This is a genomic window from Thiohalocapsa halophila (assembly GCF_016583825.1).
In the GTDB taxonomy this organism is placed as follows: Bacteria; Pseudomonadota; Gammaproteobacteria; order Chromatiales; family Chromatiaceae; genus Thiohalocapsa; species Thiohalocapsa halophila.
The window spans coordinates 1-57671 of the sequence record NZ_NRRV01000021.1 but is presented as its reverse complement, the minus strand read 5'-3'; the positions used below and the strand labels follow the sequence as shown (position 1 = coordinate 57671).

47 protein-coding genes (1 of these 47 running past the window's edge) are annotated in these 57671 nt (G+C 66.8%); 35 read left to right on the top strand and 12 right to left on the bottom strand.

The features are described 5' to 3' along the window. Positions 1-379: the 5' end (the start) of a PstS family phosphate ABC transporter substrate-binding protein gene (locus tag CKO31_RS10430; protein ID WP_200236781.1), read on the bottom strand. The gene continues 701 nt to the left of window position 1, outside the view; 379 of the gene's 1080 nt are visible here — the first part of the coding sequence; its start codon is at positions 377-379; its stop codon lies off the left edge, out of view. Positions 380-777: 398 nt separating this feature from the next. On the opposite strand from CKO31_RS10430, the gene pstS reads away from it, so the two are divergent. The 5 genes from pstS (at position 778) to CKO31_RS10405 (ending at position 8229) form a co-directional block, all read left to right on the top strand. After that, a complete protein-coding gene (pstS, locus tag CKO31_RS10425) occupies positions 778-1911 on the top strand; it encodes a phosphate ABC transporter substrate-binding protein PstS (RefSeq protein ID WP_242475285.1) in 1134 nt (377 codons plus the stop codon). Between the two features lie 234 nt (positions 1912-2145). Then, positions 2146-3552: a bifunctional enoyl-CoA hydratase/phosphate acetyltransferase gene (locus CKO31_RS10420; protein WP_200236779.1), complete on the top strand. Its 1407-nt coding sequence runs from the start codon at positions 2146-2148 to the stop codon at positions 3550-3552. An 11-nt stretch (positions 3553-3563) separates the two neighbouring features. Continuing rightward, a complete protein-coding gene (locus CKO31_RS10415) occupies positions 3564-4811 on the top strand; it encodes an acetate/propionate family kinase (RefSeq protein WP_200236777.1) in 1248 nt (415 codons plus the stop codon). Positions 4812-4883: 72 nt separating this feature from the next. After that, positions 4884-7268 (top strand): DUF3141 domain-containing protein, encoded by a 2385-nt coding sequence (locus CKO31_RS10410; RefSeq protein ID WP_200236776.1) that lies wholly within the window; start codon positions 4884-4886, stop codon positions 7266-7268. 4 nt (positions 7269-7272) lie between these two features. Then, on the top strand, positions 7273-8229 hold the full coding sequence (locus CKO31_RS10405) for an alpha/beta hydrolase (RefSeq protein WP_200236775.1): 957 nt from the start codon (positions 7273-7275) through the stop codon (positions 8227-8229). Between the two features lie 97 nt (positions 8230-8326). Here the strand turns inward: CKO31_RS10405 and CKO31_RS10400 are convergent, their stop codons facing one another. The 7 genes from CKO31_RS10400 to dksA form a co-directional block, all read right to left on the bottom strand. Then, positions 8327-8581, bottom strand: coding sequence for a hypothetical protein (locus CKO31_RS10400; RefSeq protein WP_200236773.1), 255 nt, complete (start codon positions 8579-8581; stop codon positions 8327-8329). A gap of 59 nt (positions 8582-8640) precedes the next feature. Then, complete coding sequence (locus CKO31_RS10395; protein ID WP_200236771.1) at positions 8641-8841, bottom strand: hypothetical protein; 201 nt, start codon at positions 8839-8841, stop codon at positions 8641-8643. A 130-nt stretch (positions 8842-8971) separates the two neighbouring features. Continuing rightward, positions 8972-9310 carry a hypothetical protein gene (locus CKO31_RS10390; RefSeq protein ID WP_242475284.1) on the bottom strand — a complete coding sequence of 113 codons (339 nt, stop codon included), beginning with the start codon at positions 9308-9310 and terminating at the stop codon, positions 8972-8974. Between the two features lie 429 nt (positions 9311-9739). After that, on the bottom strand, positions 9740-12226 hold the full coding sequence (locus CKO31_RS10385; protein ID WP_200236768.1) for a glycogen/starch/alpha-glucan phosphorylase: 2487 nt from the start codon (positions 12224-12226) through the stop codon (positions 9740-9742). Between the two features lie 133 nt (positions 12227-12359). Next, positions 12360-14735, bottom strand: coding sequence for a phosphoketolase family protein (locus CKO31_RS10380; protein ID WP_200236766.1), 2376 nt, complete (start codon positions 14733-14735; stop codon positions 12360-12362). 105 nt (positions 14736-14840) lie between these two features. Continuing rightward, positions 14841-15764, bottom strand: a complete 924-nt coding sequence (gene gluQRS / locus CKO31_RS10375; RefSeq protein ID WP_200236764.1) for a tRNA glutamyl-Q(34) synthetase GluQRS — start codon at positions 15762-15764, stop codon at positions 14841-14843. Between the two features lie 57 nt (positions 15765-15821). Continuing rightward, complete coding sequence (gene dksA, locus CKO31_RS10370) at positions 15822-16256, bottom strand: RNA polymerase-binding protein DksA (RefSeq protein WP_200236761.1); 435 nt, start codon at positions 16254-16256, stop codon at positions 15822-15824. A 245-nt stretch (positions 16257-16501) separates the two neighbouring features. On the opposite strand from dksA, the gene CKO31_RS10365 reads away from it, so the two are divergent. The 18 genes from CKO31_RS10365 (at position 16502) to CKO31_RS10280 (ending at position 41783) form a co-directional block, all read left to right on the top strand. Further along, complete coding sequence (locus CKO31_RS10365; RefSeq protein ID WP_200236758.1) at positions 16502-17326, top strand: HAD-IA family hydrolase; 825 nt, start codon at positions 16502-16504, stop codon at positions 17324-17326. Between the two features lie 7 nt (positions 17327-17333). Next, on the top strand, positions 17334-18566 hold the full coding sequence (locus tag CKO31_RS10360) for an aminotransferase class I/II-fold pyridoxal phosphate-dependent enzyme (RefSeq protein WP_200236755.1): 1233 nt from the start codon (positions 17334-17336) through the stop codon (positions 18564-18566). A gap of 214 nt (positions 18567-18780) precedes the next feature. Then, entirely contained in the window at positions 18781-19395 is a 615-nt protein-coding gene (locus CKO31_RS10355; RefSeq protein ID WP_200236753.1) for an XrtA/PEP-CTERM system exopolysaccharide export protein, read from the top strand. Between the two features lie 60 nt (positions 19396-19455). Then, the gene (locus CKO31_RS10350) at positions 19456-21045 is read left to right on the top strand and encodes an XrtA system polysaccharide chain length determinant (protein WP_200236750.1); all 1590 of its coding nucleotides are present in this window, start codon (positions 19456-19458) and stop codon (positions 21043-21045) included. A gap of 222 nt (positions 21046-21267) precedes the next feature. Continuing rightward, positions 21268-22122 carry an XrtA-associated tyrosine autokinase gene (locus CKO31_RS10345; RefSeq protein ID WP_242475283.1) on the top strand — a complete coding sequence of 285 codons (855 nt, stop codon included), beginning with the start codon at positions 21268-21270 and terminating at the stop codon, positions 22120-22122. A gap of 23 nt (positions 22123-22145) precedes the next feature. Next, entirely contained in the window at positions 22146-23600 is a 1455-nt protein-coding gene (locus tag CKO31_RS10340; protein WP_200236745.1) for a TIGR03016 family PEP-CTERM system-associated outer membrane protein, read from the top strand. Positions 23601-23795: 195 nt separating this feature from the next. Continuing rightward, positions 23796-24926: a non-hydrolyzing UDP-N-acetylglucosamine 2-epimerase gene (gene wecB, locus CKO31_RS10335; RefSeq protein WP_200236743.1), complete on the top strand. Its 1131-nt coding sequence runs from the start codon at positions 23796-23798 to the stop codon at positions 24924-24926. A 142-nt stretch (positions 24927-25068) separates the two neighbouring features. After that, positions 25069-25914, top strand: coding sequence for an XrtA system polysaccharide deacetylase (locus tag CKO31_RS10330; protein WP_200236841.1), 846 nt, complete (start codon positions 25069-25071; stop codon positions 25912-25914). Continuing rightward, positions 25898-26941: a FemAB family XrtA/PEP-CTERM system-associated protein gene (locus CKO31_RS10325; protein ID WP_200236740.1), complete on the top strand. Its 1044-nt coding sequence runs from the start codon at positions 25898-25900 to the stop codon at positions 26939-26941. Before CKO31_RS10330 ends, CKO31_RS10325 begins: the two co-directional genes overlap by 17 nt. 10 nt (positions 26942-26951) lie before the next feature. Continuing rightward, entirely contained in the window at positions 26952-28226 is a 1275-nt protein-coding gene (locus tag CKO31_RS10320; protein ID WP_200236737.1) for a TIGR03087 family PEP-CTERM/XrtA system glycosyltransferase, read from the top strand. Continuing rightward, entirely contained in the window at positions 28223-29806 is a 1584-nt protein-coding gene (gene xrtA, locus CKO31_RS10315) for an exosortase A (protein ID WP_200236735.1), read from the top strand. The genes CKO31_RS10320 and xrtA overlap by 4 nt, the downstream gene beginning before the upstream one ends. A gap of 50 nt (positions 29807-29856) precedes the next feature. Next, entirely contained in the window at positions 29857-31788 is a 1932-nt protein-coding gene (locus CKO31_RS10310; RefSeq protein ID WP_200236732.1) for an XrtA/PEP-CTERM system amidotransferase, read from the top strand. Position 31789: 1 nt separating this feature from the next. Beyond that, a complete protein-coding gene (locus CKO31_RS10305) occupies positions 31790-33049 on the top strand; it encodes a TIGR04063 family PEP-CTERM/XrtA system glycosyltransferase (RefSeq protein ID WP_200236729.1) in 1260 nt (419 codons plus the stop codon). Next, positions 33049-34440: a phenylacetate--CoA ligase family protein gene (locus CKO31_RS10300; protein ID WP_200236726.1), complete on the top strand. Its 1392-nt coding sequence runs from the start codon at positions 33049-33051 to the stop codon at positions 34438-34440. Before CKO31_RS10305 ends, CKO31_RS10300 begins: the two co-directional genes overlap by 1 nt. 5 nt (positions 34441-34445) lie before the next feature. Continuing rightward, positions 34446-35903 (top strand): putative O-glycosylation ligase, exosortase A system-associated, encoded by a 1458-nt coding sequence (locus CKO31_RS10295; protein WP_200236723.1) that lies wholly within the window; start codon positions 34446-34448, stop codon positions 35901-35903. Positions 35904-36121: 218 nt separating this feature from the next. Further along, positions 36122-37951: an ArnT family glycosyltransferase gene (locus CKO31_RS10290; protein ID WP_200236721.1), complete on the top strand. Its 1830-nt coding sequence runs from the start codon at positions 36122-36124 to the stop codon at positions 37949-37951. Between the two features lie 146 nt (positions 37952-38097). Beyond that, on the top strand, positions 38098-40662 hold the full coding sequence (locus CKO31_RS10285) for a hypothetical protein (RefSeq protein WP_200236719.1): 2565 nt from the start codon (positions 38098-38100) through the stop codon (positions 40660-40662). Then, positions 40659-41783 carry a glycosyltransferase gene (locus tag CKO31_RS10280; protein ID WP_200236716.1) on the top strand — a complete coding sequence of 375 codons (1125 nt, stop codon included), beginning with the start codon at positions 40659-40661 and terminating at the stop codon, positions 41781-41783. The genes CKO31_RS10285 and CKO31_RS10280 overlap by 4 nt, the downstream gene beginning before the upstream one ends. Before the next feature lie 2 nt (positions 41784-41785). On the opposite strand, the gene CKO31_RS10275 is transcribed toward CKO31_RS10280, so the two are convergent. Beyond that, positions 41786-42688: an HAD family hydrolase gene (locus CKO31_RS10275; RefSeq protein WP_200236713.1), complete on the bottom strand. Its 903-nt coding sequence runs from the start codon at positions 42686-42688 to the stop codon at positions 41786-41788. A gap of 26 nt (positions 42689-42714) precedes the next feature. After that, complete coding sequence (locus tag CKO31_RS10270; protein ID WP_200236710.1) at positions 42715-44190, bottom strand: glycosyltransferase; 1476 nt, start codon at positions 44188-44190, stop codon at positions 42715-42717. Positions 44191-44550: 360 nt separating this feature from the next. Here CKO31_RS10270 and CKO31_RS10265 point away from each other — a divergent pair, with 360 nt between their 5' ends. The 11 genes from CKO31_RS10265 to CKO31_RS10215 all read left to right on the top strand — a co-directional run bounded on the left by CKO31_RS10265 (position 44551) and on the right by CKO31_RS10215 (position 54306). After that, complete coding sequence (locus CKO31_RS10265; RefSeq protein ID WP_200236707.1) at positions 44551-45819, top strand: glycosyltransferase family 4 protein; 1269 nt, start codon at positions 44551-44553, stop codon at positions 45817-45819. Positions 45820-45823: 4 nt separating this feature from the next. Next, entirely contained in the window at positions 45824-47584 is a 1761-nt protein-coding gene (locus CKO31_RS10260) for a sugar phosphorylase (RefSeq protein ID WP_200236704.1), read from the top strand. Positions 47585-47663: 79 nt separating this feature from the next. Continuing rightward, positions 47664-48236, top strand: coding sequence for a hypothetical protein (locus tag CKO31_RS10255; protein ID WP_200236703.1), 573 nt, complete (start codon positions 47664-47666; stop codon positions 48234-48236). 9 nt (positions 48237-48245) lie between these two features. Continuing rightward, entirely contained in the window at positions 48246-48545 is a 300-nt protein-coding gene (locus tag CKO31_RS10250) for a BPTI/Kunitz domain-containing protein (protein WP_242475282.1), read from the top strand. 191 nt (positions 48546-48736) lie between these two features. Further along, entirely contained in the window at positions 48737-49426 is a 690-nt protein-coding gene (locus CKO31_RS10245; protein WP_200236701.1) for a hypothetical protein, read from the top strand. Positions 49427-49483: 57 nt separating this feature from the next. Then, a complete protein-coding gene (locus CKO31_RS10240) occupies positions 49484-50968 on the top strand; it encodes a Ycf46 family AAA ATPase (RefSeq protein WP_200236699.1) in 1485 nt (494 codons plus the stop codon). A gap of 139 nt (positions 50969-51107) precedes the next feature. After that, complete coding sequence (locus tag CKO31_RS10235; RefSeq protein WP_200236697.1) at positions 51108-52076, top strand: right-handed parallel beta-helix repeat-containing protein; 969 nt, start codon at positions 51108-51110, stop codon at positions 52074-52076. A 167-nt stretch (positions 52077-52243) separates the two neighbouring features. Next, on the top strand, positions 52244-53227 hold the full coding sequence (locus tag CKO31_RS10230) for a DnaJ C-terminal domain-containing protein (RefSeq protein WP_200236695.1): 984 nt from the start codon (positions 52244-52246) through the stop codon (positions 53225-53227). 3 nt (positions 53228-53230) lie between these two features. Beyond that, a complete protein-coding gene (locus tag CKO31_RS10225; protein ID WP_200236682.1) occupies positions 53231-53572 on the top strand; it encodes a chaperone modulator CbpM in 342 nt (113 codons plus the stop codon). Between the two features lie 199 nt (positions 53573-53771). Next, positions 53772-54035, top strand: coding sequence for a type II toxin-antitoxin system RelB/DinJ family antitoxin (locus CKO31_RS10220; RefSeq protein ID WP_200236679.1), 264 nt, complete (start codon positions 53772-53774; stop codon positions 54033-54035). Beyond that, positions 54022-54306 (top strand): type II toxin-antitoxin system YafQ family toxin, encoded by a 285-nt coding sequence (locus tag CKO31_RS10215; RefSeq protein WP_200236678.1) that lies wholly within the window; start codon positions 54022-54024, stop codon positions 54304-54306. The genes CKO31_RS10220 and CKO31_RS10215 overlap by 14 nt, the downstream gene beginning before the upstream one ends. A 116-nt stretch (positions 54307-54422) precedes the next feature. Here CKO31_RS10215 and gatA read toward each other — a convergent pair whose 3' ends face one another. Both gatA and gatC read right to left on the bottom strand, forming a co-directional pair. Next, the gene (gene gatA, locus CKO31_RS10210) at positions 54423-55877 is read right to left on the bottom strand and encodes an Asp-tRNA(Asn)/Glu-tRNA(Gln) amidotransferase subunit GatA (protein ID WP_200236675.1); all 1455 of its coding nucleotides are present in this window, start codon (positions 55875-55877) and stop codon (positions 54423-54425) included. Between the two features lie 84 nt (positions 55878-55961). Continuing rightward, on the bottom strand, positions 55962-56249 hold the full coding sequence (gatC, locus tag CKO31_RS10205) for an Asp-tRNA(Asn)/Glu-tRNA(Gln) amidotransferase subunit GatC (protein WP_200236835.1): 288 nt from the start codon (positions 56247-56249) through the stop codon (positions 55962-55964). Between the two features lie 319 nt (positions 56250-56568). Here gatC and mltB point away from each other — a divergent pair, with 319 nt between their 5' ends. Continuing rightward, on the top strand, positions 56569-57576 hold the full coding sequence (gene mltB, locus CKO31_RS10200) for a lytic murein transglycosylase B (RefSeq protein ID WP_242475281.1): 1008 nt from the start codon (positions 56569-56571) through the stop codon (positions 57574-57576). Positions 57577-57671 lie beyond the last annotated feature (95 nt).

Genomic DNA, 57671 nt, shown 5'->3' with positions numbered 1-57671 from the left:
ACAGGTCCACCGGCTCGTTATCGACATTCTGTGCGAGCGCAATGCCGTCGTAACCGATCACCGCCTCGGTGATCTTCTCTACGCCGTTCTCCTGGGCGCGCTTGAGCTCGCTCACCTTCATCTTGCGTGAGGAGTTGGTCAGGTCCGGCGTATCCGGGCCGACGCCGGCGCCGAAGAGTTTGTGCCCACCACCGGAGCCGGTGGACTCCACCACCGGCGTCTGGAAGCGGGTAGTCTCCCCGAACTCCTCGGCCACATAGCTGGAGAAGGGGTAGACGGTGCTCGAGCCGACGATGCGGATCTGGTCCGCCGCGATGGCCGGACCACTGGCGACGACGGCCGCCAGCATGGCGAACAGCAGGGGGTTGAAGCGGGACATGGACTGCTCCTGCGGAGATGGGTTGAAAGGCAACCCCCGTCCAGCAACGACGAGGCCAATCCCGACGGGCAGTCCTGGCTGCCGCCTTGCGCACAAATGGCCTGAGTGCGCTCCGTGCGGTATCCCCCAAGGTCTGCTGCTTTGGGGAAAATCCACCGACGCTGGGTCAAATGCCCAACCACCCCCGAAGATGAATACCGAAGCGACTGAATGCGGGAACCAAAGCTGGCAACGGCAAGCTGATCCGTTGCACGCAGACATCTGTCGAGGTTGTAACGCATTACGGGCTTCGAGCAAGGCGCGGGCACCGATCCACAAATGGCGCAGCGGTGTGAATGGGGCCCTTTCGGCTGAGGGCGGCCGGCGCCTAAGCAAACGGACCGAGAACGGCCCTTGGGATGTCGGTCTCCAGTAGTCATTCGGTCGTCATGCAGCGCTGCTACGCTGCGGATGCTCGCCGCACCCAGGATTCCTTCGTCTCACCGGAGTTCACCGTCATGCGTCCTTTACTCAGTTCGGCCGTTGTCTGCGCCCTTGCCCTTGCGCTCGCGCAAAGCATGCCCCTTCACGCCCGGGATCTGCGCATCACCGGTGCCGGTGCCAGCTTTCCGTTCCCCGTGTACTCCGCCTGGTTCCGTCACTACAATCGCGAAACGCCGGGCGTGCGTATCGACTACCAGTCCGTGGGTAGTGGTGCCGGCGTACGCAATCTGATCAACCGCACCGTGGACTTCGCGGCCAGCGATGCGGCGATGACCGATGAGGAGATCGATCAGGTCGACGGCGGCGTGGTTATTCTGCCGATGACGGCCGGGGAGATCGTCCTTGCCTACAACCTCCGCGGCGTCGATGAACTGCGACTGCCGCGAGCCGTCTACCCGCTGATCTTCGCCGGCGAGATCACGCGCTGGAACGACCCGAAGATCCTCGAGGCGAATCCGGACATCGATCTCCCCAATCGGCAGATCACGGTTGTACGCCGTTCCGACAGCTCGGGGACCACCTTTGTGTTCACCCAGCATCTGTCCGCGATCAACGAGCGCTTTCGGGAGGAGATCGGTACGGGCACCAGCGTGGCGTGGCCAGGCAAGTCGAACTTTGTCGGGGCGCCCCGCAACGATGGTGTCGCGGCACTGGTCAGCAACACTCCCGGTGCCATCGGCTATATGGAGTACTTCTTCGCCAGCCGGAGCAATACACCGGTCGCGATGTTGGAGAACGCCGCCGGCAACTTCGTCGTGCCGGATGAAGAGTCCGGACAGGCTGCCTTGGCGAGCGCGGATTTTTCCACCGATGACCTGCGAATTTGGGTGACGGACCCGTCCGATCCTGGCGCGTATCCGATCACCACGCTCACCTGGATGCTCTTCTACCGCGAGCACGGCAACGATGCCATCGCTGAGGCCCTGCGCGACTTCGTTACCTGGGCAGTCGGCGAGGAGGGACAAGCCATGGCCGCGGACCTGAGCTTCGTGCCGCTGCCTGAGGTCCTTGTGGAGCGTGTGCTGGCGCAGGTGCCGGATATTCAATGACCCAGGGCAGGATACGCGGCACCGACCGTTCCGGGTAAGTGTATCCGGGTTGCCGCGTGAAGTGCCTGGTCATCCACAATGCCCAGACGCTACGGCAATTGGCTAGGTATGCGGCCGTCACAAAACGGTCAGCAATGATTCACGCACCCGCAACGCCGGTGACCTAGCCTGTTGTGCAATGCAACAAGTGCCGTGACCGCGAGGCGGTGACGGTGCACGCTGAGACCGAGTGCCATGGGCGATATCCTCGAGAACCGCACGTACGACGAGATCCAGCCCGGCCAGAGCGCCGAGCTGCAGCGTACCCTGACCCGCGACGACCTGGCGCTCTTCAGCAAGGTCTCGGGTGACTTGAATCCCATTCACATGGACGCGGCCTATGCCCGCGCCCAGGGGGCCAAGGGCGTCGTTGGCCACAGCCTTTGGGCGACGGGGCTGATCTCCAGCCTGCTGGCGAATGTCCTGCCGGGTCCGGGCACCGTCTACCGCAACCAAGACGCGGAGTTCCATCGCCAGGTACAGCTCGGCGACACGCTCACCGCCAAGGTGAAGGTGGTGGAGAAGCGCCCGGACAGCCTGGTGGAGCTGTCTTGCTCCGTGGTCAACCAAGCGGGCGAGCCGGTGATGACCGGCCGCGCCGTGGTCCTCGCCCCCACCGAGAAGCAGCGCATCGAGGTGGCGGAGCTCGCCGAGGTCTCGGTGCGCCACCACGACAGCTTCGCGGCCCTGTTCGACAAGGTCCGCGCGCTGGAGCCCATCCCCACCGCGGTGGTGCATCCGGTGGACCAGGTCTCACTGGAAGGCGCCATGGAGGCGGCGGAGGCCACCTTCATCGCGCCGACGCTGGTCGGCCCCGAGCAGCGCATCCGCGCCGTGGCCGAGGAGCACGGCATCGACATCGCAGGCGCCGACATCGTCGACGTCGAGCACAGCCATGCGGCCGCCGCCCACGCCGTCGAGCTGATCCGCGCGGGCACCGCCGAGATCCTGATGAAGGGCAGCCTGCACACGGACGAGGTGCTGGGCGCGGTGCTCAACAGAGCCACCGGCATCCGCACCGAGCGGCGCATCAGCCATATCTTCGTCATGGACGTGCCGACCTATCCCAAGCTGCTGCTGGTGTCGGATGCCGCCGTGAACATCGCGCCGGACCTGGATGCCAAGCGCGACATCTGCCAAAACGCCATCGATCTGGCCCGCACCGTCGGCGTGGAGCGACCGAAGGTGGCCATCCTCTCCGCCGTCGAGACCGTTCGGCCCAAGATCCAGTCGACCTTGGATGCCGCTGCGCTCTGCAAAATGGCCGACCGCGGCCAGATCCGAGACGGCCTCTTGGATGGGCCGCTGGCGATGGACAACGCCATCAACCTGGAAGCGGCGCGGATCAAGAAGATCGACTCCGACGTTGCCGGGGTGGCCGACGTGCTGATCGCGCCGGATCTCGAGGCCGGGAATATCCTCGCCAAGCAGCTGATCTTCCTGGCCAATGCGGAAGCCGCCGGCATCGTCCTCGGTGCCCGGGTGCCGATCATTCTGACCTCCCGCGCCGACAGCGTGCGCACCCGCCGGGCCTCGGCGGCCACGGCGGTGCTGCATGCGCACGCCGTGCGCCAGGGCCTGCACGACAAGCCTCTGCATTGAGGGGGCTGGCCATGAGCGCTGCCTCGAACGCGTTGATTCTGACCCTCAACGCCGGATCATCGAGTATCAAGTTCGCCGTCTATCGCGTCGACGACGCCGACTCCCAAGCTGCCGGCGGCGACGAGCCGGCGTTGCTCGCCAAGGGGCAAGTGGAGGGCATCGGCACCCGGCCGCACTTTATTGCCAAGGGCACCGGCGGGCAAGTCCTGTCCGAGAGCTGGTGGCAACCCGTCACGGATGGGGCCGGAGCCGAGACCGGCCATGGGAGCGCCTTCCAGCAGATCTGGAGCTGGCTCGAGGACTTCGCCGACGGCGGGCGGATCATGGCCGTGGGTCACCGCGTTGCCCACGGCGGCGAAGCCTATGCCAGGCCCGTGCGGATCACCCCGGAGATCACCCGCGAGCTGGCCGGCCTGATCCCGCTGGTGCCCCTGCACCAGCCGAACAACCTCGCGGCCATTCAGGCCGTGGCTGCGGACCATCCGGAGCTGCCGCAGGTGGCCTGCTTCGACACCGGCTTTCACCGTGGCCGTCCCAAGGTGACCGAGCAGCTGGGCCTGCCGCGGGCGTTGCTGGAGCGGGGGGTCAAGCGCTACGGCTTCCACGGGCTTTCTTACGAGTACATTGTCGAGAAGCTCCGTGAGATCGCCCCCGAAGTTGCCGCCGGGCGCGTCGTCGTCGCGCACCTGGGCAGCGGCTGCAGCATGACCGCCATCCGCGACGGGCAGAGCATCGACACCACCATGGGCTTCTCGGCGCTCGATGGCATCCCCATGGGCACCCGCCCCGGCCTGCTGGACCCCGGCGTGCTCCTGTTCCTGATGCGCGAGGACGGCCTCGGCGTCGAGGCATTGGAGCAGCTGCTGTACAAACAATCCGGCCTGCTGGGTCTCTCCGGCGTGAGCAACGATCTGCGCGCCCTGCACCAGAGCGACGACCCCGGCGCCGCCGAGGCCATCGACTACTTCGTCTACCGCATCGGCCAGACCCTGGGCGCGCTCACCGCCTCCCTCGGCGGCCTGGACGCGCTGGTGTTCACCGCCGGCGTCGGCGAGAACGACGCCGACATCCGTGCCCGGGTCTGCGCCGATGCCGCTTGGCTCGGCATCGAGATCGACGCCGACGCCAACAGCGGCGGCGGCTTCGGCGACGGTGCGCGCATCAGTCCGGCGGACCGCCGCCCGGAGGTCTGGGTCATCCCCACCGACGAGGAGCGGATGATCGCGCGGCACACACTGCGGGTGGTGCGCGGCGACTGAGCGCCCGCGACGGGCAAGGCTCGCCGACTTTCAACAGCTCCCGGGCAACAGCATTCAACGAGGCAGCCGATCATGCTCGACTTCACCAAGCTCCTGTCCCAATCGCTGTCGCCGTTCACCGATGGCGGCGGCACGTCGCAGGCCTTCGAGCAGTGGACCAAGTCCCTGGACGGCCACGACGACGAATATGTCCAGTATGGGCGCGACCTGGGCTTTATTGCGCACGCCCACGGCAAGCAGGCGATGGACACGGCCCAGCGCCATGCCCAGTCGAACCTGGAGGCCTGGCAGCAGGTCATGGGCGCCATGGCGACACCGATGCTGGCCCAACACTGGTGGCAGTACGTCGTCGACGGCGCCCAGCGCGCGGTGCTCTATGCCGATGCGATGCGCGAGCGCGGGAATCACTTCGTCGAGCACGAGGAGGGCAGCCACAAGACCGTGCTCAGCTGGGAGCACGAGATGGTCGTCGACGGCAAAACCCTGTCGCGCCCGGTAAACTACTCCCTGGTGCGCATCGTGCCGCCGGCGGGTGTGACGGTGCGCGAGGACGGCCGCCCCTACATCATCATCGATCCCCGTGCCGGTCACGGCTCGGGCATCGGCGGCTTCAAGCATGCAAGCGAGGTGGGCGCCGCGATCCACGGCGGCCATCCCACCTACTTCGTCACCTTCACCCGCATGCCCATGCCGGGCCAGACGCTGGCGGACGTGACGGCCGCCGAGGCCGACTTCGTGCGCGAGGTGCGCCGGCGTCATCCGAGCGCGCCCAAGCCCGTGATCATCGGTAACTGCCAGGGTGGTTGGGCGTCCATGCTGCTCGCCGCCACCAACCCGGATATCACCGGTCCGGTGGTGGCCAACGGCGCGCCGCTGTCCTACTGGGCCGGGCAGAAGGGCAAGAACCCGATGCGCTACCTGGGCGGCCTCGTCGGCGGCGTCAGCAGCGTGCACCTGCTCGGCGATCTGGGCAACGGCATGTTCGACGGCTCCAACCTGGTATTCAATTTCGAGCGCCTGAGCCCGAGCAATACCTGGTGGGAGAAGTACTACACCCTCTGGGACAAGATCGACACCGAGGTGCCGCGCTTCGTCGGCTTCGAGCGTTGGTGGGGCAGCTTCTATTACATGACCACCGACGAGATTGCCTGGATCGTCGAGAACCTGTTCGTCGGCAACCGCCTCGGCCGCGGCAAGGCCCACCTCAACGAGCGCACCCACGTGGACCTGCGCGAGGTCAACTCGCCCATCATCGTCTTCGCCTCCCACGGCGACAACATCACCCCGCCGCAGCAGGCGCTCGGCTGGGTGGCGGACCACTACACCGACGTGGCCGAGATCAAGGCGCGCGGGCAGCGTATCCTCTACACGCTGCACCCGAGCGTCGGCCATCTCGGGATCTTCGTCTCCTCGTCGGTGGCGAAGAAGGAGCACGGGGAAATCGTCTCCACGCTCAAGGCCATCGAGGCACTGGCACCGGGCCTGTACGAGATGGTCATCACCGAGGAGCAGGGCCAAGGCGTGGACAAGACCTTCAAGGTCGCCTTCGCCGAGCGCAGCATCGAGCAGATGATGGAGCAGTGCGGCGGCGACGACTCCGATAGACCCTTCGCCACCGTCGCGCGCTTCTCGGAATTCGGCGCCGAGCTCTATGACCTGAGCGTCCGCCCGGTCCTCAAGGCCATGACCAATCAGGCCTCCGCAGAGTTCATGGCCAACACCAGCCCCATGCGCGCGCAGCGCTGGCTCCAGAGCGACCGCAATCCGGCCATGCAGCCGGTGAAGGGCCTCGCCGAGCAGGTGCGCGCCAACCGCCAGGCGGCGCCGGCGGACAACCCCTTCCGCCAGTGGGAGCGCTTCAACGCGCAGCTGATCACGCAGTGGTGGGATGGTGTACGCGACATGCAGAACGCGATGATCGAGTGGAACTTCCACCTGCTCTGGGCAGCGCCGCCGGTGCAGGCCCTCGGCGAGCGCCTCAGCAGGACCGTCGCCAAGTCCGAGCCGCGGGAGGACCTGCGCACCCTCACCGAGGTGCAGGACGCGCTGGACCGGATCGATCTCGGCGACTTCGCCGACGGCGTCATCCGCATGCTAATCTTCCTGGCGAATTCCCGTAAGGAGGTCCGCCGCTCGCGGCTGGAGCGCTCCAACCAGATGCTGCTCTCCACCGAGCCCTTCGCCAGCATGAAGCCCAAGCATCGCACGCGGATGATCCACAAGGAGTCCCTCATCGTCGGCTACGAGCCGGAGGCGGCGATGGCGGCACTGCCGAAGCTGCTGCGCACCGACGACGAGCGCCGGCAGGGGCTTGCGCTGTGCGAGCAGATCGCCGGTCCGCGCGAGGAGATGAGCCGTGAGACCATCGACATGATGAACCGCCTGGCGTTGACCCTCGGCCAGGAGCCGGTGGCGATCCCGCCCGACGAGCCCGGCAGCGTCCTGCGGATTGCCTGATCGGATGCACGACGAGCGCGACGCCGCCCTCCCGAAGCCGCTGCGCGATTGGCTCGAGCAGACCCGCGCAGCCAAGGCGGTTGCGTATGCCAAGGGGTATCGGCGCACGGTGATCAATGCGCGGGAGACCTTCGACGCGCTGATCCGCACCTTTGTCACCGAGCGCCCCGAGCTGGGGCTGGTGCGTGACGACGTCATCCCGGCTCCGGACTATCCGGTGCCGGTGCGCATCTACCATCCCGCACCCGAGGAAGCCCGGCCCGTGGCGCTGTTTCTGCATGGCGGGGGCCATGTCGCCGGCAGTGTGTACGTGTACGACTCCCTGGTACGCCGGCTGGCACTGGCGACGGGTTGGATCATTGTCGCGGTGGAGTATCGACTGGCCCCGGAGTGCCCCTACCCGGCGGCGCTGAAGGACAGTCTCGCCTGTGCCAAGCGCGTCTTTCGCTGCCTCACCGGCCAGGGCTTGCCCCATGAGCCACGCCTCGGACTCATCGGCGACAGCGGCGGCGGTGCACTCTGCGCCACCGTCTCGCACCTGGCCCAGCACGACCCGGGTCTCGATATCGAGGCCCAGGTGCTCATCTATCCGAGCCTCGATTACACCCTGTCACAGCCCTCGGTGGTCGCGAACGGCGAGGGCTATTTGCTGGAGCGCGAGCGCATCCTGTGGCTGTTCGATTGCTATCTGCAAGGCGAGGAGAATCGCCGCTCGGTCTCACCGCTGTTCATGGACATCACCGAGCAACTGCCGCGGACGCTGGTGATCACCGCCGAGCTCGATCCACTGCGCGATGAGGGGGCCGCCTATGTCGAGCGCCTGAAGGCGGCGGGCCTAACCGCGGAGTACCGCTTGATGCCCGGCATGGTGCACGCCTATCTGAACCTGGCCGACCTGGTCCCCGATGCCTGCTCGCAGACCTATGCGTTGCTGGATCGATTTCTGAACGACGGCGCGTGACGCGAGGGCAGGGGAGCGGACACAAGCCTCCGTCCCTGGAGGATTGGCTCCCCGCGAACGCCGTGATGCAGCCCGCCGGGCGCCGGTGTTGCCGGGCTCAACGGCCGGCGACGGAGCGCGGCGTATCGGCCCTGTGGGCGACGGTCGCAATGTCGTCGTACAGGGCGAGCGCGCAGCGGTGCATGGTCTCGATGTCGCGGTCGCGCCCCAGCGCCCCGACGGCGTTGGAGAGGCTCGCGAGTGTCTCCGTCAGAAAGGCATTGTCGTCGGCGTTGAGTGGATCGGCGTCGCCGACCTGCTCCAGGAGGCGCAGCATCCGCGGCAGCCGGTAGTGGATGAACGCAGCGGTCAAATCCTGCGCTGTCTGCTCGGTCAGTGTCTCGCACACCCTGTCTGGCGGCTGGTGGTCTGTCATTCCCATGGGAATTGCAGCCAGTCTTCCAGCTCGTCGAGGGCGGCGCCGGCTGCGTCGCCGGCGGGATAGATCGGTTGCATGCTCAGGGGCTCCACGAGCCGGAAAAGGGCCGTGCCGGCCTCGGCCTCGGGCTGAACAAGCCGCAAGCCGATCCGGTGGGCCAGGCTGTTGACTTCGTGCTCTCGAACCGCGGTCATGGCGACATCTCCGCATTCCGCTTGACTGTTGCCTTGGCACCATACCAGCGGCGTGTGTCAAGCCCGTGTCCCCGGGGAGAAGATCCCGTGAAGGCGGTCAAAGCAGCGCGCGCGGCGCATCGCCCTTGCGTCAGCTGCCGGGGTCGCCGTAGAAGACGTAGTTGGTTGCGTAGTCGCTGATCTCGAAGTAGACCTTGCGCTCGTCGCCGTCCTTGTTGCCGTTCAGGTTCGTGTCGAGCACGCCGTAGCCGAAGCGGTAGGGGCGGTCGCCGCCGCCCTGGGTGGCGCTGGCGGTGGTGAGCTTGTCGATCTCGATGAAGCGCCGCACCAGCTTGTCGCCCGCATAGATCTCCAGCACGCCGTTGGCGCCCGTCCAGTTCTGGAAGGAGCGCCCGATCTTGTTCTGGGTTTCTTGGGTGCAGGCGGGGAGGAGGCTTATGGCCGAGAGTATGAGTATATGCGGAAGCATGTGTTGCATCAGTGGGTACCTCTTGTCTCCAGGGGATGAGTACGGAGTACGGAGTACGAAGTACGGGGGCGCCGGCGGGCGGCTCAGCTGGAAGCCGGGTCGACCGGCGCTGGTGTGCCTTGAAGTACAGAGTACGTGGGCGCCGGATGTTCCATTTCACGCGTGCTGTACAGGCGGTGTCATCCTGTAGTCTGCTGAGCTTGGGCCTCACCTGGGCAGTACCCTCGAGTACATTCGCCGGCTGTCATCTTGCACGGAGCCCGACCTTCCGTGTGCGACAACCCTTAAGGCATACCCCGTACTCCGTACTCCGTACTTCTTCATTGACAGCGCGCCCGCCGAGCGGATGCAAACAGCCACGGTTGCCCAGCGCGGCCCCGTACTTCGTACTCCGTACTTCGTACGCCGTACTCCGTACTCCGTCCCTCGTCACGCTTCTATCGGCACCGGCGCCACGCCCCAGATCCGCTCCGCATAATCCTGGATCGACCGATCCGACGAGAACTTGCCCATGCGGGCGGTGTTCAGGATGGACATGCGGTCCCAATGGTGGGGTGCGCGGTAGGCGCGGTCCACCTGGCGCTGGCAGTCCACGTAGGCCTGGAAGTCCGCCAGCACCAAGAAGGGGTCCGAGTGGATCAGGTTGTCCGTGAGCGGGCGGAAGAGCTCGGTGTCGCCGTGGCTGAACAGGCCCGAGGCGATGAGGTCCACGGCGGATTTGAGCTGCTCGTTGCCGTGGTAGACCTCCCAGGGCCGGTAGCCCTCGGCCTGGCGCTGGTGGACCTCGGGGGCCGTCAGCCCGAAGAGGAAGAAATTGTCGTGGCCTACCTCGTCGCGGATCTCGACATTGGCGCCGTCGAGGGTACCGATGGTGAGCGCCCCGTTCATGGAGAATTTCATATTGCCGGTGCCGGAGGCCTCCTTGCCGGCCATGGAGATCTGCTCGGACAGGTCCGCCGCCGGGTATAGGCGCTGGCCGTTCTTGACGTTGAAGTCCGGCATGAAGACGACGCGCAGCATGCCGCTCACCTGGGGATCGTTGTTGATCACCTCGCCGACGGCGTTCACCAGCTTGATAATGAGCTTGGCCATGAAGTAGCCGGGTGCCGCCTTGCCGCCGAAGATGAAGGTGCGCGGCGTCAGCTCGACGTTCGGATTCTGCTTGATCTGCTCGTAGAGCCAGACGATGTGCAGCAGGCTCAGGTGCTGGCGCTTGTACTCGTGGATGCGCTTGGCCTGGACGTCGAACAGGGTCTGCGGGTCCGGCGTGAAGCCGGTGCGCTCGCCGAGCCAGTTGGCGAGGTCCTGCTTGGCGGCGGTCTTGACCTGGCGCCACTGCGCTTGCAGACCGTGGTCCTCGGCCTGCTCTTCCAGCTGCTTGAGGCACGCGAGGTCGCGCAGCCAGCGGTCGTCGCCGCAGGCCTCGGTGATGAGCCGCGCCAGCCGCGGGTTGCTGACGGCGATGAAGCGCCGCGGGGTGACGCCGTTGGTGACATTGTGGAACTTCTCCGGCCACATCTCATAGAAATCGTGCATGACCGTGGATTTGAGCAGATCCGTGTGCAGGGCGGCGACGCCGTTGACGGCCTTGCTGCCGACGGCGGCTAGGTGGGCCATCCGTATCCGCCGGCCGAAGCTCTCGTCGATGATGGACATCCGGGCGACCCGCGCCTCGTCGGCGAAGAAATGGACCCGCACTTCGTCCAGGAAGCGGCGGTTGATCTCGTAGATGATCTGCAGGTGCCGAGGCAGCAGCCGCTCGAAGAGGTGCACGGACCAGGTCTCCAGCGCCTCCGGCAGCAGGGTGTGATTGGTGAAATGGCAGGCGTTGCGCGTGATCTCCCAGGCCCGAGTCCAGTCCATCAGGTACTCGTCCATCAGCAGGCGCATCAGCTCGGCGACGGCCAGGGACGGGTGGGTGTCGTTCAGCTGCACCGCGAACTTCTCGTGGAAGTGCGCGAGGGTGCCGGCGTTGTTCAGCTCCAGGCGGATCATGTCCTGCAATGAGCAGGACACGAAGAAATACTGTTGCTTCAGGCGCAGCGCCTTGCCGGCCTCGGGCTCGTCGTTGGGGTAGAGCACCTTGGAGATGGTCTCCGCCTCCATCTTGGCGTGCACGGCGCCGTAGTAGTCGCCGACGTTGAAGGCCTGGAAGTCGAAGGACTCCGGTGCTTCGGACTTCCACAGCCGCAGCAGATTCACGTTGCCGACGCCGTAGCCCATGATGGGCGTGTCGTAGGCCATGCCGTTCACCACCATGCTCGGCAGCCAGCGCATGCGAAGCGCCCCGTGCTCGTCGGTGTATTGCTCGGTATGGCCGCCGAAGCCCACCGGAAACGACAGCTTGGGCCTTGGGATCTCCCAGGGGTTGCCGCTCTTGAGCCAGGTGTCCCCGCGCTCGGACTGCCAGCCGTCGACGATGACCTGGTCGAAGATGCCGAACTCGTAGCGGATGCCGTAGCCGATGGCCGGGATCTGCAGCGTGGCCAGGGAGTCCATGTAACAGGCGGCGAGCCGGCCCAGGCCGCCGTTGCCGAGCCCGGGCTCCTCCTCGGCCTCGACGATGGCCTCGAAATCCAGTTCCAGCTCTTCGCCCGCCGCGCGGGCGGTGTCGGTGATGCCGAGGTTGACCAGGTTGTTGAGCAGATGCGGCCCGAGCAGGAACTCCGCCGACAGATAGCAGACGGTGCGGGCGTTGGTGTCCTTGTAGGTCTGGGCGGACTTGATCCAGCGGGCCAGCATGCGGTCGCGTACCGTGTAGGCGGCGGCCATATAGAGGTCGTTGGTGGTGGCGACCTCCAGGAAGCGCCCGCGCAGGTAGAACAGGTTGTCGAGATAGGCCCGCTTCAGGGCGTCCTTGTCGAGGCCGGTGCGGGTGCGCTGCTGTTCGGCCGTCGGCTTGGCGGTGTCGTTCATTGCGGTTTCCCCCTCGCGCCGGCGCTGACCGGCGCTTGCCTGATGATATCCGGGTGGTGAGCAAGCCTCTCGTGAAGGGCCAAGGCCAAGCGGTACCTCCCTCAGCCCTCAGCCCCCAGTCCTCAGCCCTTCCTCAATAAGGCCAAGTCCAGTCGTCATAGTCCGGCATATCGATGCCGTGCTCGAAGGCATAGTTGCGCGCATCGATCTGCATATCCCGGAAGCGCTGCTTGGCGTGCGCGCCGACGACGGACAGCCGGGGCACCCGGTCGATGACATCGACGGCGAGGCTGAAGCGGTCGATCTCGTTCTCGATGGCCAGCTCCAGCGGCGTGTTGATGTTGCCGCGCTCCTTGTAGCCGCGCACATGAAACTGGGAGTGGTTGGCGTGCTTGTAGGTGAGGCGGTGAATCAGCCAGGGATAGCCGTGGAAGTTGAAGATGACGGGCTTGTCCATGGTGAAGATGCTGTCGAAGTCCCGCTCCGAGAGCGCATGCGGGCCCTCGTGGTGCAGGGTCATCAGGTCCACCACATTGACGAAGCGGATCTTGATGTCGTCGAACTCCTCGCGCAGCAGCGCCGTCGCCCCCAGCGCCTCCTTGGTGGGGATATCCCCGCAGCCCACCATGACTACGTCCGGCTCATGGCCTTCGTCGTTGCTGGCCCAGTCCCAGATGCCCACGCCCTTGGTGCAATGCTTGATGGCGGCTTCCATACTCAAATACTGCAGGTGATTCTGCTTGTCGGCGACGATGACGTTGATGTAGTTCATGCTGCGCAGGCAATGATCCGCCACCGACAACAGGCAGTTCACGTCCGGCGGCAGGTAGATGCGCGCCACCTCCGGGTTCTTGTTGACCACCACGTCGAGAAAGCCCGGGTCCTGATGGGTGAAGCCGTTGTGGTCCTGGCGCCAGACGGTGGAGGTGATCAACATGTTCAGCGACGCGATGGGCGCCCGCCAGGGGATCTCGTTGCAGATCGCCAGCCACTTGGCGTGCTGGTTGTACATGCTGTCGATGACATGGATGAAGGCCTCGTAGCTCGCGAAGAAGCCGTGGCGGCCCGTCAGCACATAGCCCTCGTACCAGCCCTCCAGCGTGTGCTCCGAGAGCATTTCCATCACGCGGCCGTCCGGTGCCAGCTCGCCGCCGTCTTCGTCCTCCGGCAGGTACTCTTCCAGCCAGAGCTTCTTCGACACCTCGTAGACGGCGTCGAGCTTGTTGGAGGTGTTCTCGTCCGGGCCGAAGACGCGGAAATGGTCCTTGTTGTGGCGCATCACCTCGCGCAGCAGGGCGCCGAGGGGCTTGGTGTTCATGGCCCGCACCGTGCCCGGGCGCTCCACGTCGCAGGCGAAGCGGCGGAAGTCCGGCATGCGCAGGGAATGGCGCAGCAGGCCGCCGTTGGCGTGGGGGTTGGCGCTCATGCGCAGGTTGCCGGTGGGCGCGGCGGCGCGGATCTCGGGCTTGAGCTTGCCGGTCTCGTCGAACAGCTCTTGCGGTTTGTAGCTCTTCATCCAGGCCTCGAGCTGCGCGAGGTGCTCCGGATTGCCGTGCAGGCCCGACAGCGGCACCTGATGGGCGCGCCAGAAGCCCTCCACCTTGTGGCCGTCGACGCTCTCGGGTCCGGTCCAGCCCTTGGGCGTGCGCAGCACGATCATGGGCCAGCGGTAGCGCGAGACCTTGTCGGCGCCCTTGGCGCGTGCGTCGGCCTGGATCTCCTGGATGCGGGCGTAACAGGCATCCATGGTCGCCGCCATCTGCTGGTGCATGGCCATGGGCTCGTCGCCGGCGACGAAGTGCGGCTCCCAGCCGTAGCCGCGCATCAGTGATGCCAGCTCGTCCTCGGGGATGCGGGCCAGCAGGGTCGGGTTGTTGATCTTGTAGCCGTTCAGGTGAAGGATCGGCAGCACCGCGCCGTCGCGGGCGGCGTTGAGGAATTTGCCGGAGTGCCAGGCCGTGGCCAGCGGGCCCGTCTCTGACTCGCCGTCGCCCACGGCCACCACCACCAGCAGGTCCGGATTGTCGAAGGCGGCGCCGAAGGCGTGGCTGATGGAGTAGCCGAGCTCGCCGCCCTCGTGGATGGAGCCGGGCGTCTCCGGCGTGCAGTGGGAGCCGACGCCGCCGGGGAAGGAGAACTGCTTGAAGAAGGCCTTCATGCCCTCTTCGTCCTCGGACTTGTTCGGGTAGATCTTGGAGTAGGTGCCTTCCAGGTACACCGGTGCCAGCACGCCGGGTGCGCCGTGGCCCGGGCCGGCGAGGAAAACGGCCTCCTGGTCGTGCGCCAGGATGATCCGGTTGGTGTGGCAGTACATGAAGGCAAGCCCGGGGCTCGCACCCCAGTGCCCGAGCAGGCGCTTTTTGATGTGCGCTTCTTTCAGCGGCTCGCGCAGCAGCGGGTTGTCCATCAAATAGATCATGCCGACGGCGAGGTAGTTGCAGGCGCGCCAGAAGGCGTCGATCCGCGCGAGCTCGTCGGTGCTCAGGGGCGTGGGGGGCGTTTCGGACATGACATCCTCCGCAGGTGGTGGTGAGAGCGGATAGGGCAGGCTAGCCCCTGCATGTTAAGACGCCATGACGGCCCCGATGGGCTGTAAAACCGAACGATAGTGTGCTCAGCCGTTTGTCGGCTCGCCGCCCGGCAGGCAGTTGCGTGCGGGGACTCGGGACAGGTCCCAGTGCGTCAGCGCCCAATCCCAGAAGGCCGGCACATCCTCGGGCGCGGCGGGCGGCGGCGCCTGCCCCAGCACGGCCCAGGCCCGCAGCAGCGCCGGCAGTGGGTCGGCCGCAGTGACCGGAAGGTCTGTGCGGGACTTGGAGAGCTTGCGCCCGCTGCGGTCGAGCACCAGGGGCAGGTGGGCATAGGTCGGCTGAGGCAGCCCGAGGCAGGCTTGCAGCCGCAGTTGGCGGGGGGTCGACAGGAGCAGGTCGGCGCCGCGCACGATATCGGTGATGCCCTGCGCGGCATCGTCCACGACGACGGCGAGCTGGTAGGCGTGCAGACCGTCGGCGCGGCGGAGCACGAAGTCACCGACGGCGCGGGCGACATCCTGGCACTGGGGGCCGTGGACGCGGTCCGAAAAGCCGACTTCCGGGCCGTCCGCGCGCAGGCGCAGGCTGCGCGGCTCGCGTCCCGGCGCCAAGCCCTGCCGGCAGGTGCCGGGATAGATTGGCCCCTCGGCGCCGGGTAAGCCACCGAGGCCGATCTCGCGGCGGGTGCAGCCGCAGGGGTAGACGAGCTTCAGTGCTTCCAGCTGCTTGATGGCACCGGCGTAGAGGGCGGTGCGCCGACTCTGGTAGGCGACCGTCCCATCCCAGTACAGGCCGAAGGCCTCGAGGGTGCGCAGGATGTCGTCCGCAGCGCCCGGCACCTCGCGGGGGCGGTCGAGGTCTTCCATGCGCACCAGCCACTCGCCGCCCGTGGCGCGGGCGTCGGCGAAGCTGCCCAGGGCCGCCACGAGGGAGCCGAAGTGCAGTGGACCAGTGGGGGACGGGGCGAAGCGCCCGCGGCGGCGCCCCGCCGGCGCCAGGGCAGTCAAATGCGAGCGAGCGGCACCCGTCGCGGCGCAGCGCGCCGCAGGGACTCGGCAGCGGTGTCAGCCGCGCTGCTTCTCACGGATCTCGTCCAGGGTTTTGCAGTCGATGCAGAGCGTAGCGGTGGGGCGCGCCTCGAGGCGGCGAACGCCGATCTCGACGCCGCAGGCCTCGCAGTAGCCGTACTCGTGCTCGTCTAGGCGCTCGAGCGCTTCGTCGATCTTCTTGATCAGCTTGCGCTCGCGATCGCGTGTGCGCAGCTCGAGGCTGAACTCGGATTCCTGCGTGGCGCGGTCGTTCGGGTCCGGGAAGTTGGTCGCCTCGTCCTGCATGTGGTGGACGGTGCGGTCGACTTCCTCCATCAGTTGGCGCTTCCATTCCATGAGCAGCTTGCGGAAGTGCTCCTCCTGCTCGGGACTCATGTATTCCTCATCCTTGGCGGCCTCGTAGGGCTCGAATCCGAACGCCTTTGCGCCTTGTGTGCTCGCCTCGGCCATGGGTGTGCTCCCGCAAACAAAAGGTCGTCGTTGCTGGACGTGCCGTCGGGCTTCGGTCGGGCGGGAGTCCGCGCGACACGGGGCCCGAGCAGCGCTGAATCCGCGTTTCTACCAGAGAGCGCAACCCTCGGCAACTGGCTGGCGCGCATCGACGGCGGCCGCCTCTGCCGGCGACGGACACCAGCGGCGCGGATGCTGTGCTAGTCTCGGCCGCCTGACGACCCAGCAGCACCGAGGCCGCCGGCATGCCCGAGCTCGAAGCCATCATTTTCGACGTCGACGGGACCCTCGCCGACACCGAGCGCGATGGTCATCGTGTCGCCTTCAACGCCGCCTTCGCCGACGCCGGGCTCGACTGGGAGTGGTCGGTGCCGCTCTACGGCGAGCTGTTGCGCGTCACCGGCGGCAAGGAGCGCATCCGCACCTACCTGGCCGAGCATCGGCCCGACTTCTCGCCCCCCGAGGCGCTGGACGACTTCATTCGGGGCCTGCACCAACGCAAGACGGCGCATTACACGCAGATGATGCGCGCCGGCAGCATCGGCCTGCGGCCCGGTGTCCTGCGCCTGCTGCGCGAGGCGATGGATGCGGGCATCCGCCTGGCCATTGCCACCACCACCACGCCCGAGAACGTCTCGGCCCTGCTCTCGGCGGCACCGGTGCCCGGCCAATACCCGGCGCTGCAGCATTGGTTCGAGGTCATCGCCGCGGGCGACGTGGTGCCGGCGAAGAAGCCGGCCCCGGATATCTTCGACCTGGCCCTGGCGGAGCTGGGCCTGCCCGCGCGTGCCTGTGTCGCGGTCGAAGATTCGGACAACGGCGTCCGCTCGGCGCTCGGGGCCGGCCTGGATGCGCTGCTGGTGACCGTGAGCTCCTATACACAAGAGCAGGATCTGGCGGCCGCCGCGCTGGTGGTGGATGGCTTGGGCGAGCCCGACCTGCCGCCCCCGCAGGTGGTGGCCGGTCACTGCGCCGATGCAGTTGCGGGCGCCCTGCGCGACGCGGCCTGTGTCGATCTCGCCGTCCTGCGGGCACTGCACGGCTGCGCAGCCGCCGGCCCCGGGGACTGAGGCCGCCATGCTGGAGCCCGCCACGCGCGCCGGTGCCGTCGCGCCCTTTCAAGTCATGCGCATCCTCGAGCGTGCGCAGGCGCTGGAGGCCGCCGGCCGTGACATCATCCACCTGGAGGTGGGCGAGCCGCGCTTCCCGATGCCGGCGCCTCTGCTGGAGGCGGCGCGAAGTGCGCTGGCGAGCGCGTCCATGGGCTATACCCCGAGTCCGGGGCTGCCGGCGCTGCGCCAGGCCATCGCCGGCTACTACAGCCATCGCTACGGCGTGGATCTCGACCCGGCGCGGGTCATCGTCACCCCCGGGGGCTCGGGGGCGCTGCAGCTTGCCCTGGCGGCGGTGCTGGAAGTCGGCGACGGAGTTATGGTCACCGACCCCGGTTATCCCTGCCATCGGCACATGGCGGCGTTGACCGGCGCGGTGGTGCATGCGCTAGAGCTGGATGCGAGCAAAGGCTGGTGCCCGTCGGCATCGGCGCTGGCTGCGCAGTGGCGGCCGGAAATCCGTGCGCTGATGGTCACCACCCCGGGCAACCCCACCGGCGCCGTCATCGAGCCGGCATCGATGACGGCGCTGTATGCGACCGTGCGGAAGCGGGGCGCTGCCCTAATCGTGGACGAAACCTATCAGGGCCTCGTCTATGATGCGCAGGACGCCACCGCCCTGGCTTGCGGTGAGGATGGGCTCTTCGTCGTCAACAGCTTTTCGAAGTACTTCGGCCTCACTGGCTGGCGCGTTGGCTGGCTGGTGGTGCCGCCGGGGTGGTCGGCGGTGGCGGAGCGTTTGGCCCAGAATCTCTATTTGGCGGCGCCGACCCTCGGTCAGCATGTCGCGCTGGCGGCCCTGGCCCCCGAGGTGCTCGCGCGCCTGGAGCAGCGACGCGAGGAGCTTCGCCAGCGCCGCGACCTCTTGGTGCAAGCACTGCCGCCAGCCGGCTTTTCGCTGCCGGCCGTGCCCGAGGGGGCGTTCTATCTGTTCACGGACTTGCCATTTGCGGCCGCGGATGCCTTACCCTTCGCCGAAGCCGTGCTCGAGGGGGCCGGCGTCGCGCTGACACCGGGCTCGGACTTCGGCGCTGGGGCGAGCGCCGGTATGCTGCGCTTCGCCTACACCGAGCCGCTGCCGCGATTGCAGAGCGCTGTGTCGCGGCTGCGGGAGTTTGTGCAGGCATCAGCGGGGCGAGACCCAACAGCCGCATCCGCGATGCACGCCACCGTAGCGGCCTGGCGCCCTACATCCTGAAGGACGCCCAGCCCGCTAGGACCGCCGGACACGGCCTGATGGTCGGTCTGCGTGTCCGACCGGCTGTAACAGCAATCCGGCGGGAGCGAGCAAGCCGCAGGCGAAAATACGTGTTCGCTGTGCAATAATCTCGGCGCCGTGCGGGATTCGGTTGCAGCAGGCCGGAACGCGCTGTGCTCAGTACACGAAATTGGATTGTCGCGAAATATTGTCCATGCCCCGACTCCTCCTCATATTTTTGCTTGCGGCGTTGCTGGCGGCCGGCGGGTGTACGGGCCCACGGTTCCCGCTGTTGCCGGAGGCGACCTACCAGCTTCGCTATGCGCAGAAGTACAAGATCGGCCCGGGCGATTCCGTGGAGATCTTCGTCTGGCGTTATCCCGAAGTGAGCACGACCGTGCCCGTGCGGCCCGACGGTTTTATCTCCGCGCCCCTGCTGGAAGATGTCCCAGCCGCCGGCAAGACGCCCACGGAGCTGGCGCGAGATTTGGAAGAGGCCCTGTCGGTCTTTCTGCGCGACCCCCTGGTCACCGTGATCGTGCAGGGCTTCGTCGGGGTGTTCCCAGAGCAGATACGCGTGCTCGGAGAAGCGACCCAGCCGCGGGCACTGCAGTACCGCGATGGTATGACGCTGCTGGATCTGCTGATTTCCGTCGGTGGCATCACCGAGTTTGCGGCGGGCAACCGGGCGGTGCTGGTGCGGTTCGAGAACGGCGTCAAAAACCAGTATACGGTGCGCCTGCGTGATCTGATCGAGGACGCGGACTTGAGTGCCAATGTCGACATGCGCCCGGGAGATATACTGTTAATCCCGGAATCCTGGTTCTAATCCCCGGTTCGGCCTCGCGGAGCCGCGGACGGCGGCTGTGAGCGAGGCGAGAGCAAGCCAATGCAAGAAGTCATCCGCCTAGCCCTGTTCTACCTCAGTGGTGTCTGGCGCTACCGCTGGCTGGTGTTGATCGTGGCGGCCGTGGCATCGCCCATCGGTTGGGCCTATGTCGCCTCGCTGCCCGACACTTACCGCTCGGCTGCCCGTGTCTATGTGGACACCGATTCAGTCTTGACGCCGCTGCTGCGGGGACTGGCCATCAATACCAACGAGTCGCAGCGCGTGCGCATGATGACCAGCGTGCTGTTTGGGCGCGAGAACATGGAGAAGCTCGCGCGCATGACGGACATGGATCTGCGCGCCAATACGCCCGAAGAAATGGACGCGCTCGTCGGCAGTCTGAAGCGGCGAGTCAAGCTCGGTGCCTCCGGCTCCAATGTCTACCACATCTCGTTTCAAGACCAGTCCCCCGAGCTCGCCAAACGCGTCGTCCAGTCGATGCTGACCATTTTCGTCGAATCCAATCTCGGCGCCTCGCGTCAGGACCAGGATTCCGCAGAGCGCTTCCTGCAGCGGGAGATCAAGGACTACGAGCGGCGGCTGATCGACGCCGAGCGCAAGCTGAAGGACTTCAAGATGCGCAATCTCGACTTGCTCTCGGAGAAAGGCAGCTACTACGATCGGCTCAAGCAGGCCAAGCGTGGCCTCATCGAGGCTCAGGATCAGCTCGCGCTCGCCGAGAGCCGGCGCGAAGAGATCGCGCAGCAGCTGGAGTACATGGAAAGCGAGGGCGCGAGCTTGCCGTACTTTCAGACCTGGCTCGATGAATCCTCGAAAGAGGTGACCAATCCGCTGGATACCAAGATCGCGCAGATGGAGGATCAGATCGACGAGCTGCTGATCCGCTACACCGAGCGCCATCCCGAAGTCATTGCCATGCGTCGAGCCTTGGCGCGCTTGATTCGCGAGCGCGACGAGCAGCGCGAGAGTTATGTGGCGGAGCAGGAAAATAGCGAGGTCGCCGTGGTGCGCTCCCTCTCGGAGAGCCCGGTGTACCAGGAAATGCAGCTGCGTCTCGCCAGTGCGGAGACGGAATTGGCGGCGCAGGAGACGCGGGTCGCATCGCTGCGCGATAAGATCGAGAAATTCCAGGCAGCGGTGGACGAGGTGCTCCAGATCGAGGCCGAGGAAAAGCAGCTCAATCGGGACTACGGCATTCTCCAAGAGAACCATCAGACGCTGCTGTCGCGCCTGGAGCAGGCGCGGATGACGCGTGAAGTGGATACGAGCGTCGATACCGTGAAGTTCCGCACGCTGGACCCGCCGCAGGTGCCGAAGAAGCCTTCCGGCCCCGATCGCATCGGCTTGGCTTCCCAAGTCTTTGGTGGGTCTTTGGTCGCGGGTCTCGGCCTTGCGTTTTTGCTCGCGCAGTTGCGCCCGGTGTTTTTCGATCGACGCCAGCTGAGCGAGGTCACGGGTGTGCCTGTGCTGGGCAGTATCAATCTGCTGACGGTGCCGCGGCAGCGCTTGCGCAAGCGGCTTTCGGATATTGCCTTCGCGGTAGGCTTACTGGTCTTGATAGCGAGCTATGCCGGCGTGCTCACTGTCTTCTTTCTCGATGTGGACATCGCGTCCAAGCTTCCGTTCTAGCCAAGCTGGGTCAATCTGGATGCAGACGACGCGGCGGCGTGGCCGCCCGACCCCTGTGCTAAGCGGTCATGGATTCCGCTGGCCCAAGCCTCTTTTTGACGACATCGCCGGAGGCGCGCTATGAGCACGCACCAATCCGAACAAGCATCCGGGAGCGAGACAGCGCGCTGGATGCGGCAAGAGCATGGCTCAGGTGCGGCCGACAGCGTGGCGGCGCAGCCGATGAGTACGGATGAGGCCGCGGGCGAGCCCGGGGTGGTGCACGGCGACCAAGACGTAGCTGTGCTCGACACCGGCGAGATCATGGTCTTCCCGCAGGAAGGCCGAAGCAAGCGGGAGAAGGCCGAGCAGAAGCGCATCGCCGAGGAATTCCGCATGATCAAACGGCCGCTGCTCATGAACGCCTTTGAGCGCCGGCACGACGGCGCATCGCCGTACAACCTGATCATGGTGTCCAGCTCGGTGCAGAGCGAGGGCAAGACCTTCATATCCCTGAATCTGGCCGCTTCGCTCACCTTGGAGCTGGATTGCCAGGTGCTGCTGATCGACGGCGATGTCGCCAAGCCGGGCCTGTCCCGTCGGCTGGGCCTTGGGGATGCGCCCGGATTGATCGAGCACCTGGATGCCGGCGCGGACATTTCGGCGCTGATCCGGCCCACCGACATTCCGAAGCTCTCGGTGCTGCCCGCCGGTCAGCGTCATAAGCAATCGACGGAGCTGCTGGCGAGCCAGAATATGCGTCGGCTGCTGCATGAGGTGGCCACGCGGTACCCGGACCGGATTGTACTGTTCGACTCACCGCCGGTGCTCGCCACCAGTGAGGCGCCGGTGTTGGCGTCCTTGATGGGGCAGGTCGTCATCGTCGTCGAGCACGAAGGCACACCACAGGGGCTGGTCAAAGAGACCTTGGCCCAGATCGGTCGGACCGACAACGTCTACATGCTGCTCAACAAGTGCAGGGCCACCTTGTTCTCCGGGAAGTACGGCTATCAGTACGGCTACGGGTACGGCTATGGTTATGGCTACGGGTACGGCTATGGCTATGGCGGCGACTACGGCGCAGACCGGGACGACTGAGCGGCCGGTAGCCTGGTGCAGTGATGATTCCAAGGCTTCGCTCGCGTTATGTGCTCGGCCTGCTGCTGGCGGTGCTGGCGGCCGACGCTTCGGCCTCGTGGCGAGGCGCGGCCGGTGTGCGCAGCAGTCTGATCCTGACGGACAACCTGTTCCTCACGACGGACGATACGGAGTCGGGCGGCGTCATTCAGGTGCGGCCGTACTTCAGCGCGTCCCGCGCGGGCAATCGCGTCAACGCCAGTATCAACTATGGCCCGAGCGTGCTGTTCTATCCTCAAAATTCCGAGCTGAACGATGTTCGCCACACACTCTCGGCCCGAATGAGCAGCGAGCTGATCGAGCGTTATTTCTTCCTCGATGTGCGCGCCAATGCGAATCAGGCGCTCCTCAACCCGCGCGTGAACAGCGACTTCGATGCGATCGGCAACCCGGATGCCTTTACCCAACAGGCATCGATCAGCATCACCCCCCGCATCAACATACCCGTGCTCGACGGGCGCTTCGCCACCGTGCGCATCGAGCCCGGCGTTGGCTTTGACTTTACCGAATCCACCGCTGACGGCGACGGCGGACTGAGCACTCCGACCCGTGATACACGGGTAACGGTGAACAGCGGCCCCATGTTCACCACCGTGCCTTGGTCCGTCACCTGGCGTCGCCAGCTCTTCGACGCCGACGAGGATCGGGGCTTCGGTGAAGTCTCCGGGAGAGTCGGCTATATCTTCAGTCCGCGCTACCGTCTGGACCTGATCCTGGGCTACGATCAAGGTCGGGACGCGTTTCGGGCAGCGGATGGGGAGACGAGTGGCTTGCGATGGGAGACGATCTTTCGATGGACGCCGAATCGGCGGGCGCGCTTTCAATTTGGCTATGGTGAGCGCTATTTCGGCGAGACCTACCGCTTCGATGGGCAGTACCGCCACAAGCGCTGGGTCTTTCGCTCCCGCTATAACGTGACGGTGCAGTCGGCGACGAGCGAGCTGGCACAACAGGAGGTGGTGCCGCTGCGTGATTTGTTCGGTGAGCCCATCCGTGATCCATTCGATACCGACCAGGTTTTGACCGCGACGGTCATCACACCGGTGATCGTCAACGACACCTTCCTGCGTGACCGGTTCGAGCTACAATCCCTGTACCAGAAAGGCCGGAATACGGCGTCGGTGCGTTGGTTCGTGACCCGGCGGGAGTACGATCAGGCCGATCTCGACACGCGGGACAATCAGATGCAGCTGCGTTACTCCCGTCGCATGTCGAACCGCCTGACCGCCTCGGCGGTGGTGAATTTCTGGGATCACAGCGAAGAGAACGACGACGGCTTTGATTTCTTCCAGGACGCCGTCGATTTGGTGCTGAGCTATCGACTGGGGCCCAGAGCAAACCTCGGGGCGCGCATCGGGCGGCTGAGCCGGGATGCCGAGGCAGCCGGCGGCGACTTCTCGGAGCACCGGGCGAGCTTGGATTTCAGCCTGCGCTTCTGATGCGCTCGGCGGCTAAGAAGATACCGATTTCTTGACCATCCCGGCCAAAAAATCGGACGAAGCCTACCCGGTTCTGAAAATCGGGGCGGTTTCCGGACTCCTTCGGTTTCGGCGACTGAGGTCGCTGACAATGGCGGGGCATCCTGCCCCGGACGGGCAATGCCAAAACACCGGCGTTTCCCGAGGTCGCAAGCGATGATTGGAGGCAGCGCGGTGGCGAAGCGGGTCATGTGCGTCGTCGGCGCGCGGCCGAATTTCATGAAGATTGCCCCGTTGATGCGGCGCCTTGGGGCATCGGTGTCGTTGGAGCCCTATTTAGTGCACACGGGACAGCACTATGACGCCGCGATGAAGGCAGCATTCTTCGAGCAGCTGCACATACCGGAGCCGGATCAGGACCTGGGCGTCGGCTCGGGCACCCATGCCGCGCAGACGGCGGAGATCATGCGTCGTTTCGAGCCCGTCTTGGAGGCACAGGCGCCGGATGCGGTGCTGGTGGTGGGAGACGTGAACTCCACCATCGCCTGCGCCCTGGTGGCGGCCAAGAAGGGCGTGCCCGTCGTCCATGTGGAAGCGGGACTGCGCAGCTTTGATCGGAGCATGCCCGAAGAGATCAACCGCGTGCTCACCGACCAGCTCTCCGAGCTGCTATTCACCACGGAGCGCCTGGCCCTGGAGAATCTGGAGCGCGAAGGCATTGACCCGGCGCGCGTGCATTTCGTCGGCAATGTCATGATCGACACACTGCTGCACAACCGCCGGCGCGCGCCCTCTGTGGCAGCCGTGCTGGCAGCGGCCGACATCGCTGACCCGCCTGGGGAGCGCTTCGGCGTGATCACGCTGCACCGACCCTCCAACGTGGATGACCCCATGACCCTGGAGCGGCTGGTCGATGCACTGGCAGAGCTCTCGGCGGAGCTGCCGCTGTTGTTTCCCCTGCATCCGCGCACCGCGGCGCGGCTTGAGGCCAATGGTCTCAGAAAGCGGGCAGCAGCGGCCTGCACACTGCTGCCGCCGCTGGACTATTTGCACATGCTCGGGCTGCTGCAGAGCGCGACCATGGTGCTGACGGATTCGGGCGGTATCCAGGAGGAGACGACGGCCCTTGGGGTACCATGCTTGACGCTGCGCGCCAATACAGAGCGCCCCATCACCGTGAGCGAGGGCACCAACACCATGGTGGGTGCCGATCGGGCGCGCATCCTCGCCGCCGCCCGCAACATTCTCAGTGATGGCGGCAAGGCCGGCCGCATCCCGGAGCTTTGGGACGGCCGTGCCGCCGAGCGCATCGTCGCGGTCCTCGAGGACTGGCTCGCCCCTGTGTAGTAACCGCCCAAGCCAGTGCCGGATAAGCTCTAATATGTCCCAGCTCGCCGACGTGCTCAGCCGCGAGAAAGCCCCCATGCCCGCCGCCGGAGCCGGCCCGGAATCAGCGCAAGCCGGTGCGGCGGCAGCACCGGTCAACGCCATGACCGTCGATGTTGAAGATTACTTCCAGGTCTCCGCCTTCGAGGGCCACATCCGCCGTGAACAGTGGGACGGGCTTCCCTGCCGAGTGGAAGCCAATGTCGAGCGTATCCTGGCGCTGTTCGACGCCCACGGCATTCATGCGACCTTCTTCACCCTGGGATGGATCGCGGAGCGCTATCCAGACATGGTCCGCCGCATCGTGGCAGCGGGTCATGAGCTGGCGAGCCACGGCTATGCGCATGTCCGTGTCACGGAGCTGGACGAGGCCGGGTTTCGCGCCGACGTGACCCGGACCAAGGCTCTGCTGGAAGACATCGGCGGCACGCCGATACATGGCTATCGCGCACCGAGCTATTCCATCGGCGCCCGCAACCTCTGGGCCTTAAGGGTGCTGGAGGAGACGGGTCACCGCTACTCGTCGAGTATCTATCCCATTCGCCATGACCTCTATGGCATGCCGGAAGCGCCGCGGTTCTGTTTTCTGCCCGAGGTTTGCGAGCAATTGCTGGAAGTGCCCATCACCACGGTCGCTTTCGGCGCGCGCAAAATGCCCTGCGGTGGAGGCGGCTACTTTCGGCTGTTCCCCTATGCCTATTCGCGCTGGGCACTGCGCCATGTGAACCGCCGGGACCGCCAATCCGCGGTGTTCTATTTCCATCCCTGGGAGATCGACCCGGCGCAGCCGGTGCAACGCAACCTCGGTCTGAAAACACGGGTGCGGCATTACCTCAACCTGCACCGCACGGAGCAGCGCCTGCGCCGGCTCGCCACGGATTTTCGCTGGTCACGCATGGACGCCATCTTCTTGTCCGCCCGAGACGAGGTCGATGGTGCGCACGCCTGAGCTCCGGGTCACCGAGCTGCGCGCGGAAGACCGTGCCGACTGGGATGCCTTCGTCGCCGCGCACCCGGATCGCACCTTTTGCCACAGGAGCGGCTGGTCCGAGGCCATTGCCGAGGGTCTGGGCCACCGGCCGCGCTTCCTGCTCGCGCGCCGCGGTGATCGGATCGAAGCGATTCTGCCGCTTGCGCAGGTCAGGAGCCGACTCTTCGGCCATCACCTGGTATCCACGCCCGGCTGCGTCTACGGGGGCGTATTGGCGAGCAGCGACGAGGCGCACCGCGCCCTCACCGCACACGCTTGCGCGCTCGCCGAGCGCCTTGGTGTGGCTGCGCTGGAGCTGCGCAATCAGCAGCCGACACAGCCCGGGTGGCCTACCAAGGACCAGCTCTATGTGACTTTTCGCAAAGCTATCACGGATGATGACGACGCCAACTTGAAGGCGATCCCCCGCAAGCAGCGCGCGATGGTGCGCAAGGGGATCAAGGTCGGTTTGACATCGGAGCAGACGACGGATCTGGCGCGGTTCTACGCCATCTACGCCGAGAGCGTCCGCAACCTGGGTACGCCCGTGTTCCCCCGGCGCTGGCTCGAGGCGCTGTACCGGGTCTTCGCCGACGCCTGCGAGCTCTCCATCGTGACCCATGCGGGCGCGGATATCGCCGGTGTCATGAGCTTTTTCGACGACGACACCGTGCTGCCGTACTATGGCGGCAGTCGCCCGGCCGCGCGCGCCCTCTACGGCAACGATTTCATGTACTGGGATCTCATGTCGCGCGCCGCGGGGCGTGGGGTCCGGATGTTCGACTACGGACGCAGCAAGCGGGGCACCGGCGCCTTCGGCTTCAAGAAGAACTGGGGGTTCGAGCCGCAGCCGCTGCACTACCAGTACCATCTGGTGAGAAGTCGCGCCGTTCCGGACGTCAACCCGAACAACCCGAAGTACCGTTACTTCATCGCCGCTTGGAAGCGCCTGCCCTTGCCGGTGGCAAACCGGCTTGGACCCTTGCTGGCACGCAACCTTGCCTGAGGGCTGCATTTTGACGCAGGGAACTGCCTCCGCCGACAAGGCCCCGGCTGAGCGCCGGGATGGTGAGGTGCTACTGCTCTGCCACCGCATCCCCTATCCGCCGGACAAGGGCGACAAGATCCGCTCCTATCGCTGGCTGAAGGCGCTGGCGGCGACGTATCGGGTCCACTTGGGCGCTTTCGTCGACGACGGCCGCGACTGGGCGCATGCCGAGCGTGTGCAGAGCCTGTGCGGCGAGGTCTGCCTACGCCCGCTCTCGCCCTTGCGTGCGCGTCTGCGCAGCCTGCCGGCGCTGTTGACCGGCGGGGCGCTCACCACGGCCTACTATCGCGATCGGGGCATGGCCGCTTGGACGCGGGATCTGCTGGTGCGTCGGCCCATCTCGCGGGTCATCGTCTTCTCCTCCGCGATGGCACAATATGCGCTTGTGTCCGAAGCCGCTGCACTACGGCGTCTTATCGACTACGTCGATGTGGATGCGGATAAATGGCGTCAGTATGCCCAACGAGCTCGCAGACCCATGCGCTGGGTCTACGCCCGTGAGGCGCGGCGACTACTCACTCACGATGCGCAGGCCGCCCGGGCCTGCTCCATGAGTCTGTTCGTCTCCGCGCCCGAGGCGGCGCTGTTTCGTCGCCTGAGCGGGGTCACGGCGCCGGTGGCGGCGATCTCAAACGGTGTCGACCATGCGTTTTTCGCGCCGTCGCCGGAGCACGGGAGCCCCTACCCGGACGCGGTGCCGGCGGTGGTCTTCACCGGTGCCATGGACTACTGGGCCAACGTCGACGCCGTGCGCTGGTTCGCGACCGCCGTTTGGCCGCTGCTCCAGCGTAAGGTGCCCGGCGCGCGCTTCTACGTCGTCGGCGCCCGCCCGAGCCCGGAAGTGCGGGCGCTCGCCGGTGAGCATATCGTCGTCACGGGACGCGTCGCCGACGTGCGGCCCTATTTGCAGCATGCGGCTGCCGTCGTGGCCCCGATGCGCATCGCCCGCGGCATCCAGAACAAGGTACTGGAAGGGATGGCCATGGCGCGGTCGGTGGTGACCACCTCCATGGGCCTAGAGGGTATCGATGCCATACCCGGACGGCAGTTACTGGTGGCAGATGACCCGGCAGCGATGGCGGATCAGCTCGCGGCATTGATGCGCGGTGACCATGGCGGCTTGGGGGATGCGGCGCGGGCGCGGGTCTTGGCGCGCTATGATTGGCGCAGCGCGACGGAACAGTTTCTCGACGCAGTGGCCGGCGACCGCGTGCCGGCGCAGCCTGACGTATCACTGACATGACAGAGCAGACTTCGATTCTCGGCGCCGACGAGTCCGACAGCACCCACGGCTGGCTCCGCGTATGGGGCCCGGGACTGCTGCTTTTGTTGGCTGCGGTGGCGCTCGTGACGCTGGCCTTCTACGAGACCGCTTGGTCCATTGTCTCCATCTGGGAGCGCTCTGAGACCTATGCCCACGGCTATCTCATTATCCCGATCAGCCTCTGGCTGGTGTGGGAAAAACGCGCCGGCCTGAAGCAGATGGCGCCCAGCCCGAGTGCGCTGCCGTTGCTGCTGTTCCTGCCGCTCGGCTTCGGCTGGCTGCTCGGCTACCTAGTGGACACCCTGGTGGTGCAGCAGTTCGCCTATGTCGGCTTGCTGGTGGCCGCTATCTGGGCGGTGCTGGGGCATCGGGTGGCGCGTTACCTGGCCTTCCCGATTCTGTTTCTGTTTTTCGGCGTGCCCGTGGGCGAAGGGCTCGTCTACCCCATGATGAACTTCACCGCCGACTTCACCGTGGGCATGCTGAAGCTGACGGGCATCCCGGTCTACCGGGAAGGCACCTTCTTTACCATCCCGAGCGGCCAGTGGTCGGTGGTGGAGGCGTGCAGTGGCATGCGCTATCTCATCGCGTCCGTCACCCTGGGCGTGCTGTTCGCGTATCTCACCTACACCCGCTGGTGGAAACGGCTGCTGTTCGTGCTGTTCTCGATTGTCGTGCCCATCATCGCCAACGGCTTCCGGGCCTACATGATCGTGATGATCGGCCACCTGAGCGACATGAAGCTCGCGGTCGGCGTCGACCATTTGATCTACGGCTGGGTCTTCTTTGGCATCATTATCACGATTATGTTCGTCGTCGGGAGTCTTTGGCGCGACCCGGTGCCGCCGCTGCCCAAGCCGTCGCCGACGCAGCGCAAGCCCATCACCTCGAAGGCCTCGGTGCGTCTGCTGAGCGTCATGGCCGTGGCGGCGCTGTTCTGGCCCGCCGCCGCCTGGGCGCTGTCCGATCATGGCGCAGAGGTGGCGACGGTGGACGTGCAGCCCCCCCGAGCCCCGGGCTGGAGCCTACAGCCGGGAGCCGACGGCTGGGACTGGCGCCCGCGGATCCTCGGCACTGACGGCAGCCTGTACGCCTTCTACCGCGCAGCCGGTGAGACGGGCGCTGCGCCCGTGGGTCTCTATATCGGTGTCTACCGCACCCAGCGCCAGGGTGCCGAGCTGGTCACCTCGGCCAATGTAATGATCGAGCAGGAGCATCCGGTCTGGAGCGACACCATGGTCCGCGGGCGCCGCGTCGACCTGGATCCGGTTGAGCTGGCCTTGGAGCAGCATCTATTGTCGTCGCGTCGCGGCGAGCGCCTGCTCGTGTGGACCTGGTACCTGGTGGGGAACCAGCGCACCGCCAATCCCTATGTCGCCAAGCTGCTGGAAGCCAAATCGCGGCTCTCCGGAAACCGCGGTGAAGCGGCTTTGATAGCCGTCGCGGCGCCCTATGACGAGCAGCCGGAGCGCGCCGCGGACGTGCTGACTGCCTTCCTGGATAGCATGCTGCCGGCGATGGAGGCCGAGGTATCGCGCTCACTGCGAGCGACACCTTGAACACCCATGGGCCGCGGCTCTGCATGACGGGCTAGGAGCAAGAGCGGGGGATGTGCGCGATCACCGGTATTCTCTCCGGCGAGCCCGGTGCCGGGGTCTCGGCGCAGCTGCTGCGCCGGATGAATGACATCCAGGCCCACCGGGGGCCGGACGAGCATGGTCTTCACTTCGAGCCCGGCATCGGGCTTGGGCATCGCCGGCTTTCCATTATCGACCTCGCCGGCGGCCGCCAGCCGCTGTTCAACGAGGACGAGAGCATCGTCGTTGTCTACAACGGCGAGATCTATAACTTTCAACCGCTGGCGGCGGAGCTCGCCGCTCGCGGGCATCGCTTCCGCACCCACAGCGATACCGAGGTCATCGTCCATGCCTGGGAGGAATGGGGCGAGCGATGCCTTGAGCGCTTTCGCGGCATGTTCGCGTTCGCGCTCTGGGATCGGCCGCGGCAGACGCTGTTTCTAGCGCGGGACCGGCTCGGCATCAAGCCACTCCATTACGCCTGGCTGGCGGACGGCAGTCTGATTTTTGCCTCCGAGCTCAAGGCGCTCCAGCAGCATCCGGCACTGCCGCGCACGCTCGCGCCGGAGGCCGTGGAGGAGTATTTCGCCTTCGGCTACATCCCGGAGCCCCGCACCATCTATGCCGGTGTGCATAAGCTGGCGGCGGGGCATCGCCTGCTGGTGCGCCGCGGCGGCCCGCGCCCGCAGCCCCGGCAGTGGTGGGACATCCCCTTCGCGCCGGCTCAGGCCACGGACGCTGCCGCCGCCGGTGAGGAGCTCTTGGCACGCCTGCGCGAAGCCGTGCGCTTGCGGCTCATCGCCGAGGTACCGCTCGGCGCCTTTCTCTCCGGCGGCGTCGACTCCAGCGCCGTGGTGGCGATGATGGCGCAGATCATGGGCGCCGAGGGCGGCGGGCCGGTGAATACCTGCTCCATTGCCTTCGGTGACCCGGCCTTCAACGAGGCCCGCTATGCCGAGCAGGTGGCGCAGCGCTATGGCACGGCACACCGCACCGAGCAGCTGGACCCGGACCGCTTCGACCTGCTCGACACCCTGGCCGCGCTTTACGACGAGCCCTATGCCGACAGCTCGGCGCTGCCGACCTACCTAGTCTGCGCCCTGGCGCGCCAGCAGGTGACCGTGGCGCTCTCCGGCGACGGCGGCGACGAGAATCTCGCCGGCTACAAGCGCTACCGCTGGCACCTCGATGAGCAGCGCCTACGCGCCCTGCTGCCCCTGGCTGCACGGCGATTGCTGTTCGGGCCCCTCGGGCGTGCCTATCCGCCGCTCTACAGCGCGCCGAGGTTCCTGCGCGCCCGGGCGACCTTCCAGGCCCTGGCGCGGGATGCGGTGAGCGGGTACTTCAACATCATCGCCGTACTGGACGACAATCTGCGCGGACGGCTGTTCAGCTCGGCCTTCGAACGTCGGCTGGACGGTTACCATGCCGCAGAAGTGCTGCACCGCCACGCCGCAGCCAGCCCCACCGATCACCCACTGTCCCTGGTGCAGTACCTGGACATGAAGACCTATCTGGTGGACGACATCCTCACCAAGGTGGACCGGGCCAGTATGGCGCATGCGCTGGAAGTACGTGTCCCGCTGCTGGATCATGAGCTGGTGGAATGGATGTCCGGGCTGCCGCCCGAGCTCAAACTGCAGGGCCGCGAGGGCAAGCATCTGCTGAAGTCGGCCTTGCAACCGCACCTGCCCGCGGACCTGCTCTATCGCCCTAAGATGGGCTTTGCGGTACCCCTGGCGGGGTGGTTCCGCGGGCCGCTGCGCGAACGGGTGCGCTCGGCCCTGCTCGGCCCGCGGCTTGCCGATAGCGGGTACTTCGACCGCGGTTTCCTGCACCATCTGCTGGATACGCATGACGCCGGCCGGCGTGATTACAGCGCCGCCCTCTGGAGTCTGCTGATGTTCGAGGCCTTCCTGAAGCGCGAGGACGCGGCAGCACCGGCGCGTGCGGAGGCGGCGTGAGATGAAGATCCTGCACATCCTGGATCATTCCATCCCGCTGCACAGTGGCTACACCTTCCGCACCCGGGCGATCCTGGAGCAGCAGGCCGCACTCGGCTGGGACACGGTGCAGATCACCTCCGGCAAGCAGGGTGCGAGCAGTGCTGCGCTGGAGACCATCGACGGCCTGCGCTTCCACCGTACGCCGCCGCCGGCGGGCGCCGCGGGCCGACTGCCCATGGTCAATCAGTGGCGGATCATCGAGGACCTCGCGCAGCGCCTGGACGCCGCGGTGACGGCGGAGCGGCCCGATCTGCTGCACGCCCACTCCCCGGCGCTGAACGGCTTGGCGGCGCTGCGCGTCGGTCGCCGGCGCGGTCTGCCGGTGGTCTACGAGTGTCGTGCCTTCTGGGAGGATGCCGCCGCAGACCACGGCACCAGCCGTGAGGGCGGCCTGCGCTATCGGCTGACCCGAGCCCTGGAGACTCATGTGCTCCGGCGCGCCGATGCCGTCACCTGTATTTGCGAGGGCCTGCGCAAGGATATCCAGGGCCGGGGCATTGCGCCGGAGAAGCTGACGGTGATCCCGAATGCCGTGGATGCCGAGCGCTTCGGCGTCGATGTGCCCAAAGACCTAGCACTGGCGGATGAGCTTGGGCTCGATGACGCACCGGTGCTCGGCTTCATCGGCTCCTTCTATGCCTATGAGGGTCTGGATCTCGCCGTCGAAGCCATGGCTCACTTGTCGAAAGCCTCCACGAACAGCCCAGTGCCGCACCTATTGCTGGTCGGCGGCGGGCCCCAAGAGGCAGGTCTACGGTCCCTGGCAGTGGCGCTCGGCGTGAGCGAGCGAGTGCATTTCACGGGCCGTGTTCCCCATGACGAAGTGCACCGCTACTACAGCCTGGTGGACGTTCTGGTGTATCCACGGCGGTCCATGCGCCTGACGGAGCTGGTCACCCCGCTGAAGCCATTGGAGGCCATGGCGCAAGGCAAGCTGGTGCTGGCCTCCGACGTCGGCGGGCACCGCGAGCTGATCCGCGACGGCAGCAACGGCCGGCTCTTTGGTGCCGGCGATGCGGGGGCCCTCGCCGACGCTGTGTCGGCGCTGTTGCGTGATCGCAAGGGCTGGGCTGTACAGCGCGATGCCGCTCGGCGCTTCGTGGAGGAGGAGCGCACATGGCCGCGCAGCGTCGCCCGCTACCGGGATGTCTATGCCCCTTTGCTTGGCACGCCGGTGTCCGACGCGGCGGCTCTGAGCGATGGTGAGCCGGTGCGCTGATGCGCGATCTCTACACCCGCTTTGCGAGCACCGTCCTCTTTCCGCTGCACGAGCTCGCCAAGGGCCACCGCACGGTGGCGGTGCGCCGGGAGCTGGAGCGCACCCAGTGGCTGGGTCCCGACGCGCTCGCCGAGTATCAGCGCGAGCGGCTTGCTGCCTTCGTCCGTGATGCTTATGCCCGTGTGCCCTATGTTCGAGCCCTGCTCGACAGCCATGGACTCGAGCCGACGCAGGTACAGGACCTCGCAGGCTTGCAGCGGCTGCCGTTGCTCGACAAGGCGGGCATCCGCTCCAACACAGAGGCGCTCAAGGCCCGGGGCGCTACAGGGCTCGCGCGCTTCAACACCGGCGGGTCGTCCGGGGAGCCGCTGGTCTTCTTCATCGGCAAGGAGCGCGTCGCCCATGACGTCGCCGCCAAATGGCGGGCGACACGCTGGTGGGGTGTCGATATCGGCGACCCTGAAATCGTCGTCTGGGGCTCCCCCATCGAGCTCGGTGCCCAGGATAGGATCCGAGCGCTGCGCGATGGGCTGTTGCGCACGCGTCTGCTGCCGGCCTTCGAGCTGTCACCAGAGAATCTGACACGTTTCGTTGGCGAGATCCGACGCTTTCGCCCGCGTATGCTCTTCGGCTACCCCTCGTCACTGGCGTTGATCGCGGATCATGCGGAGCAATCCGGCATGCGCCTCGACGATCTTGATATCCGGGCTGCCTTCGTGACCTCGGAGCGGCTCTATGACCACCAGCGCGAGTGTATCGAGCGGGTCTTCGGCTGTCCCGTCGCCAATGGCTACGGCGGACGCGACGCCGGCTTTATCGCGCATGCCTGTCCCGCGGGCCGGCTGCACATCACCGCCGAGGATATCGTCGTGGAGATCGTCGACGCAGACGGAGAGGCGGTGGCCCCCGGGGAGTCGGGGGAGATCGTGGTCACCCATTTGGCGACTGGGGATTTCCCGTTCATCCGCTACCGCACGGGCGATGTCGGTGCTCTGGACCCCGAGCCCTGCCCCTGCGGACGCGGCCTTCCGGTGCTAAGGCGCCTCGACGGACGCAGTACAGATTTCATCATCGCCGCCGACGGCACAGTCATGCATGGGCTTGCACTCATTTATGTGCTGCGGGACATACCGGCGATCCATCAGTTCAAGATCGTGCAAGAATCATTGAGCCACACACGCGTGCTGGTGAGTACCGCCGAGCCGCTGCCGGAGGGCCTAGCGGCTGAAATAATGGCCCAATTCCGACGGCGACTCGGCGCCGACGTACGGGTCAACATCGAGCGGGTGTCCGAAATCCCGCGCGAGCCATCCGGCAAGTACCGTTATGTCGTTAGCCGCGCCCAAGCGCCCGGCGCGGCGCCGGCAGCTGCCGCCATAAGTCGCACCTGAGCGTCATGGGACTGCGCGACATCTTTCTGCTGGTGACGATCTACGGATCGATCCCCTTCATTTACATGAAGCCCTTCATCGGCGTGCTGGTCTGGTACTGGCTGGCGTTGATGAATCCCCATCGTATCAGCTGGACCCTGACCAACCAGCCCTTTGCGCAGATCATTGCGCTGGCGATGCTGAGTAGCTTGCTCATCGCCCGCAATGAGCCGAAACAACTGCCCGTGACGCCGATTACCGTCACGCTCGGGCTGTTCTGGGTTTGGATGCTGGTAACCACGGTCTTTAGCCTCTATCCGAACCTGGCTTGGTGGCAATGGGATAAGGTCTGGAAGATCATGCTCACCACTTTCGTGGCCATCTTGGTGCTGAATTCCAAGGAGCGGATCATCGCTCTGACGACCGTCGCTGCACTGTCTATCGGCTATTACGGATTCAAAGGCGGCCTGTTTACGATTCTGAAGGGTGGTAACTTTCGCGTTTGGGGTCCGCCGGGCAGCTTTATCGGGGGCAACAACGAGGTCGGCCTCGCGCTGATCATGACCATTCCGCTGCTTTTCTTTTTACGCAGCATCGTACCCTACCGACTCGTCAAGCTAGGCCTGTTGATCGGTATCGTACTCTGCGTCTTTGCAATCTTCGGCACACAGTCGCGCGGGGCATTCGTTGGCGTCACCGCAATGGGCCTGTATTTGGTTTGGAAAAGCAAGAACAAATTCGGCTTTTTCATTCTGGCGGCCGTCCTGGGCACTGTAGTATTCACATTTATGCCTCCGGATTGGCATGAACGCATGGGGACCATTGCCACCTACGAAGAGGATGGCTCTGCAATGGGCCGAATCAAGGCGTGGGAGATGGCGTTCAACCTGGCCCTGAATCGGCCTTTCGGGGGCGGCTTCGAGACCTTCAAGCCCGCGACCTATCTTATGTATCTTCCGGAAGTGGGCGGCCGCCGAACCGACGCCCACAGCATCTACTTCGAAACCATGGCGGAGCATGGATTCATTGGCTTGACGTTGTTCCTGCTGATCGGCATTTTCAGCCTGCTGGCCTGCGGTCGCATTATCCGCAGGACGCGCCGTATAGCGGATTTGCAGTGGATGAACATGCTCGCAAGGATGATGCAAGTGGCCCTCATTGGCTATGCAGTGAGCGGGGCGTTTCTAGGCTTGGCCTATTTCAATTTCTATTATGCCCTGGTTGCGATCGTTGTGGGCATGACGGTGGTTCTCAAGCAAGAGCTGCCGGTGACCGCGCCGGAAAAGAAACAAGGCGGAGCGATGACGCCGCCCCATTTGCAGCCGGCATTGTCTTCCGGGCTGGCGGCCGTGATGCAAAGCTCTCCGTCGGCGAGAACAGCGGGGCGAGCTCCGAAGCCGGTGGCGGCGCCGGCGCGCATGAAGGCGTTGCCCACCATCAAGGAAGCGATCGCCCTCGGCAAGGACTGGTACCACCGACTGTAACGTCGCAACGCGCGTCGGCGGCAGAGCGCTGCCTGCCGGCGCGGCGGCGCAGCGTGACGAGTGGGCGCTTACGCAGACCCTAAGTCCCCGCAGTGTCTCGGCTGATGGGCGATGACCGGCGGCTCGGGCGCTGGGCCGCTTAGCTCTGCCGCTGCTCTGGGTTTAGCGCGTGGGCAAGACTGGCTGCTGAGACTTTCTGTTTTGCTGTGGTGACAACAATGAATCGACCTCGTTTACTGTCCTCGGCCCCTGCCGCTCTGGCCATCCTGTGCGGTTTGACCGCATTGATGGTGCTGCGGCAGGTCGGGAGCACGGCGTTGGCCTATCCCGACGCGGACCGCTTGCTGCTGGACGGCGTCTTCATGCTCGATTTCATGCGCGAGTTGCCGCTATGGCCGCCGAGCCGCGTGTATGATTTCACGGCCAGCTACTACGCCCAGTACCCGGGTCTGAGCATTGGCTACAAGCCTGTCTTCTTCCCAACCGTAGAGGCATTCTTCAACGCCGTGTTCGGTATCAGTCAAGCCAGCAGCCGTCTTGCGCTACTGTTCTTCGCGTTGATAGCGGTCGTGGCTTTCTTCGACTTGGTGCGGGAGCGTTTCGGGGTGGCGACGGCGTTCTGGAGCGCCGCACTGCTGATATCCCTGCCCGCTGTCGCGAAATGGGGCTGGTATACGATGACGGAGCTGCCGACGCTGGCCATGGTGCTCTTGTCGGGCTGGCTCTTCCGTCGGTATCTGCGCTCCAGCAACCACCTGTATCTCTACGGCACCGCGGTTGCTTTCGGTCTCGCTTGCTGGACCAAGCAGGTGGCCGTGTTTGCGGTGCTCTGGCTCCTCTTGGAGGCGATCTTTGCCGGGCGGCTTCTGTGGATGCTTCGGCAGATGCAGACCTATATCGCCGCCGGTCTGGCACTCGTGCTATTAGTGCCGCTGTTGGTGGTCACCTTGTGGCTCGGTGATCAGAACATCGCCCAGTCCATTGGGCGCATCGCGAAACTGGTGCCTACCGAGCCCGCTGCGCAGTCGGTGCCTGGGAGCGGGGGATCGGCCACGGGTGAAGCGGTATCGGCGTCGCCTCAGCAACAGGCAGACAGGGAGCAGGCGGACGGGGGTGAGCCCGGCGCGCGCGCAGACAGTGCCGAGCGGCCCGGGATCATCGCGCAGCGGTGGCCCTTGGCCTTTGAGCAGCTGGCACGCAATGGGCTGCCGCCTTGGACGCTGGCGCTGGCCGCGTTGGGGGCGCTGCTCGCACTGGTGCAGCGCGATGGCCGGGTGCGCTATTTCGTGCTCCTTGTCATCGCGGTTTACTTGTTCTTCGGGCTGCTGCTCGGGCAGGCGCGGGATCGCGACTATATCTACTGGCTGCCGGCGTTCGCGCTCTTCGCGGTGCTGCCGTTCTTCTACCTGAGCGAGCGGTGGTCTGCTGCGCGGGTGCAATACGCCGCAGCCGGGGTCCTAACCGCTGTCGTGCTCTCCCATGTGGCCCTGAGCTATGCGCGGCAGCCGAGCTTTTCACAGGGATACGACATTGCGGCAGGGCTCGTCGCGAGCCAGACTCAATCGCCGACGCTTATGGTGGATGCCTACAACAACGGGTATTTCACCTATTTTGTTCGCCAGTATGACGAGGATCGGGAGCTTTTCGTGCTGCGTGCCGATAAATTGCTGTCGTCGTCGGGTATGTACGCCGGTGAGCGCGCGCAGGACGTCGAGCAGCGGCTTGAGTCCAAAGAAGACATCGGCGCGCTGATGGATCGCTTCGGCGTCCAGTTCATCGTCGTCGAGTCGAAAAGCCCCTTGCCGCTGCCGATCCACGATTTGCTACGGGAGTATCTGCAAAGCGATCGGTTCCGATTGGCGGCAACAATTCCCATCAGGACCAATCGCGGACCGCTGCGCGGACAAGATCTGCTGGTGTATGAGAATTTGGAGCTCAAGACACCAGAAGGCGGAGTGCTGGAGCTCCCCATCCCCATCGTCGGCCAGACCATTCGCGTGCCCTATAAGCCGAAGGCGGTGCCGGTGGACGGCGCCACCGCGGAGTAGCTGCCATGCGTGGGGCACTGAGTCGGCTTATATCCGGCGTCGTTCTGGGGACGGTCCTCTGGGGCATCTTCATTCTGTTACGTGGCGAGCTTGGTGTCGCAGTGTGGCAGAGCAATGCGTGGCTGACTCTTGCCTATGCCGTGATCGTGCTGACAGCGATTGACGCCAATACCGGCGGCGCGCGCCAGTGGCGTCATCGCGCGCTGTGGCTCTTCGCAGCCTCCGGCATCGGCGCCGCGGCAGCGGCCATCGGCGGCCATTCGCCGTTAATCGGCGCGTTGGTCGGTGCGAGTGTCCACGCGCTGGTGGCTAGTGTCTTCATCTGGAGCTGCGATGAGCCAGCGGCCGGCTGGCGGCGGCTCGTCGTTGCGCTGATCAGCGGCTGGGTGGTGGTATCTGTACTGGGCAGCGCCTGGATCCTGACCACTGCGCCTGCTTTTGCCGAGGGCTTCGTGCTCCTGAGCCTGTTTTTGCTCGCTGTGCTCACCGCCTTTGCGGTCGTGCTTGGGTTTTTGGTCTCTCGCAGCGTGGCTGCGGCCGGGCCGGTGCTGCATCCAGGGCGCCTCGCGATGATCGTGGTTGTTAGCACAGCGGTCCTGGGCGGTGTGGGCTTCTATATGGTGTGGGCGGAAGGCGACAAGCGGTCGCGTCTCGCAGGTGTTCCAACGCGGGATGAGGTGTTCGTCGCGCCCGCTGGCGAGGCAGCGGAACCGGTTGCTGAGTCTGCATCGGCGCGTGTCCGCAAAGCGGACATCATCGATATGCTGGCGGCTCAGTCCCAACCGTCCATCGTCCAGCTGGGCAATTTGGCGCTGCTGACCGGCGAAGAGCACTGGGCCGAGCGCTTCCGTGAGGCGCTGCTCGCTGAAGCCGAGAAGCGGGCCTTTGCAGGACCCGCGCACAGCGTTAAGTTCGGCCAATATCATGCGATGCTGCGCGCACTCTTTTACTTGGAGCTGCGCCGTGGGCAGCCCGCATTATTCTCGGCGGCGGAGCAGGCGCGCATCGCCGAGTGGCTCGATGCAGTGCTCGCGCGCTCGCTGACGGTGGAATGGGTGGACCTGCTCTATGCGATCCCGTTCCGCAATCTGCCGGAGGGGCCTTATCTCAACCAGGAGGTCGGGGTTGGCGCCTTGTCGCTGCTTCAGCACACCGTCGGCGACGCCGAGCTGCGCGAGCGAGCCGGGAGCTATCTGCGGCGCAAGGCCGTCGGCTGGCGGGGCAATTTCCGTAATCTCGATGATGCATTGGAGTATCAAGACATCTGGATGTCCAACGCCTATGCCCTCTGGCGTTACACGGATGCGCTAGACCCAGCCGAGGCGCCCGGCGCCCAGCTCGCCGTCGACTGGTTGACGGCCCAGCTGCTTCAGGCGCCCGTGCCGCTGAACTATGGGCTCATCGGGCCCTTCCAGCCGTTGGATGCGCTCACCATCGCCGCTTTCGGGCTCCGCGACGGCGAGGCGCGCTGGCTGCTCGATCAGCGTTTGGCGAAACTGCGCGACAGCGGCGGCAGGCTGCCGAGCTCGCTTGGCTGGCTGTGGCTCTGGGACGACAACGTAACCCCGGTGCGCCCACAGCGACGCAGTATCGCCATTGCGGGCCCCACGGGTTACAACTTCCGTCCCGGCGCAATGGCGCCCGACAAGCTCGTGCTCCGCGGGGCAGGCGAGCCCGAGCTCTTCGCCCTGTTCGGCCAGCGCAACCGCGGCTGGCACCGCTACCCGGCCACAGGAACGCTCATTGCTCTATTCTTTGGCACAGAGCCGCTGGTCACCGAGCGCATCGTCGATCGTTACCACCACTGGCTGCCGGCGGGTCGGGCCAAGCACCGCGACAAAAAGATCGACCGGCTGAGTCTGAACGGGCCCATGGTTGCCCGCAGTGGCATCGATGCCTGGATTGGCGGAGTCACCGGCGTCTACTCCCGATGGTCGCAGGCGGCCCCCGCTTTCGCACCCCTTGAGCGTTTCGTCCTCGCCGGAGATTTGCAAGTGGCGCGCATGCGTATGGCCGATTGGTCGGGCGTGGACGTCGTGCGCACCATCGCCATGCGGGCGAATCGCTGGCTCGCTGTCTGGGATGACCTCACCGGAGAGTCGGGGCTTGCGCGCGCGGTGAGTTGGAACCTCGTGGGCTTCGAGCCGGGGGCGGACGCCGGCCGCTTCTTGCAGGACAATGGGGCTGCCGCGGGCGCACTCGTCGTGGCGGATGCGCATGCGCGTCTGCGCTCTGAGCCCATTGTCTATGCATCGCGCCCGGCTTGGCCCGCCGCGGCGCCGGACCTGCGTGTCATGGTCGAGTCCCGGTCAAGGCTGCGCACCGCGGTCGTATTCCAGGCCGGGGAGCCCCTCGCAGTGTCGGGTCAGGTGACGGACGTGGCTGGGGTCATCAGACTCGGTGATGCCGAGCGCCTCGTCTTCGGAGGGCAAGGGGTGTGGCATGTTGACGGCATCGCGTCCGATGCTGCCCTGCTGCACACCAGCGCCACCCAGCAAGGGGCTCGCTATCGACTGTTCGATGCAACCCACCTCGCCCTGGCGCCAGAGGATCGGTGCATCGACCGCCTCGCAATCCGCACAGCAGATGCCGATCGCTGGACAACCGAGGACGCCGCTGCGGGCACTGCGTTTACCGGCCGCCTGGACTTTTCGCCCGGCAGCGACGCCGATCTGACACTGCGGCTCTGTGACGGAGATGGGTCTGGATGACGGCCTGCCCCGTTTTGTCTGTTGTCGTGCCCACCTTCAATGAGCGCGACAATATCGCTCCACTGATCCAGCGGTTGCAGGGCATCCTCGGCGACCTGCACTGGGAGGTCGTCTTCGTCGACGACGACTCGCCGGACGGCACCGCGGGGTTGGTGCGCGAGCTGGCGGCACGGGACGCCCGCGTGCGCCTGGTGCACCGTGTCGGGCGTCGCGGCCTCGCCGGCGCCTGCATCGAAGGTATGCTCGCCACCACGGCGCCTTATGTCGCCGTCATGGATGCCGACCTGCAGCACGATGCAAGGCTGCTGCCCGAGATGCTGCGCACTCTGCAGGCGGAGGATCTGGATCTCGTCGTCGGCAGCCGGCACGTCGCCGGCGGCAGTCTCGGCACCTGGTCCGAAGACCGCCAGCTGGCGAGTCGGGTGGCTACCCGGCTGTCGCAGCTCGTGCTGAAGGCGGACTTGAAGGACCCGATGAGCGGGTTTTTCATGCTTCGGCGGGAGCTCATCGACGAAGTGGTGAGGGACCTCTCGGGCATCGGCTTCAAGATCCTGCTGGACATCTTCATCAGCGCCAAGCGGCCGCTGCGCTTCAAGGAGCTGCCCTATACCTTCGGCGTGCGCGTCGCCGGCAGCAGCAAGCTGGACTCCATGGTGGCCACCGAGTACATCCTGATGCTGCTGGACAAGACCGTCGGGCGCTACATCCCGACGCGCTTCATCCCCTTTGCGTTCATCGGCGGCCTCGGCGTCTTCGTGCACATGGGGGTGCTCTGGGTGCTGTTTCGCGGCCTGGGGGCGAGCTTCGTGGCGGGACAGACCGCCGCGACGCTGGTGGCCATGACCTTCAATTTCTTTCTGAACAACTTCTTCACCTATCGCGACCGCCGGCTGCGCGGCTGGGGCCTACTGCGGGGCTGGCTGTCGTTCACCCTCGCCTGCTCGGTGGGGGCGGTGGCCAATGTCGGCATCGCGACCTATCTGTTCCACGCGACGCCGGCCGGTGGCGTTTGGTGGGTGATCTCCGCCATCGCCGGCATCATCGTCGGCGCCGTCTGGAATTATGCGGTGACCGCCGTGTATACCTGGAATCAGGGCAGCGCCGCGGCCTCGGCGCGCTGAGCTCAGCCGGGCGCTGCGGGCAGCAGCTGCGCCGTCAGCTGCTCAAGCTCGGTGACCACCCGATCCGCCACCACGCGGCGCAGCACGGGGTCGTCCTCGCGCAGGCGAAGCGAGCGGGCGTCACCGGCGAACAGCGCGGTGCGGCAACCGAGCGCCTGCGCCGGCTGCACGTCGTTGCGGATGTCGTTGCCGATGTAGAGCACCGCCCCCGGCGCGATGCCGTGGCGGCACTGGAGGGCATCCAGCGCGGGTCGATAGATGGCCGTCGACGGCTTCGCGACCGCCTGCCGGTAAGAGAGCAGGCAGCAATCGGGGTCGAGCCCGACCGCGGCCAGTGGCCGGCCGAGGAAGGCCTCCAGCATCAGCGGCGTGTAGAACTGCGCGTTGGAGACGAGGCCGAGCACCAGTCCCCGCGCGGCGAGGGTCGCCAACACCGCCGCCAGCCCCGGCATGGGCCAGACGGGGTTGGTGCGCAGCTCGTACTCCAGCGCGAGTCGGCGCAGGCGTGAGTCGTCCGCGCTGATGCGCAGATCCGCCAACAGCCGCTGCCAGGTGGCGACGATGTCCACCTCGGGGTAATCCACCCCCGCAGCCCGGCTTGCGGCGTGATCCACCTGGATCTTGTCCTTCAGCGCCGTCGCGGCATCGAAGCCTTCCGGCAAGGCGCCGGAGTCGAGCTCGGCCGCGCGCCAGGCCTCCGCAAAAGCCTTCGGCAGGTCGTCGGTGGCGGTCAGGCCGATATCGCCGCAGCCGGAGATCACCAGGGTGCCGTAGACATCGAAGAGCACGGCGCGGATGCCGGTCAGCGGGTCGACACGCGGGCTCACCGCCGTCGGCAACGGGGCCAGCGGCGTGGTCAGCGCTCGAATCCGGGCGATGAGCTGGGCGTCGGCGTCTGTGGTCATGGTCGGCGGCTGCGCTTGCGGCATGCTCAGCCCCGCAACAGCCACAGGCGCTGCGGTGCGAGGAAGCGATCCAGCAGTGCCGCACCGTCGGCGGCGGCGAAGGCGGCCGATGGCCGTGCGTCGGCGATGGCTTCATAGATAGCTGCGAGGCGCTCGCCATAGCCCTGCACCGAGTAGCGCGCCGCGATCACCGCCCGGTTCGCGTCGATGAGCGCGGGGTCTGTGGGCGCGGTCAACGCCGACCCACCGAGCTCGCTGCGCGCGGCGGGGTTGCCGTGCAAGCGCCGGATGATCTGTGTCTGTGCGGTTTCGTCCAGGCGGCCGAAGTCGATGCGCCCGTCGGTGACGGCATGCGCCCAGGCGCGCTCGGCGGTGTCCGCGGCGGGTCGGCCGTAGGCGCTCGCCCGCTCGGCGGCGACCGTGGCGAAGGCGCTGCGCAGCCGCGGCAGGTCCAACCAGTCCAGGGGCACGGACAGCTGCTGGTACAGCCCGGGCAGCCGCACGCCGGCGTCGGTGAAGTCCGCGGTGATCTCCGGCAAATCGCGCCCCGCCAGGGGGCGCCCCAGCAGCCAGGGCTCCAGGAACGCGAGGCCGAAGCCTTCGGCGATGCTGGTGGTCACCAGCGCATGGCTGGAGGCCACCAGCTCGGGGAATGACCGCCCGCCGGCACCCGCCTCGAAGGTCATGGGCAGTCCCAGCTCCGCCGCCAGCGCCACCCACCGGCGATAGCCCGGCTGCTCCCGCGGGTTCCGAGGTGCCTGGGTGGCGGCGAAGCGGTCCTGCGCCCCGGCCAGCGCGGCCCAGAGCAGGAGCTCGCCGAGGTTCTTGCGGCGGATGGCGCGGGTGGGATAGAGCCAGAGTCGGCGGTCGTCGCCGCGCCCTTGTTGTGCATGGCCCCGCGCCGATGACCCGGAATCGGGCGTCGTCTCCATGGACACGGCGTTGGGCAGGGCATGGAGCTGGCCGGTCGGCACGCCGGCGCCCGCCAAAAAGTCGCGGTCGCGCCGGGTGAGGGCCGCGTAATGGATCTGCGGTGCCAGCGGGTAGAGCAAGGCAGACAAGCGCCGGATATCGCCGTCGGCGAGCTGCCGGCGCAGCCGCCCGTAGAGCAATGGCCGGCCGTCCTCGGCGAAGTCGTGGGGCTGCAGCAGCAGCCGCCGGCCGTCGCGGGCGAGACGCAGCAGTGCCCCCGGCAGCGCCGTGTTCTTGCCGAGGCTGTGATTGTGCACATGCCAGATATCCGGCGCGCCGCCGAGGGCGTTGCACGCCGCCTCCACCATGCCCGCGGCGAGCTGCTCGGGCGACTGGGGCGCCCGGTGCTCTTCATAGGCGAGTCCCGGCAGCACGCGGGTGCGGACCGCGGTGGGCAGCGGCGCTTGCGGGGCCTCGCCGCTCAACACTGCCACCTGCGCCCCGCGCTGGAGCAAAGCCGCGCAGGCGTGCTCGATGACACGGGTGACGCCGCCGGTTTGCAGGTGATAATGGACGATGCAGATGCGCATGGCCGGTGCGTTGGTTGCGTGCCTCGCCGTCGATTCGCTGTGCTGGCCGGTGCGTCACGGCCGGCTCTGGAAGCCCGCGCCCGGCGGGGGTGGCAACGCCCGGGAGCGGGGCTCCGGCCAATCCTCGGCCGCCGAGCCGCTTGATCGGCACGGCAGCTGCTAGCCCTTTGGATGTAACGGAACGCACTGCGGTGCGCATTTTGCCCGACGCAGCCAATCGGGCCGAGCGCGCCCTGGCCGCCGGCGCTCGCCGCGCGGCGCCCGCCGGTTTCCGCCGATGCGCTACGGCGGCATTATAGGCGCCGCCGGGCCCTGCTGCCGGCACATCCCGGCGACCGCCGAGCTCTGATCGTCTCACCCATGAAGCAACCCGAAAACATCGGTTTCATCTCCACCCGCTTCGCCGGCACCGACGGTGTATCTCTGGAGGCCGCCAAGTGGGCGGAGGTGCTCTGGCTCAGCGGGCACGTGAGCTACTGGTACGCGGGCGTGCTGGACCGCGACCCGGCCATCAGCCTGTGCGTGCCGGAGGCGTTCTTCGATCATGCCGAGAACACCTGGATCAACAGCCAGCTCTGGGGGCGTACGCGGCGCTGCGCAGAGGCGAGCCGGCGCATCCGTGAGCTCACGGAATATCTGAAGGCGACGCTCTACGAGTTCCGGGACCGCTTCAATCTCGACATCCTGATTGTCGAGAACGCGCTCACCATCCCGATGCACGTGCCGCTCGGGGTGGCGATTACGGAGTTCCTGCTGGAGACGGGCATGCCGGCCATCGCCCATCACCACGACTTCATGTGGGAGCGCCAGCGCTTTCAGATCTCAGCGGTGGACGACTACCTGGAGATGGCCTTTCCGCCGCGGGTGCCGCACCTCCAGCACGTGGTCATCAACCAGGCGGCGCGGGAGGAGCTCGCTTGGCGCAAGGGCCTGCCCAGCATGCTGGTGCCCAATGTCTTCGACTTCGAGAATCCGCCGGGGGCGCCCGATGCCTATGCCGCCGACGTGCGCCGGGCCCTGGGACTGCTGGACGACGACCTGCTCATCCTTCAGCCCACCCGGGTGGTGCCGCGCAAGGGCATCGAGAACGCCATCCATCTCATCCGCCGGCTCAAGCTCACCCGTGCGCACCTGGTGGTCTCCCACGACAGCGGCGACGAAGGGCTGGAGTACGGCCGCCAGCTCCAGCAGCTCGCCCGCGACGAGGGCGTTTCCCTCAAGTTCTTCGGCGATCGCATGGCCGACCGCCGCCAGCTGAACCAGGAAGGGCAGAAGGTCTACGTGCTGAGCGATCTGTATCCGCATGCGGACTTCGTTACCTTCCCGAGCCTGTACGAAGGCTTCGGCAACGCCCTGCTGGAGTCCGTCTATTTCCGCAAGCCGCTGGTGGTGGGCCGCTATTCCGTCTACCAGCGCGACATCGAGCCCAAGGGCTTCAGGCTGCCCACCATCGACGGCGTGGTGGACAGCAGCGTGGTGGAGGAATGCCGGCGCATCATCGACGACGCCGACTATCGCCACGCCCTCACCGAGCACAACTACCAAGTGGCGAGCCGTTTCTTCAGCTACCGCGTGCTCCGCGACAGCCTGCGCAGCATGATCAACAACATCCGCAACATGACGGAGTAGGGCCATGCGCGTGGTCGACCGCGCCGTGTTCGAGCGCATCCACGGCCGTCTCGGGCGACTCTATGGCGAGGCGCAGCTGCCGCGCCTGCTCCAGCGCCTGGACCTGCTGGTGGGCCGCTATGGTGTCGGCAGTCATTGCCTGGAGCCGCATGCCCCGCAGGCACGCTGCCGCGGCTGGGACCAGCGCGATGCCGTGCTCATCGCCTATGGCGATATGGTCGGCACCGACGGCGAGGCGCCGCTGGCCACCCTGCGGCGCTTCCTGGAGCAACGGGTTGGGGACGCCGTCTCGGCACTGCACCTGCTGCCCTTCTTCCCCTCCAGCTCCGACGACGGCTTCGCCGTCATCGACTACCGCGACGTGGACCCGGCGCTCGGCACCTGGGCCGACATCGAGGCCCTGAGCGCCGATTACCGCCTGGCGGCGGACCTGGTCATCAACCATGTCTCCGGCCAGAGCCACTGGTTCCGCGCTTATTGCAACGGCCTGGCGCCGGAGCGCCACTATTTCATCGAAGTCGACCCGGCGACGGATCTCTCCGGCGTCGTGCGCCCGCGCACCACCCCCCTGCTGCGGGCCGTGCAGACCCCCGCCGGCGAGCGCCACCTCTGGGCCACCTTCAGCCACGACCAGCTGGACGTGGACTTCTCCAACCCGGACGTGCTCTTCGAGTACCTGGACATCCTGCTGCTCTATGTCCACCACGGGGCCCAGATCATCCGCCTGGACGCCGTCGCTTATCTGTTCAAGCGCATCGGCACGCCCTGCATCCACCTGCCCGAGACCCACGAGCTGGTGAAGCTCTTGCGGGACCTGCTGGACATGCTGGCGCCGGGGGTGCTGCTGCTCTCCGAGACCAATGTCCCCCATGCCGAGAACGTCAGCTATTTCGGTGCCGGCGACGAGGCGCACATGGTCTATCAGTTCAGCCTGCCGCCGCTGCTGCTGCATGCCCTGCACACCGGCGACGCCGGCTGCCTGACCGACTGGGCGGCCAAGCTGACGCCGCCGCCCGCCGGCTGTACCTTCTTCAACTTCACCGCCTCCCACGACGGTATCGGCCTGCGCCCGCTGGAGGGCCTGGTGCCGGCGGCGGATCTGGAGGCCCTGGTGGCGGTCATGGAAGCGCGCGGCGGCCTGGTCAGCCGGCGCAGCAGCCCGGACGGCGCGGCGACGCCCTACGAGCTCAACATCACCTATTTCGATGCCGTCGGCGTGCCGGGAGACCGCGACGCCTCCATCCGCCGCTTTCTGTGCTCACAGACCATCGCCATGAGCCTCCAGGGCATACCCGGCATCTATTTCAACAGCCTCCTCGGCGCCGACAACGACCTCGCCGCCGTCGAGCAGACCGGCCGTGCGCGCAGCATCAACCGGCACAAATGGACCTGGGCCGAATTGGCGGCACTGCTCGGCGCGGGCTCGGACCACCAGGCCGCACTGGTCCTGCCCGAGTACCTGCGCCGCCTGCACCTGCGCGCGGCCCAGCCCGCCTTTCATCCGGATGCCGCACAGTCTGTGCTGGACCTGCCCAAGGGCCTGTTCGGCTTGCGCCGCGAGGACCCGGAGACGGGCCAGTCCCTGTGGATGCTGGCCAATCTCGGCGACCGCCAAGCCGGCTGCGCCATGAGTCGGCTGGAGCGGCATTGGCAGCGTGCGCGCTGGCGCGAGCTGATCAGCGGCTGGGAGGCGGACGGCGCCGGGCTCGACTCGCGGCTGACGCTATCGCCGCACCAGGTGGTCTGGCTGGTACGGCAAAGTTAGTGCCGGCGGCGGACTCGCCATTTGAGCCCGGCCGTTGTTACTCTCTGCGTTGTCGCAACCACCAGGATTCTTCAACGCCGTGCCCCTGATCGAAAGGCTCTTGTGCCGCCTGACCGACCGCCTGCCCTGCCGTATCATCGACGGTGAGCAGGGCGAGCCCTATCTGGAGCGCTACTACGTCGCCGGCCTGTTTGGCTGGCACACGTACCTGCACCGGTTCGTGGATTCCGATCCGGATCGCGGCCTGCACGACCACCCCTGGGGCCGCGCCATCAGCCTGGTGCTGACCGGCGGCTATGACGAGCTGCGCTTTGCGCACGCGCCGCAGGATGCCGATACCGCCACGCCCATCACCGAGCCTCCGCTTCGCCGCCGCCATGTCCGGCCCTGGCGGCTCAATCTGCTGCGCGGTACGGATTATCATCGCGTGGTGCTGCGCGGCGGCCGGCCCGCCTGGACGCTCTTTCTGCACGGGCCGCGGGTCAAGGGCTGGGGCTTCCGGCGCGCGGGTCGCTATCGGGCCATGGCCCGCAGCGGCGCCGACTTCCGACACCGCAACTGGTGGCAGACGGCGCCGAGCGGCCGGGCGGTGCGTGAGTCCCGCGCAGCGGGAGCCGGTGCGCAAACGCCGCTCACCGCGCAGCAGCGGTAGGCGGTGGCGATGATCCAGCGCTCTCTTGTCATCCTGCGTACGCTTACCGCGCCCTTGGCCCTATCGGCCATGGCGCTGCTGCTCGCCGGCTGCGGCGGCGGGGCCGACAACGGCGGCGCAGCGGCGGACGGCCTGCACGTGAGCTGTCTCGAGGAGCCCGACCCCGGGCCCTGCCGCGCCGCCAAGCCCGCCTACTACTACGACTACAAGACCGACAGCTGCAAGCGCTTCCTCTGGGGCGGCTGCCGCGGCAATGTGCCCTTCGAGACCCTGGAGCAGTGCCTTCGCAGGTGCAAGGGCGGCGGCTGAGTGCAGGCGCTCGGCAGCGGCGGCTGCGCCGACGACGCTAGCCGTGCCCGCGGCCGTGACTGTGCCCGGCGGCCGACACTGTGCCGATCCTGGGCTAGACTCGAATCATGAGTGTGCGTACCCAGCAACGGCTCCCATGGTCTACATTGGCCGCGGCCGCTCTTGCACTGCTTTGCTTGGTGCCGGTAGCGGTGCCCGAGGCCGACGCTCAGACCTGGCGCGGTGAGCTGCAAGGCGGCGGCGAGATCGTCGTGGAGCCGGGCAGCCACCGTGCCCTGCGCCAGCAGAACGGCCGCACCCGCCAGCTCTGGGACGGTGTGCACCGCTTGGAGGACGGCTCCACGGTGACCGTACGCGACGGCGTGGCCGTGCCCACGCAGGACATGTACCGCGCCTGGCGCCGCGACGCCGCACCCGAGCCCGTCCATGCCCAGGACTGGTGCAAGCAGCTGATGCGCAAGACCTGCGGCTTCGACGACGCCTGCGACAACGCCGGCGCCTGTCTTCAGGCCCGCAGTCTCTTCGCCGAGGCCCAGCGCGAGCGCCGCGAGCGCCGTATCACCCAGGGCCCGGGCGCGGACATTGACCTGGCGCCGACGGCGACTGCAGAGCGCTGCCGTGCGGCCCTGTCCGAGCCCGAATTCCCGGCTTGTGAGAGCCTCGCCCAGGGCGGCGACAGCCGCTGCCGGGAGCTGGTGCTGCGGGTCTGCGGCGCCGACAATTCCTGCGCGGACACCCAGGCCTGCGACGCCGCCCGCCAGCTGCTGCACTTGGAGACCGAAGAGCGTCTGGCGCTGGATGATCCCGGGTCGCTCTCCGGCACCGGCCGCAAGTGCATGGAGGCCATGCACAACGACTTCTTCACACCCTGCAGCCCCTGATTCGGGCACAATCGGGCGCACCCTGAGGTCGCGCGCACCCCCGAGGCAGGCCCGCCGATGCTGTCCGATCTGCATGACCTTGAGCTGATGCTGCGTGCCGAGACGCCGCTGCTGCTCATCGAAACGCGCGAGGAGCCGCGCATCCTGGAGCTGTTCACCCGCCTCGGCGTGCGGCTGTCGGAGCCCGTGTTCCGCTGGACGGTTACCGACGGCCTGCGCCGGGCCGAGTACGACATCCCCCAGCCCGAGCTCACCGAGCCCGCGGCGGCGCTCAAGCACATCAAGGCCACCACCCAGTCCGGCATCTACCTGCTGCTGGACTTTCATCCCTTTCTGGACCACCCGCTGCACGTGCGCCTGCTGAAGGAGATCGCCCACGGCTTCGACACCGCCGCACGGCGGCTGGTGCTGGTGAGCCACGCGCTCACCACCCCGGCGGAGCTCAAGCACCTGGCCGCCCGCGCGGAGCTCAGCCTGCCGGACCGCAACCGCCTGCTGGCGCTGATCCGCGAGGAGGCCCAGGCCTGGCAGCACGCGGCCCCCAACCGCAGCTTCCGCGCCAATCGCAGCGCCGTGGAGCAGCTCGCCCGCAACCTGCTGGGGGTCACGGAGTCCGACGCGCGGAGGCTGATCAAGAGCGCCATTCGCAACGACGGCGCCATCACCGAGTCCGACGTCGCCGCCGTGACCCGCGCCAAGTACGAGCTCCTGAGTCCCGACGGCGTTGTCGCCTTCGAGTACGAGACCGCAGGCTTCGGCGACGTCGCTGGCCTCGACAACCTCAAGCGCTTCGTGGACCGCCGCCGCGACGTCTTCCTCGACGGCAAGGACGCCGGCGCCGACAAGGGCGTGGACCCGCCCAAGGGCATCATGCTGCTCGGGGTGCAGGGCGGGGGCAAGAGCCTCGCGGCCAAGGCCGTCGCCGGGCGGCTCGGCGTGCCGCTGCTGCGCCTGGACTTCGGTGCCCTGTACAACAAGTACATCGGCGAGAGCGAGCGCAACCTGCGCGAGGCCCTGCGCACCGCCGACGTCATGGCGCCCTGCGTGCTCTGGTGCGACGAGATCGAAAAGGGCATTTCCGCCGGTCAGGGCGACGAGGGCACGCCCAAGCGCATCCTGGGCACGCTGCTGACCTGGATGGCGGAGCGCAGCACGTCCGTCTTCCTGGTGGCCACGTCCAACGACATCTCCGGGCTGCCGCCGGAGCTGGTGCGCAAGGGCCGGCTGGACGAGATCTTCTTCGTGGACCTGCCGGATGCCGAGGTGCGCGCCGAGATCTTCCGCATCCACCTCAAGCGCCGCGGCCTGGACCCGACGGGCTTTGATCACGGGCGTCTCGCCGCCGCCAGCGACGGCTTCACCGGCGCCGGCATCGAGCAAGTGGTGGTCTCCGCCATCTATGCCGCCAACGCCGAGGACCGCACCCCGGACACCGAGGTGCTCCTCGCCGAGCTCGCCGCCACCCAGCCCCTGGCCGTGGTCATGGGCGAGCAGATCGCGCAGCTGCGGGCCTGGGCGCGGGAGCGGACGGTGCCGGCTTGAAGAAGTTTGAAGTGTGAAGTTTGAAGGCTGAAATACGACAGGGCTGGCTGCATCTCCCGACCGATTCGGGCTCTGCTGGTGGGTTGGGCAAAGCCGAGGAGCGTGGGCGCCGAATGGCTACTTGGGGAGGCATCGAGTGATGTGGGCTGATCGCAAGACTTGCTGGACTCTGCGCTCGCTGCTCGGGCTGCTGGTGCTGGCGCTGGCCGTCGGCAGCTTCGCCGCGCCCGCGGGGGCGCGGGTGCTGCAGGTGGGGCCGGAGCGGGCGCTCAAGGTGCCGAGCGCTGCGGCGAAGGTCGCCAAGGACGGCGACACCGTGGAGATCGCCGCCGGCGAGTACCGCGGCGATGTCGCCGTCTGGCGCCAGAACGGGCTCAGGCTGCGCGGCGTCGGCGGCCGCCCGCATCTGCGTGCCGCAGGGCGGGCGGCGGAGCGCAAGGCCATCTGGGTTATCAAGGGCGACGACGTGGTGGTGGAGAACATCGAGATGTCCGGCACCCGGGTGCCGGGCTTCGCCGGCGCCGGCATCCGTGCCGAGGGCGGCAAGCTCACGCTGCGCAATGTGCACTTCCATGACCACCAGATGGGCATCCTCACCAACAACAACGGCCGCGGCGAGCTCGCCATCATCGACTCCGAATTCAATCACAACATCGTCGACTACGAGCGCCACGGCCGCCTCGGGCACAACATCTACGTGGGCAAGATCGCGAGCTTCGAGCTGCGCGGCAGCCATGTGCACGGCGCCGTCACCGGCCACCAGGTGAAGACCCGCGCCCGCAGGAACACCATCGTCGGCAACCGCATCGTCGACGGCGACGGCGGCTCCAGCTACCTCATCGATCTGTCCGAGGGCGGTGAGTCCATCGTCCGCGACAACCTGCTGGAGCAGAGCGAGCGCGCCCCCAACCGTGCGGCCATCTCCTATATGCCCGAAGGCGACCGCACCCGCCGTGGCACGCTCTTCGTCGGCGGCAACCTCTTCCGCAACGAGGGCAGCCGGGCGGTGTTCGTGCGCAATTTCGCCGAGAACGTCGAGGCCGTGCTGAGCAACAACGTCCTGCGCGGCGACGTGACGCCCCTGGAAGGCCGCGGGCGGGTGCGCTGAGGCCCGGGCGGCCGCGGTGCCGGAGCCGTCACCGGCCCGTCGGCTCGGATGCCCCGCTGCCCGCCCGCCGCCCGCGGGCTTGTGAGCCCACCGGGGGTGGGGGTTTAGAATAGGGGGTCACCGGCGCCAAATACCCCAGATCCCGAGCCATCCAGTGCGAGGTCCCCGTGGAATACAAGGACTACTACAAGATCCTCGGCGTCGCCCGTGATGCGAGCCAGGACGACATCAAGCGCGCCTACCGCAAGCTCGCGCGCAAGTACCATCCGGACGTCAGCAAAGAGCCGGACGCCGAGAAGCACTTTAAGGAGGTCAACGAGGCCAACGAGGTGCTGAAGGACCCGGAGAAGCGCGCCGAGTACGACGCCCTGGGCACCGGCTGGCACGCGGGCGACGAGTTCCGTCCGCCGCCCGGTGCTGGTGCTGGTGCCGGCGGCGGCCGCTGGCAGCACGCCGAGCGCATGTCGCCGGAGGAGGCGGCGCAATTCAGCGATTTCTTCTCCAGCATCTTCGGCGATCTCGGCGGCAGGGGCGGTATGGGCGGCGACGGCGGCTTCGGTGGTCGCGGCGGCGGCTTCGCCAGCCGCGGTGCGGACCAAACGGCGCGGGTGCGCATCTCTTTGGAAGACGCCTACCACGGCGCCACCCGTCAGCTCAGCCTCGAGGTGCCGGAGGTCGACGCCAAAGGCCGCATCGCCAGCCGCACCCGCACGCTCAATGTGCGCATCCCCGCCGGGGTCACCGAAGGCCAGCAGATCCGTCTCGCCGGCCAAGCCGGCGGCGGTGTCGGCGGCGGCGAGGCCGGAGACCTGTACCTGGAGGTGGAATTCGCGCCGCACCCCATCTTCCGCGCCGAGGGCCGCGACATCCATCTGCGCCTGCCCATTGCGCCTTGGGAGGCGGCGCTCGGCGCGACGGTGTCGGTGCCCACGCTCGGCGGCAAGGTCAGCCTCAAGGTTCCGGCCGGCGCCCAGAGCGGCCAGCGCATGCGCCTCAAGGGCCGCGGCCTGCCCGGCAAGACGCCGGGGGACGCATACGTCCAGCTGGAGATCGCCAATCCGCCGGCGACGGACGAGGCCGCCCGGGCGGCGTTCGAAGCCCTCGCCGAGCGCTTCAAGTCCTTCAATCCACGCGCCAAGCTGGGGGTCTGAGCCATGACAGAACCGCAAGCGGGCCTCGAAGGCGAGCTTTTGGACGAACAGCGGGCGCTCGCGCTCGCGGAGCTGACCCGGGTCTGCGGGGTCAGCGTCGAGCAAGTGCGCTCCATGGTCGCGGAAGGCATGCTGCATCCGCGGGGTGCGGCCCCGGAGCAATGGGTCTTCCGCGGCATCGAGGTGATACGGGTCCGCCGCGCCGTGCGCCTGCAACGGGACCTGGAGCTGAACCTGCCGGGCACGGCCCTGGCGCTTGAGCTCATCGACGAGATCGAGCGCCTGCGCTGCCGCGTGCGCCGGCTGGAGCAGCAAACCGGCGCCTGGACCGACGCCGACGCCTGAGCCGCATCGAGTCCGGCTTTCCTGCCGACCCACGCGGGCGACGCCGCTCGTGGACAGAAGCGGTCCGCCCTCCGAATGATGCTGCCGGTGGTCCGCTTGAAGACTATGACCAAGAAGGTTCGCGTCGGGGCTTTCGTGCTGCCAGCCCGGTTTGTCTGCGCTACAATGTAGCTACAACTTGGTTATGAGGGTTATCCCAATGCCTGCCGACGAAGTCGTTCGCGCACGGATCGACAAAGAGGTAAAGGCCGAAGCCGCTGCCGTCCTGAGTGGCATGGGGCTTTCCATGTCGGATGCGATCCGATTATTGATGGTTAGGGTTGCGAGAGATAAAGCGTTGCCATTCGATGTGAGAGTGCCAAACGCCGAGACTCGGCAAGCCATGGCTGAGCTGGATTTAGGCAACGGTGCACGCTTTGATAGCGTGGAGGCACTCATGGACGATCTGAATGCGGGCGATTGAGCGCGCGAGTGCGTTTAAGCGTGATTTCAAGCGCACCAAGGCTGCCCCGCGGCACCGGCAGGATGTTGAAGCCTTGTTGTCGTACGTCGCGGGCTGTCTCGCGCGCGATCAACAACTCTCGGAGCAATACCGAGACCATGGTCTCGTCGGTAACTGGGCAGGCTACCGAGAATGTCACCTGAAGCCGGATTTGCTGTTGATCTATCAAAAGCCGGATGCAACCACATTACGGCTTGTCCGGTTGGGAACCCACAGCGATTTGTTCTGTTGAGCCGCCAGCTGCCGTTGCGGCTTCCCGTTGGCAGTGCGCCTGCTGCCAACCTGTAGGGTGGACGAGCGACAGCGAAGTCCACCGAGTGCGGGATGTACTGCGAGCCGCTTTTGGTGCTAACCGAATTCCGGCGGCAGCGCCCAATGCCAGTCCGTGGCCTGCTGCAACTGGTGGGCGACGTTCAGCAGCCGCCCTTCGGCGAAGTAATCGCCGATCATCTGCAGCCCCACCGGCAGGCCGTTGACGGCCGCCACCGGCACCGAAAGCCCGGGCAGCCCCGCCAGGTTGGTGGCGATGGTGTAGATGTCGTTCAGGTACATGGCCACCGGGTCGTCGGTCTTGGCGCCGAGCGCGAAGGCGGTGGTGGGCGTCGTCGGCCCCATGATGACGTCGACGTCCTGGAAGGCGCGGCGGAAGTCGCCGGCGATGAGCTGGCGCAGCTGCTGCGCTTTCAGATAGTAGGCGTCGTAGTAGCCGGCGGACAGCGCATAGGTGCCGATCATGATGCGCCGCTTCACCTCGGGGCCGAAGCCCTCCGCGCGCGAGCGCTTGTAGAGGTCCGCCAAGTCCGCCGGCGCTTCGCAGCGGTGGCCGTAGCGCACGCCGTCGAACCGCGCCAGGTTGGACGAGCATTCCGCCGGCGCCACCACATAGTAGACGGGCACCGACAGCGGCGCGTTCGGCAGGCTGATGTCCACCAGCGTGGCGCCCTGCTTTTCCAGCTCCGCCAAGGCCGCGCGTACCGAGGTCTCGACGCCGGTATCCAGCCCTTCGCCGAAATACTCCTTGGGTAGGCCGATGCGCAGGCCCGCGATGTCATCTTCCAAGGTCGCCGCATAGTCCGGAACCGGCGCCTCGGCGCTGGTGGAATCCCGCGCATCGAAGCCCGCCATGGCCTGAAGCAGCAGCGCCGCGTCCGCCGCCGAGCGCGCCAGCACGCCGGCTTGGTCCAGACTAGAGGCGAAGGCGATCATGCCGTAGCGCGAGCAGCGCCCGTAGGTGGGCTTGATACCCGTGATGCCGCACAGCGCCGCCGGCTGGCGGATGGAGCCGCCGGTGTCCGTGCCGGTGGCGGCGGTACAGAGGCGCGCCGCCACCGCCGCCGCGGAGCCGCCGGAGCTGCCGCCCGGCACCCGCGTCGTCTCCCAGGGGTTGCGCACGGGGCCGTAGTAGCTGGTCTCGTTGGACGAGCCCATGGCGAATTCGTCCATGTTCGCCTTGCCGAGCATCACGGTACCGGCGGCGGCGAGGCGCTCCACCACGGTGGCATCGAAGGGCGGCACGAAGTTGTCCAGCATGCGCGAGCCGCAGCTGGTGCGCAGCCCCTTGGTCAGGAGGATGTCCTTGTGCAGGATGGGAATCCCCGTGAGCGGGCCGCCGTCGCCGGCCGCGAGCCTGCGGTCGGCGGCGTCCGCGACCACCAGCGCGGCGTCATGATCGATGGTGATGCAGCTGTTGAGTGCCGGGTCCAGGCGCTCGATGCGCTCGAAGAAGTGCGCGGTGAGCTCGCGGCTAGAGAAGCGTTTCTCCCGCAGGCCGGCGGCGAGCGCGGCGATGGACAGATCGTGCATGGGTGCTGGGTGGTGGCGGGCGGTGGGCGAGGGCGCTGCACGGCTGCGTCAGCGCCGGCGAGGGCGGGTGGCCGGCGAGCGCGCCTATTCGATGACCTTGGGCACCAGGTAGAGACCGTCCTCGGTGGCCGGCGCTACCGATTGGAAGGCCTCGCGCTGGTCCGTCTCGGTGACGGCATCCGCACGCAGCCGCTGCGCCATGTGCAGTGGGTGCGCCATGGGCTCCACCCCGGCCGTATCCACGGCGTTCATCTGCTCCACCAGGTGCAGGATGTTGGACAGATCGGCGGCATAGGCATCCAAGTCTGTATCCGCCACCTGGAGCTGCGCGAGGTGGGCGATCTTGGCGACATCGGTGCTGTCGAGGTCCATGGCGTTGGCGCGTCGGATCATTGGTCAAACGTCAACGCTACCATATGGGGGCTTTGGCGGTAATCCTGTCCGTCGAGCCGGTGTCCGCGCCGACCCCGATCACGGATAAGAACGGTCTCCGAGCGTCCACAGCGCCGCACTAGCTTTTTAGTCGAAAAATGATGCCCAATAGAGACTTCTGGCATATACTGGAAGTTGTTTGTGAGCCCGTTCCGCCGAGTCCGGCAAAGACCCAAGCCCAGGACTGACCATGCGCTCCAGTGCCCGACCCAGTGCCCGACCCAATGCTCGTCTCTCACTCCCGCGCGTCTTTGCCGCGTTGCTGACGGTCGCCGCGGCTGCGCCCGCGCACACCGTAGCCGACGCCCCGCCCGCCTATGCCGCCGGCAGCCGCGCCTTCGTCGCCGACCAGGCGGATGCCCTCGGCTATGACCGCGAGGCGCTGGCCGCGCTCATGGCCGACGCCCGCTACCAGCAGGACATCATCGACGCCATGAACCGGCCCTACGAGGCCAAGCCCTGGCGCGATTACCGGCGCCTGTTTCTGACCCCGGAGCGCATCGACGGCGGCGTGGCCTTCCTGCGCCAGCACGCCGACCTGCTGCGGCAGGTGGAGGCCGCCTACGGCGTGCCGCCGGCGATCGTCACCGCCATCATCGGCATCGAGACCAACTACGGCGGCACCCTGGGCAGCCATCGGGTGCTGGATGCGCTGAGCACCCTCGGCTTTGCGTATCCGCGGCGGGCGGACTTCTTCAGCAAAGAGCTCGGTGAATTCCTGCTGCTGGCGCGGGAAGAGCAAGTGGACCCGCGCAGGGCCAAGGGCTCCTATGCCGGCGCCGTCGGTATGCCGCAGTTCATCCCCTCCAGCTACCGCGCCTATGCCGTGGACTTCGACGACGACGGCCGCCGCGATCTCTGGGACAGCCCCGCGGACGTGCTGGGCAGCGTCGGCAACTATCTGGCTCAGCACGGCTGGCGGCGCGGCGCGCCGGTGGCGGCGCCGGCGCTGTTGAGCACCGGGCCGCCGGCGGACGTGCCCGTGGTCGAGAAGCGCCCGGCGCGCCCGCAGCTGACCCTCGCGCAATTGGCAGCGGCGGGGGTCGTGCCGGACACGGCGGTGCTGGCCGCTGCGCCCGCCGAAGACAGTCGCGCAGCGCTGCTGGCGCTGGATGGCGAGGACACCGAGTATTGGCTCGGCTTCGACAACTTCTATGCCATCACCCGCTACAACCACAGCAACCTGTACGCCATGGCCGTGTACCAACTGAGCCGGGAAATTGCCGCAGGGGCGGCCCGGGCGGGAGGTGGCCATGCGGCCGGTTGAGCCCCGGGGGTGCGGCTCCCGCGGTGGCGGTGCGTTGCAGCGGCGCCCGCTCGCGCACGCCCAGCCCCACGCGAACCCCCACGCACACCCCCACG

Coding starts and splice junctions, on each gene's coding strand:
- CKO31_RS10350 (WP_200236750.1), top strand. CDS start 19,456: ATGCAAGAAGTCATCCGCCTAGCCCTGTTCTACCTCAGTGGTGTCTGG.
- CKO31_RS10385 (WP_200236768.1), bottom strand. CDS start 12,226: ATGAACGACACCGCCAAGCCGACGGCCGAACAGCAGCGCACCCGCACC.
- CKO31_RS10295 (WP_200236723.1), top strand. CDS start 34,446: ATGGGACTGCGCGACATCTTTCTGCTGGTGACGATCTACGGATCGATC.
- CKO31_RS10305 (WP_200236729.1), top strand. CDS start 31,790: ATGAAGATCCTGCACATCCTGGATCATTCCATCCCGCTGCACAGTGGC.
- CKO31_RS10330 (WP_200236841.1), top strand. CDS start 25,069: ATGACCGTCGATGTTGAAGATTACTTCCAGGTCTCCGCCTTCGAGGGC.
- CKO31_RS10290 (WP_200236721.1), top strand. CDS start 36,122: ATGAATCGACCTCGTTTACTGTCCTCGGCCCCTGCCGCTCTGGCCATC.
- CKO31_RS10355 (WP_200236753.1), top strand. CDS start 18,781: ATGCCCCGACTCCTCCTCATATTTTTGCTTGCGGCGTTGCTGGCGGCC.
- CKO31_RS10265 (WP_200236707.1), top strand. CDS start 44,551: ATGAAGCAACCCGAAAACATCGGTTTCATCTCCACCCGCTTCGCCGGC.
- CKO31_RS10325 (WP_200236740.1), top strand. CDS start 25,898: ATGGTGCGCACGCCTGAGCTCCGGGTCACCGAGCTGCGCGCGGAAGAC.
- CKO31_RS10270 (WP_200236710.1), bottom strand. CDS start 44,190: ATGCGCATCTGCATCGTCCATTATCACCTGCAAACCGGCGGCGTCACC.
- CKO31_RS10390 (WP_242475284.1), bottom strand. CDS start 9,310: ATGCTTCCGCATATACTCATACTCTCGGCCATAAGCCTCCTCCCCGCC.
- CKO31_RS10405 (WP_200236775.1), top strand. CDS start 7,273: ATGCACGACGAGCGCGACGCCGCCCTCCCGAAGCCGCTGCGCGATTGG.
- CKO31_RS10365 (WP_200236758.1), top strand. CDS start 16,502: ATGCCCGAGCTCGAAGCCATCATTTTCGACGTCGACGGGACCCTCGCC.
- CKO31_RS10225 (WP_200236682.1), top strand. CDS start 53,231: ATGACAGAACCGCAAGCGGGCCTCGAAGGCGAGCTTTTGGACGAACAG.
- CKO31_RS10340 (WP_200236745.1), top strand. CDS start 22,146: ATGATTCCAAGGCTTCGCTCGCGTTATGTGCTCGGCCTGCTGCTGGCG.
- gatC (WP_200236835.1), bottom strand. CDS start 56,249: ATGGACCTCGACAGCACCGATGTCGCCAAGATCGCCCACCTCGCGCAG.
- CKO31_RS10310 (WP_200236732.1), top strand. CDS start 29,857: ATGTGCGCGATCACCGGTATTCTCTCCGGCGAGCCCGGTGCCGGGGTC.
- CKO31_RS10250 (WP_242475282.1), top strand. CDS start 48,246: ATGATCCAGCGCTCTCTTGTCATCCTGCGTACGCTTACCGCGCCCTTG.
- CKO31_RS10300 (WP_200236726.1), top strand. CDS start 33,049: ATGCGCGATCTCTACACCCGCTTTGCGAGCACCGTCCTCTTTCCGCTG.
- CKO31_RS10380 (WP_200236766.1), bottom strand. CDS start 14,735: ATGTCCGAAACGCCCCCCACGCCCCTGAGCACCGACGAGCTCGCGCGG.
- xrtA (WP_200236735.1), top strand. CDS start 28,223: ATGACAGAGCAGACTTCGATTCTCGGCGCCGACGAGTCCGACAGCACC.
- CKO31_RS10220 (WP_200236679.1), top strand. CDS start 53,772: ATGCCTGCCGACGAAGTCGTTCGCGCACGGATCGACAAAGAGGTAAAG.
- CKO31_RS10240 (WP_200236699.1), top strand. CDS start 49,484: ATGCTGTCCGATCTGCATGACCTTGAGCTGATGCTGCGTGCCGAGACG.
- CKO31_RS10215 (WP_200236678.1), top strand. CDS start 54,022: ATGCGGGCGATTGAGCGCGCGAGTGCGTTTAAGCGTGATTTCAAGCGC.
- pstS (WP_242475285.1), top strand. CDS start 778: ATGTCGGTCTCCAGTAGTCATTCGGTCGTCATGCAGCGCTGCTACGCT.
- CKO31_RS10415 (WP_200236777.1), top strand. CDS start 3,564: ATGAGCGCTGCCTCGAACGCGTTGATTCTGACCCTCAACGCCGGATCA.
- dksA (WP_200236761.1), bottom strand. CDS start 16,256: ATGGCCGAGGCGAGCACACAAGGCGCAAAGGCGTTCGGATTCGAGCCC.
- wecB (WP_200236743.1), top strand. CDS start 23,796: ATGATTGGAGGCAGCGCGGTGGCGAAGCGGGTCATGTGCGTCGTCGGC.
- CKO31_RS10360 (WP_200236755.1), top strand. CDS start 17,334: ATGCTGGAGCCCGCCACGCGCGCCGGTGCCGTCGCGCCCTTTCAAGTC.
- gatA (WP_200236675.1), bottom strand. CDS start 55,877: ATGCACGATCTGTCCATCGCCGCGCTCGCCGCCGGCCTGCGGGAGAAA.
- CKO31_RS10410 (WP_200236776.1), top strand. CDS start 4,884: ATGCTCGACTTCACCAAGCTCCTGTCCCAATCGCTGTCGCCGTTCACC.
- CKO31_RS10420 (WP_200236779.1), top strand. CDS start 2,146: ATGGGCGATATCCTCGAGAACCGCACGTACGACGAGATCCAGCCCGGC.
- CKO31_RS10395 (WP_200236771.1), bottom strand. CDS start 8,841: ATGACCGCGGTTCGAGAGCACGAAGTCAACAGCCTGGCCCACCGGATC.
- CKO31_RS10345 (WP_242475283.1), top strand. CDS start 21,268: ATGAGTACGGATGAGGCCGCGGGCGAGCCCGGGGTGGTGCACGGCGAC.
- CKO31_RS10260 (WP_200236704.1), top strand. CDS start 45,824: ATGCGCGTGGTCGACCGCGCCGTGTTCGAGCGCATCCACGGCCGTCTC.
- CKO31_RS10280 (WP_200236716.1), top strand. CDS start 40,659: ATGACGGCCTGCCCCGTTTTGTCTGTTGTCGTGCCCACCTTCAATGAG.
- CKO31_RS10275 (WP_200236713.1), bottom strand. CDS start 42,688: ATGACCACAGACGCCGACGCCCAGCTCATCGCCCGGATTCGAGCGCTG.
- CKO31_RS10235 (WP_200236697.1), top strand. CDS start 51,108: ATGTGGGCTGATCGCAAGACTTGCTGGACTCTGCGCTCGCTGCTCGGG.